Source organism: Neobacillus sp. GCM10027624, from assembly GCF_042675345.1.
Lineage (GTDB): Bacteria > Bacillota > Bacilli > Bacillales > Cytobacillaceae > Neobacillus > Neobacillus cucumis_D.
Window position 1 is genome coordinate 57,672 of record NZ_JBHTHD010000019.1, and the last position, 57,671, is coordinate 115,342.

The 57,671-nt window shown below is 37.7% G+C and carries 57 protein-coding genes (1 of these 57 only partly in view); 34 read left to right on the forward strand and 23 right to left on the reverse strand.

Going from position 1 to position 57,671, the window contains the following annotated elements:
- The 8 genes from ACFQZ9_RS25715 to gntK all read left to right on the forward strand — a co-directional run.
- Window positions 1–657 carry the 3' portion of an SDR family oxidoreductase gene (locus tag ACFQZ9_RS25715; RefSeq protein WP_498946243.1) on the forward strand. The gene continues 114 nt to the left of window position 1, outside the view, so only the last 657 of its 771 coding nucleotides appear in the window; its start codon lies off the left edge, out of view; its stop codon occupies window positions 655–657.
- Window positions 658–733: 76 nt separating this feature from the next.
- Window positions 734–1,558 (forward strand): ATP-dependent sacrificial sulfur transferase LarE, encoded by an 825-nt coding sequence (gene larE, locus ACFQZ9_RS25720; protein WP_498946245.1) that lies wholly within the window; start codon window positions 734–736, stop codon window positions 1,556–1,558.
- A gap of 78 nt (window positions 1,559–1,636) precedes the next feature.
- Window positions 1,637–2,410, forward strand: a complete 774-nt coding sequence (gene larB, locus ACFQZ9_RS25725; protein ID WP_498946247.1) for a nickel pincer cofactor biosynthesis protein LarB — start codon at window positions 1,637–1,639, stop codon at window positions 2,408–2,410.
- Window positions 2,391–3,254, forward strand: coding sequence for a LarC family nickel insertion protein (larC, locus tag ACFQZ9_RS25730; protein WP_498946249.1), 864 nt, complete (start codon window positions 2,391–2,393; stop codon window positions 3,252–3,254). Before larB ends, larC begins: the two co-directional genes overlap by 20 nt.
- A 29-nt stretch (window positions 3,255–3,283) precedes the next feature.
- On the forward strand, window positions 3,284–3,757 hold the full coding sequence (gene larC2, locus ACFQZ9_RS25735; protein WP_498946250.1) for a LarC family nickel insertion protein: 474 nt from the start codon (window positions 3,284–3,286) through the stop codon (window positions 3,755–3,757).
- A gap of 42 nt (window positions 3,758–3,799) precedes the next feature.
- Window positions 3,800–4,453 (forward strand): HoxN/HupN/NixA family nickel/cobalt transporter, encoded by a 654-nt coding sequence (locus ACFQZ9_RS25740; protein ID WP_498946252.1) that lies wholly within the window; start codon window positions 3,800–3,802, stop codon window positions 4,451–4,453.
- Window positions 4,454–4,501: 48 nt separating this feature from the next.
- Window positions 4,502–5,314 carry a MurR/RpiR family transcriptional regulator gene (locus ACFQZ9_RS25745; protein WP_498946254.1) on the forward strand — a complete coding sequence of 271 codons (813 nt, stop codon included), beginning with the start codon at window positions 4,502–4,504 and terminating at the stop codon, window positions 5,312–5,314.
- A gap of 2 nt (window positions 5,315–5,316) precedes the next feature.
- Window positions 5,317–6,858, forward strand: a complete 1,542-nt coding sequence (gene gntK / locus ACFQZ9_RS25750; RefSeq protein WP_498946256.1) for a gluconokinase — start codon at window positions 5,317–5,319, stop codon at window positions 6,856–6,858.
- 34 nt (window positions 6,859–6,892) lie between these two features.
- On the opposite strand, the gene ACFQZ9_RS25755 is transcribed toward gntK, so the two are convergent.
- The 3 genes from ACFQZ9_RS25755 to ACFQZ9_RS25765 all read right to left on the reverse strand — a co-directional run bounded on the left by ACFQZ9_RS25755 (window position 6,893) and on the right by ACFQZ9_RS25765 (window position 9,746).
- Window positions 6,893–7,171, reverse strand: a complete 279-nt coding sequence (locus tag ACFQZ9_RS25755) for a hypothetical protein (protein WP_498946258.1) — start codon at window positions 7,169–7,171, stop codon at window positions 6,893–6,895.
- Window positions 7,172–7,184: 13 nt separating this feature from the next.
- Entirely contained in the window at window positions 7,185–8,465 is a 1,281-nt protein-coding gene (locus ACFQZ9_RS25760; RefSeq protein ID WP_198312871.1) for an ArsB/NhaD family transporter, read from the reverse strand.
- A 159-nt stretch (window positions 8,466–8,624) separates the two neighbouring features.
- Window positions 8,625–9,746, reverse strand: coding sequence for a metallophosphoesterase (locus ACFQZ9_RS25765; protein WP_498946260.1), 1,122 nt, complete (start codon window positions 9,744–9,746; stop codon window positions 8,625–8,627).
- Window positions 9,747–9,940: 194 nt separating this feature from the next.
- Between ACFQZ9_RS25765 and ACFQZ9_RS25770 the strand changes: the two genes are divergently transcribed.
- Together ACFQZ9_RS25770 and ACFQZ9_RS25775 are read left to right on the forward strand one after the other, a co-directional pair.
- Window positions 9,941–10,261 carry a hypothetical protein gene (locus ACFQZ9_RS25770; protein WP_498946262.1) on the forward strand — a complete coding sequence of 107 codons (321 nt, stop codon included), beginning with the start codon at window positions 9,941–9,943 and terminating at the stop codon, window positions 10,259–10,261.
- A 130-nt stretch (window positions 10,262–10,391) separates the two neighbouring features.
- Window positions 10,392–10,733: a cupin domain-containing protein gene (locus ACFQZ9_RS25775; RefSeq protein ID WP_198312868.1), complete on the forward strand. Its 342-nt coding sequence runs from the start codon at window positions 10,392–10,394 to the stop codon at window positions 10,731–10,733.
- A 22-nt stretch (window positions 10,734–10,755) separates the two neighbouring features.
- On the opposite strand, the gene ACFQZ9_RS25780 is transcribed toward ACFQZ9_RS25775, so the two are convergent.
- Window positions 10,756–12,930 (reverse strand): MMPL family transporter, encoded by a 2,175-nt coding sequence (locus ACFQZ9_RS25780; RefSeq protein ID WP_498946263.1) that lies wholly within the window; start codon window positions 12,928–12,930, stop codon window positions 10,756–10,758.
- A 174-nt stretch (window positions 12,931–13,104) separates the two neighbouring features.
- Here ACFQZ9_RS25780 and deoC point away from each other — a divergent pair, with 174 nt between their 5' ends.
- From deoC to ACFQZ9_RS25810, 6 genes are all read left to right on the forward strand, one after another.
- Complete coding sequence (gene deoC / locus ACFQZ9_RS25785) at window positions 13,105–13,779, forward strand: 2-deoxyribose-5-phosphate aldolase (RefSeq protein WP_498946264.1); 675 nt, start codon at window positions 13,105–13,107, stop codon at window positions 13,777–13,779.
- Window positions 13,780–13,978: 199 nt separating this feature from the next.
- On the forward strand, window positions 13,979–14,494 hold the full coding sequence (locus tag ACFQZ9_RS25790) for a DUF3189 family protein (RefSeq protein WP_198312865.1): 516 nt from the start codon (window positions 13,979–13,981) through the stop codon (window positions 14,492–14,494).
- Between the two features lies 1 nt (window position 14,495).
- On the forward strand, window positions 14,496–14,897 hold the full coding sequence (locus ACFQZ9_RS25795) for a response regulator transcription factor (RefSeq protein WP_498946266.1): 402 nt from the start codon (window positions 14,496–14,498) through the stop codon (window positions 14,895–14,897).
- Window position 14,898: 1 nt separating this feature from the next.
- Window positions 14,899–15,936, forward strand: coding sequence for a HEAT repeat domain-containing protein (locus ACFQZ9_RS25800; protein ID WP_498946268.1), 1,038 nt, complete (start codon window positions 14,899–14,901; stop codon window positions 15,934–15,936).
- A gap of 27 nt (window positions 15,937–15,963) precedes the next feature.
- Window positions 15,964–17,352: a glycosyltransferase family 2 protein gene (locus ACFQZ9_RS25805; protein ID WP_498946325.1), complete on the forward strand. Its 1,389-nt coding sequence runs from the start codon at window positions 15,964–15,966 to the stop codon at window positions 17,350–17,352.
- Window positions 17,349–20,588 (forward strand): hypothetical protein, encoded by a 3,240-nt coding sequence (locus ACFQZ9_RS25810; RefSeq protein WP_498946269.1) that lies wholly within the window; start codon window positions 17,349–17,351, stop codon window positions 20,586–20,588. The genes ACFQZ9_RS25805 and ACFQZ9_RS25810 overlap by 4 nt, the downstream gene beginning before the upstream one ends.
- Before the next feature lie 38 nt (window positions 20,589–20,626).
- Here the strand turns inward: ACFQZ9_RS25810 and ACFQZ9_RS25815 are convergent, their stop codons facing one another.
- The 5 genes from ACFQZ9_RS25815 to ACFQZ9_RS25835 all read right to left on the reverse strand — a co-directional run bounded on the left by ACFQZ9_RS25815 (window position 20,627) and on the right by ACFQZ9_RS25835 (window position 27,779).
- Window positions 20,627–23,656, reverse strand: coding sequence for an efflux RND transporter permease subunit (locus tag ACFQZ9_RS25815; protein ID WP_498946271.1), 3,030 nt, complete (start codon window positions 23,654–23,656; stop codon window positions 20,627–20,629).
- A 122-nt stretch (window positions 23,657–23,778) separates the two neighbouring features.
- The gene (locus tag ACFQZ9_RS25820; protein WP_498946273.1) at window positions 23,779–24,354 is read right to left on the reverse strand and encodes a YitT family protein; all 576 of its coding nucleotides are present in this window, start codon (window positions 24,352–24,354) and stop codon (window positions 23,779–23,781) included.
- Between the two features lie 111 nt (window positions 24,355–24,465).
- A complete protein-coding gene (locus tag ACFQZ9_RS25825; RefSeq protein ID WP_498946274.1) occupies window positions 24,466–25,869 on the reverse strand; it encodes a peptide MFS transporter in 1,404 nt (467 codons plus the stop codon).
- Between the two features lie 279 nt (window positions 25,870–26,148).
- Complete coding sequence (locus tag ACFQZ9_RS25830; RefSeq protein ID WP_198312858.1) at window positions 26,149–27,150, reverse strand: inorganic phosphate transporter; 1,002 nt, start codon at window positions 27,148–27,150, stop codon at window positions 26,149–26,151.
- A gap of 11 nt (window positions 27,151–27,161) precedes the next feature.
- Complete coding sequence (locus ACFQZ9_RS25835; protein ID WP_026574390.1) at window positions 27,162–27,779, reverse strand: DUF47 domain-containing protein; 618 nt, start codon at window positions 27,777–27,779, stop codon at window positions 27,162–27,164.
- Between the two features lie 335 nt (window positions 27,780–28,114).
- Here ACFQZ9_RS25835 and ACFQZ9_RS25840 point away from each other — a divergent pair, with 335 nt between their 5' ends.
- Both ACFQZ9_RS25840 and ACFQZ9_RS25845 read left to right on the forward strand, forming a co-directional pair.
- A complete protein-coding gene (locus tag ACFQZ9_RS25840; RefSeq protein ID WP_498946275.1) occupies window positions 28,115–28,816 on the forward strand; it encodes a pirin family protein in 702 nt (233 codons plus the stop codon).
- Between the two features lie 170 nt (window positions 28,817–28,986).
- Window positions 28,987–29,244 (forward strand): GlsB/YeaQ/YmgE family stress response membrane protein, encoded by a 258-nt coding sequence (locus ACFQZ9_RS25845; protein ID WP_198312856.1) that lies wholly within the window; start codon window positions 28,987–28,989, stop codon window positions 29,242–29,244.
- A gap of 36 nt (window positions 29,245–29,280) precedes the next feature.
- Here the strand turns inward: ACFQZ9_RS25845 and ACFQZ9_RS25850 are convergent, their stop codons facing one another.
- Entirely contained in the window at window positions 29,281–30,204 is a 924-nt protein-coding gene (locus ACFQZ9_RS25850; RefSeq protein WP_498946277.1) for an RluA family pseudouridine synthase, read from the reverse strand.
- Between the two features lie 128 nt (window positions 30,205–30,332).
- Here ACFQZ9_RS25850 and ACFQZ9_RS25855 point away from each other — a divergent pair, with 128 nt between their 5' ends.
- From ACFQZ9_RS25855 to ACFQZ9_RS25865, 3 genes are all read left to right on the forward strand, one after another.
- Complete coding sequence (locus ACFQZ9_RS25855; RefSeq protein ID WP_133338500.1) at window positions 30,333–30,731, forward strand: YhcU family protein; 399 nt, start codon at window positions 30,333–30,335, stop codon at window positions 30,729–30,731.
- A 475-nt stretch (window positions 30,732–31,206) separates the two neighbouring features.
- Window positions 31,207–32,952 (forward strand): phospho-sugar mutase, encoded by a 1,746-nt coding sequence (locus ACFQZ9_RS25860; RefSeq protein ID WP_498946279.1) that lies wholly within the window; start codon window positions 31,207–31,209, stop codon window positions 32,950–32,952.
- Window positions 32,953–32,988: 36 nt separating this feature from the next.
- Window positions 32,989–33,711, forward strand: coding sequence for an SDR family oxidoreductase (locus tag ACFQZ9_RS25865; RefSeq protein WP_498946281.1), 723 nt, complete (start codon window positions 32,989–32,991; stop codon window positions 33,709–33,711).
- Window positions 33,712–33,821: 110 nt separating this feature from the next.
- On the opposite strand, the gene ACFQZ9_RS25870 is transcribed toward ACFQZ9_RS25865, so the two are convergent.
- Complete coding sequence (locus ACFQZ9_RS25870) at window positions 33,822–34,076, reverse strand: YhdB family protein (protein ID WP_026574397.1); 255 nt, start codon at window positions 34,074–34,076, stop codon at window positions 33,822–33,824.
- Between the two features lie 154 nt (window positions 34,077–34,230).
- Between ACFQZ9_RS25870 and ACFQZ9_RS25875 the strand changes: the two genes are divergently transcribed.
- A complete protein-coding gene (locus ACFQZ9_RS25875; protein ID WP_498946282.1) occupies window positions 34,231–35,202 on the forward strand; it encodes a M14 family metallopeptidase in 972 nt (323 codons plus the stop codon).
- Window positions 35,203–35,295: 93 nt separating this feature from the next.
- On the forward strand, window positions 35,296–36,711 hold the full coding sequence (locus ACFQZ9_RS25880; protein ID WP_198312851.1) for a SpoVR family protein: 1,416 nt from the start codon (window positions 35,296–35,298) through the stop codon (window positions 36,709–36,711).
- A gap of 81 nt (window positions 36,712–36,792) precedes the next feature.
- On the opposite strand, the gene ACFQZ9_RS25885 is transcribed toward ACFQZ9_RS25880, so the two are convergent.
- The 3 genes from ACFQZ9_RS25885 to ACFQZ9_RS25895 form a co-directional block, all read right to left on the reverse strand.
- The gene (locus tag ACFQZ9_RS25885) at window positions 36,793–37,899 is read right to left on the reverse strand and encodes a putative glycoside hydrolase (protein ID WP_498946284.1); all 1,107 of its coding nucleotides are present in this window, start codon (window positions 37,897–37,899) and stop codon (window positions 36,793–36,795) included.
- Window positions 37,900–38,021: 122 nt separating this feature from the next.
- Window positions 38,022–39,155, reverse strand: coding sequence for an alanine dehydrogenase (gene ald / locus ACFQZ9_RS25890; protein ID WP_498946286.1), 1,134 nt, complete (start codon window positions 39,153–39,155; stop codon window positions 38,022–38,024).
- A 116-nt stretch (window positions 39,156–39,271) separates the two neighbouring features.
- Window positions 39,272–40,510 (reverse strand): PucR family transcriptional regulator, encoded by a 1,239-nt coding sequence (locus tag ACFQZ9_RS25895; protein ID WP_498946288.1) that lies wholly within the window; start codon window positions 40,508–40,510, stop codon window positions 39,272–39,274.
- Between the two features lie 345 nt (window positions 40,511–40,855).
- On the opposite strand from ACFQZ9_RS25895, the gene ACFQZ9_RS25900 reads away from it, so the two are divergent.
- The 4 genes from ACFQZ9_RS25900 (at window position 40,856) to ACFQZ9_RS25915 (ending at window position 45,108) form a co-directional block, all read left to right on the forward strand.
- Window positions 40,856–42,256, forward strand: a complete 1,401-nt coding sequence (locus ACFQZ9_RS25900) for an amino acid permease (RefSeq protein WP_498946289.1) — start codon at window positions 40,856–40,858, stop codon at window positions 42,254–42,256.
- A 112-nt stretch (window positions 42,257–42,368) separates the two neighbouring features.
- Entirely contained in the window at window positions 42,369–43,187 is an 819-nt protein-coding gene (locus ACFQZ9_RS25905) for an HAD family acid phosphatase (RefSeq protein ID WP_498946291.1), read from the forward strand.
- 143 nt (window positions 43,188–43,330) lie between these two features.
- The gene (locus ACFQZ9_RS25910) at window positions 43,331–44,200 is read left to right on the forward strand and encodes a permease (protein ID WP_498946293.1); all 870 of its coding nucleotides are present in this window, start codon (window positions 43,331–43,333) and stop codon (window positions 44,198–44,200) included.
- 14 nt (window positions 44,201–44,214) lie between these two features.
- A complete protein-coding gene (locus ACFQZ9_RS25915) occupies window positions 44,215–45,108 on the forward strand; it encodes a TIGR03943 family putative permease subunit (RefSeq protein WP_498946295.1) in 894 nt (297 codons plus the stop codon).
- A gap of 308 nt (window positions 45,109–45,416) precedes the next feature.
- On the opposite strand, the gene ACFQZ9_RS25920 is transcribed toward ACFQZ9_RS25915, so the two are convergent.
- Window positions 45,417–46,334 carry an AraC family transcriptional regulator gene (locus ACFQZ9_RS25920; protein ID WP_498946296.1) on the reverse strand — a complete coding sequence of 306 codons (918 nt, stop codon included), beginning with the start codon at window positions 46,332–46,334 and terminating at the stop codon, window positions 45,417–45,419.
- 200 nt (window positions 46,335–46,534) lie between these two features.
- Between ACFQZ9_RS25920 and ACFQZ9_RS25925 the strand changes: the two genes are divergently transcribed.
- Both ACFQZ9_RS25925 and ACFQZ9_RS25930 read left to right on the forward strand, forming a co-directional pair.
- Window positions 46,535–47,518 (forward strand): aldo/keto reductase, encoded by a 984-nt coding sequence (locus tag ACFQZ9_RS25925; protein WP_498946297.1) that lies wholly within the window; start codon window positions 46,535–46,537, stop codon window positions 47,516–47,518.
- 32 nt (window positions 47,519–47,550) lie between these two features.
- A complete protein-coding gene (locus tag ACFQZ9_RS25930; protein WP_498946299.1) occupies window positions 47,551–48,402 on the forward strand; it encodes an aldo/keto reductase in 852 nt (283 codons plus the stop codon).
- Between the two features lie 191 nt (window positions 48,403–48,593).
- Here ACFQZ9_RS25930 and ACFQZ9_RS25935 read toward each other — a convergent pair whose 3' ends face one another.
- Window positions 48,594–49,106: a GNAT family N-acetyltransferase gene (locus ACFQZ9_RS25935; protein ID WP_198312928.1), complete on the reverse strand. Its 513-nt coding sequence runs from the start codon at window positions 49,104–49,106 to the stop codon at window positions 48,594–48,596.
- 150 nt (window positions 49,107–49,256) lie between these two features.
- Here ACFQZ9_RS25935 and ACFQZ9_RS25940 point away from each other — a divergent pair, with 150 nt between their 5' ends.
- Both ACFQZ9_RS25940 and ACFQZ9_RS25945 read left to right on the forward strand, forming a co-directional pair.
- Window positions 49,257–50,177, forward strand: a complete 921-nt coding sequence (locus ACFQZ9_RS25940; protein WP_498946301.1) for a LysR family transcriptional regulator — start codon at window positions 49,257–49,259, stop codon at window positions 50,175–50,177.
- A gap of 147 nt (window positions 50,178–50,324) precedes the next feature.
- Entirely contained in the window at window positions 50,325–50,723 is a 399-nt protein-coding gene (locus tag ACFQZ9_RS25945) for a FixH family protein (RefSeq protein ID WP_498946303.1), read from the forward strand.
- Between the two features lie 74 nt (window positions 50,724–50,797).
- On the opposite strand, the gene ACFQZ9_RS25950 is transcribed toward ACFQZ9_RS25945, so the two are convergent.
- From ACFQZ9_RS25950 to ACFQZ9_RS25960, 3 genes are all read right to left on the reverse strand, one after another.
- Window positions 50,798–51,163 (reverse strand): cytochrome-c oxidase, encoded by a 366-nt coding sequence (locus ACFQZ9_RS25950; protein ID WP_429741047.1) that lies wholly within the window; start codon window positions 51,161–51,163, stop codon window positions 50,798–50,800.
- Between the two features lie 163 nt (window positions 51,164–51,326).
- Window positions 51,327–52,583, reverse strand: a complete 1,257-nt coding sequence (locus ACFQZ9_RS25955) for a DUF445 domain-containing protein (RefSeq protein WP_498946305.1) — start codon at window positions 52,581–52,583, stop codon at window positions 51,327–51,329.
- A 110-nt stretch (window positions 52,584–52,693) separates the two neighbouring features.
- Window positions 52,694–53,242, reverse strand: coding sequence for a DUF3939 domain-containing protein (locus ACFQZ9_RS25960; RefSeq protein ID WP_498946307.1), 549 nt, complete (start codon window positions 53,240–53,242; stop codon window positions 52,694–52,696).
- A 107-nt stretch (window positions 53,243–53,349) separates the two neighbouring features.
- Here ACFQZ9_RS25960 and ACFQZ9_RS25965 point away from each other — a divergent pair, with 107 nt between their 5' ends.
- Window positions 53,350–54,036 (forward strand): response regulator transcription factor, encoded by a 687-nt coding sequence (locus tag ACFQZ9_RS25965; RefSeq protein ID WP_198312835.1) that lies wholly within the window; start codon window positions 53,350–53,352, stop codon window positions 54,034–54,036.
- Between the two features lie 52 nt (window positions 54,037–54,088).
- Here ACFQZ9_RS25965 and ACFQZ9_RS25970 read toward each other — a convergent pair whose 3' ends face one another.
- Window positions 54,089–54,400: a HesB/YadR/YfhF family protein gene (locus ACFQZ9_RS25970; RefSeq protein WP_498946308.1), complete on the reverse strand. Its 312-nt coding sequence runs from the start codon at window positions 54,398–54,400 to the stop codon at window positions 54,089–54,091.
- 245 nt (window positions 54,401–54,645) lie between these two features.
- Between ACFQZ9_RS25970 and ACFQZ9_RS25975 the strand changes: the two genes are divergently transcribed.
- Entirely contained in the window at window positions 54,646–54,903 is a 258-nt protein-coding gene (locus tag ACFQZ9_RS25975; protein ID WP_198312833.1) for a CGCGG family putative rSAM-modified RiPP protein, read from the forward strand.
- An 87-nt stretch (window positions 54,904–54,990) separates the two neighbouring features.
- Window positions 54,991–55,326, forward strand: coding sequence for a hypothetical protein (locus ACFQZ9_RS25980; protein WP_498946310.1), 336 nt, complete (start codon window positions 54,991–54,993; stop codon window positions 55,324–55,326).
- A gap of 59 nt (window positions 55,327–55,385) precedes the next feature.
- Here ACFQZ9_RS25980 and ACFQZ9_RS25985 read toward each other — a convergent pair whose 3' ends face one another.
- From ACFQZ9_RS25985 to ACFQZ9_RS25995, 3 genes are all read right to left on the reverse strand, one after another.
- Window positions 55,386–55,571 carry a hypothetical protein gene (locus ACFQZ9_RS25985; protein WP_198312831.1) on the reverse strand — a complete coding sequence of 62 codons (186 nt, stop codon included), beginning with the start codon at window positions 55,569–55,571 and terminating at the stop codon, window positions 55,386–55,388.
- 112 nt (window positions 55,572–55,683) lie between these two features.
- A complete protein-coding gene (locus ACFQZ9_RS25990; protein ID WP_198312830.1) occupies window positions 55,684–57,036 on the reverse strand; it encodes a hemolysin family protein in 1,353 nt (450 codons plus the stop codon).
- Between the two features lie 61 nt (window positions 57,037–57,097).
- On the reverse strand, window positions 57,098–57,526 hold the full coding sequence (locus ACFQZ9_RS25995) for a MerR family transcriptional regulator (protein ID WP_198312829.1): 429 nt from the start codon (window positions 57,524–57,526) through the stop codon (window positions 57,098–57,100).
- Window positions 57,527–57,671: the final 145 nt, after the last annotated feature.

The window sequence follows — 57,671 nt, forward strand, 5'->3', positions numbered from 1 at the left end:
GTCGGCCGTAACCTCGAAAAGGCAGAAGAAGTTGTAAAGGAAATTCAAGAAAGTGGCGGCGAAGCAAAGGCGTTTTCAGCTGATGTCAGTTCAAAGGAATCTTTAATTTCTGCAGCCAATGAAATTGAGCAATGGTCCGGCGGCTGGGATATTGTTTTGAATGCGCCTGGAACGAATAGTGCGACACCATTCTTTGATATTAGCACGGATGAATGGGACAAAATCATGGACATAAACTTAAAAGGGATTGTCCTAACCTGTCAAATTTTTGCGAAAAAAATGATTGAGCAGGAAAGAAAAGGCAGCATTATTAATATCTCATCTGTTTCATCTACAACGCCACTTTCAAGAGTATTTACTTACTCCGTATCAAAAGCAGGGATTAATAGTGTGACACAGTTCTTGGCACGTGAGTTCGCGCCAAACGGGATTCGTGTAAATGCAATCATCCCAGGATTTTTCCCTGCTGAACAAAATCGCAAAATTTTAGATAAAGAAAGAATCGAAGATATCATGAGACATACTCCGATGAAACGCTTTGGAGAGGCAGAGGAACTTCAAGGTACAGCTGTTTGGCTGGCTGCAGACAAAGCTTCCAGCTTTGTAACAGGGGCATTGATTCGTGTTGATGGCGGTTTCGGAAGCATGACAATTTAAAAAGAAACATAATGTAAAAATAAATAAAATAAGTTAACAGTGGTTGGCTAAAGAAAAAGTGTTGGGAGATGGGACAATGTTAACGGAAAAATATAACAAATTGACGTCTATTCTCCGTGAAATGGGGTCTGTCGTTGTAGCGTTCTCTGGGGGAGTCGACAGTACCTTCCTATTAAAGGCAGCGGTTGATACATTGGGCACCGATTGTGTGCTTGCCGTGACAGCTGACTCGGAAACCTATCCATCAAATGAACTTGAAGAAGCAAAAGCACTTGCCGAAATGATTGGGGTCAAACATCAGGTCATTGAAACATCTGAATTGTCGATTCCAGGTTATGCGGAGAACAATAAAAACCGATGCTACTTTTGTAAAAGCAGTTTATTTGATCATTTAATACCGGTTATGGAAGAAAAGGGTTTTCAAAATGTCATTTATGGTGTGATTGCTGACGATATGAATGAATATCGCCCAGGAATGCAGGCTGCAAAAGAGAAAGGTATTCGCGGCCCTCTTCAAGAAGCTAATTTGTTTAAAGAAGAAATTAGAGAACTATCACGAAAGTTTGATTTACCTACATGGGATAAACCATCCTTCGCTTGTCTTTCTTCAAGAATTGCCTATGGCGAATACATTACAAAAGAAAAGCTTACAAAGGTTGAAAAAGCAGAAAACTATATTAAAACCCTTGGTATTCGACAGGCTCGAGTCCGGACTCATCAGGATATTGCCAGAATTGAAGTGGAGCCCGCTGATATGAAGATGATTTTAGAACATCATGACTCGATTGTAAGGAATCTTCGAGAATATGGATATAAATATATTACCTTAGATTTATTTGGCTATCAAAGCGGCAGCATGAACAAGGTGTTAGCCAATAACGGTTTGTCTCAACAAACTTAGAATTGAAAAGCTTTGGCAAAAGCACCAAAGCTTTTTCTTTTAACTGAATAATATAAATGAACGTAGGGGGGATTAAAAATGCTTGAGGAAATATTAAATCAAGTTCAAAAAGGGACCCTAAGCGTACAAGAAGCAAAAAAACAATTAGCGACATTCGAGAATTTAGGGTTTGCAAAAGTTGACCATCATCGAAAAAAACGCCAGGGATTCCCGGAAGTCGTTTATGGTGAAGGTAAAACATCAGAACAAATCATTTCAATAATACAAGCATTAAGGTCAAGAAATCATCAAGTACTGGTAACTAGAATTTCTAAAGAAAAAGCCGATAGAGTGCAAAAGGCTTGTCCTGAATTTATTTACAATGATATGGCCCAAATATTATTTTGGAAAGATGAAACGGGTACCGAAGAAAAATCCAATGGATACATTGCGATTATTTGTGCAGGGACCTCTGATTTAAAGGTTGCAGAAGAAGCAGCCGTCACTGCCGAAGTATTGGGGAGCAAAGTGCATCGAATTTATGATGTGGGCGTAGCAGGGATTCATCGCCTGTTCAATCATCTTGAAGAAATACAAAATGCAACGGTCTCCGTTGTTGTAGCGGGTATGGAAGGTGCCCTTCCAAGTGTGGTGGGCGGACTTGTTTCCCATCCTGTTATAGCAGTTCCGACAAGCGTTGGATACGGAGCAAATTTCAATGGTTTATCAGCTTTATTAACGATGCTAAATTCATGTGCTTCCGGAATAAGCGTGGTAAATATTGATAACGGATTCGGCGGGGGATATAACGCGGTCTTAATTCATCAACTTGCACAAAAAGGGGCAGGAAAAAATGAAGAAACTGTATTTTGATTGCTTTTCTGGAATTAGCGGGGATATGGTGATTGGTTCACTCATCGATGCGGGAGCAGACCCCAATCAACTTTTAGAAGAACTAAAAAAGCTTCATATGGAAGATGAGTATGAATTACAGTGGAAAAAGATTGTGAAGAATGGAATTACCAGCACAAAATTTGATGTGGTGCTCTTGAAAAATTCGATTAATGGGGATAGTCATGATCACCAACATGTGCACGTACATGAACATAGCCATGACCACAATCATAGCCATGAACATCATCAGGAGCATGACCACGACCATAGCCATGAACATCATCATGAGCATGACCATGGCCACCATCATCATGAACACCGTTCCTATCAGGAAATTGTTGGATTAATCAAAAAGGCTGGATTCTCTGAAAAAGTAGAGGACACTGCATTTAAAATTTTTAAAAGAATTGGCGAAGCGGAAGGTCTTATTCATGGAATTCCGTTAGAGAAGGTTCATTTTCATGAAGTAGGTGCAGTTGATTCTATCATCGATATTATTGGGGCAGCGATCTTAATCCATCAATTAGATGTTAGTGAAATCAAGTCATCGCCTATTCCAGTTGGAGCCGGGAGGATACATATTGACCACGGTATTTATCCAGTCCCAGCACCGGCCACACTCGAAATATTAAAGGGAGTCCCGATTGAACAATCAAATATCAGAGCAGAGCTTACTACACCGACTGGCGCGGCAATCGTTGCGGTCCTTGCAGAAGAATTTTGTTGCCTTCCCTCTATGAAGGTACAAGCAATAGGTTATGGTGCTGGAACGAAAACCTTTACTGATCATCCCAATGTTCTGCGAGTCATCATTGGTGAGTAAACTGAACACCCAAGAGAGGAGAGTACAAAATGGCTGCTCATCCACCCGACAAAGAACATCTTGATGACCATATGGTCAAAATGGAAGTTAACCTTGATGACATCCCCGGCGAATGGCTTGGATATGTAATGGACTTATTATTCGAAGCAGGGGCAAATGATGTTTTCTATACTCCTATTTACATGAAAAAAAACAGACCGGGCATTTTACTTCAACTGCTATGTTCATTAAAAAAAGTAAATACAATGAAGAAAATCCTCTTTAGCGAAACAACAACACTCGGTGTTCGTTATTATCCTTTAACCGTTCATCGCTTAGAAAGAACTTATAAAAAGGTTGCGACTGAGTGGGGAACGGTGACGGTAAAAGAAGGAATCCATGATGGCATCGTTGTGCAAAGAGCACCTGAATTTGAAGAATGTAAAACGATTGCAGAGCAGCATCATATTCCATTGAAAAAAGTCTATGAACAAGTTTGGCTCGTGATGGGGGAAGAGGCGTAGGCAAACCGGGTTACTGTTTGAACAGAGGGGAGGAGAAAAGAAATGTTCATGAGTTTTATCTCGGTTTTATTTCTGGGATTTATTTTAGGAATCAAGCATTCTATTGAACCTGATCATATTATTGCCGTGTCGACCATGGTGAGTAAAAGTAAAAAACTTTCACGTTCTACTTTGACCGGTGTATTTTGGGGCATTGGCCATACCAGCACATTGTTTATTGTCGGAATGATTTTGGTTGTAATGAAGGGTGAATTATCAGATAAATGGGCAATGTCGCTCGAATTTCTAGTAGGAATCATGCTTGTTTATTTAGGAATGAAAAGTATGCTTTTCATTAAAAAGATAGATTCTAAGCAAAACAAGAAGTTTAGCGAACGGTCTTCCTTAATAAAGATTACCATTATCGGGTTTATTCATGGTCTTGCCGGGAGTGCTGCAATGGTGTTATTGACGATGTCTACCGTTTCTTCAGTCTGGCAATGTGCAGTCTATATAATGATTTTTGGTACAGGAACGATTATCGGTATGCTGATGTTTACGACGATTATTGGAATACCTTTTGTATATAGTAAAAAAAGCAGGGGACTAAACCGATTATTAACTCAATTTGCAGGTTCAGTCAGTTTAATATTCGGAATCTATTATATGTATAATCTAGGGATAACAGAAGGGTTATTTCATTTATGGGCGCAGTAATATTTGGAGAATGATAGCAGCTTTATACGAATTGGGAGGTGTTTCACAATGAAAAACAGTTGCATTGGAAAAATTCAAACTCACTATCCTAAATTGAGCGAAAAAGAAAAGAAAATTGCCAATTATATTTTAGAAACTCCTGATAAAATCATCCATCGTACGATTAATGAAGTGGCCGAAGAATTGAATCTTGCTGATGCAACTGTTTTTCGTTTTTGTAAACGAATTGGATATAAAGGCTATCAAGCTATGAAAATTGCACTTGCTTCAGAAATGACAACACCAGTCATTTCATCTCATGAAGAAATAATTCACGAGGACAATGAAAAAACTATATTAGAAAAAGTGTTTAAATCAAATATACGGACGATCGAACATACCTTTCAAGTGAACGAGAATGAATCGATCCATCGGGCAATAGAACTGCTTTCTAATGCAAATCGGGTTGAGTTTTATGGAACGGGAGGTTCTGCCGTCATTGCTTTAGATGCTTATTATAAATTTATCCAAACAGGGATAAAAGCTTCCGCTACTTTGGATTCCCATTTTCAGTTAATGTCTGCCTCTCAATTAACAAAGGAAGATGTGGCAGTTGTTATCTCACATACAGGAACAAACAAAGATTCACTTAATATTTTAAATACTGCTCGTGGAACCGGGGCAAAAACAATCGGTATCACAAGTGTTGCTAAATCCCCCATCGGGCAAAAGGTGGATGTAGCATTATATACAAGTTCCGATAGAACAGAATATCGCTCAGAATCTTTAGCATCACGCATTGCTCAACTCAGCCTGATTGATGCACTTTCTGTAAATCTTATGGTATTGAATAAAAAGGTTCTCATGAAGGAGGATATATAAATATGAATTCAAAATATGTCATTGGCGTTGATATCGGTACAACAAGTACAAAATCCGTTTTATTTTCTGCAAGCGGTTCAGTTATCGCTAGACATGGGATTGAATATCCATTATTCAGTCCAACACCTGCAACGGCTGAACAAGATCCTGAAGAAATTTTTTCAGCTGTCCTTCAAACAATTAAGACAGTAATAAAGAATAGTAAAGTTTCTCCGAATGAAATCCTTTGTGTTTCTTTTAGCTCAGCCATGCATAGTGTGATTGCGGTGGATGAATCCGGAAAGCCGCTTACTCGTTGCATTACCTGGGCGGACAATCGAAGTGCTAAATGGGCGGAAAAGATTTTAAAGGAAATGAATGGGCATGAGATTTACAGGCGAACAGGTACTCCTATTCACCCAATGGCGCCACTTTCAAAATTAGTATGGCTTAAGGAAGAGCAGTCTGAACTGTTTAAGAAAACCTATAAATTTATTTCGATTAAGGAATATGTTTTTTATAAATTATTTAAAAAATTTGTAATCGATTATTCCATAGCATCTGCAACAGGGATGTTCAATTTAAATTCACTTCAATGGGATGAAGAGGCACTTAAAGTAGCAGGGGTTACAGTGGATCAGCTTTCTAAGCCAGTTTCTACAACCTATTATCTAGCCGGATTAGACAAAGAACGAGCAGAGGAACTTCTGCTTTCAGCAGATATTCCTTTTGTTGTTGGGGCTAGTGATGGAGTGCTATCAAATCTAGGGGTTAATGCTATTGAACCGGGAGTTGTAGCGGTAACGATTGGGACAAGCGGTGCGATTCGAGCCGTGACGGATAAGCCAATTACTGATCCGAAAGGAAGAATTTTTTGTTATGCCTTAACGGAAAACCATTGGGTAATCGGCGGGCCCGTTAATAACGGAGGGATGATTTTTCGTTGGGTCCGCGATCAGCTTGGAGCCTCTGAGGTAGAAACGGCGAAGCGCCTTGGAAAAGATGCTTATGATGTATTGACAGAAATTGCGGAGAATGTAAATCCCGGCGCTGACGGTTTGATTTTTCATCCTTATATGGCGGGAGAGCGGGCTCCGATTTGGGATGCAAATGCTAGAGGGTCTTTTTTCGGACTAGGATTACATCATAAGAAGGAGCATTTAATTCGTGCCGTTTTAGAAGGGGTAATCTTAAATTTATATACTGTTCTCCTTGCATTAGAGGAATTGATTGGCGAGCCTAAAAGTATTCAGGCAACCGGAGGGTTTGCAAGGTCTGAACTTTGGCGGCAAATGATGGCGGATATTTTCAACCAAGAGGTAAATATTCCGGAAAGCTTTGAAAGCTCTTGTCTTGGTGCAGCCCTCCTCGGATTGTACAGTTTAGGAGAGATTGATTCCTTAGATGTAGTATCTGAAATGGTTGGAGCTACCAACCACCATAAGCCGATTGAAGATAACGTGAAAGTTTATCAAGAGATTATTCCCATCTATATTCGATTATCCAGACTCTTTAAAGAAGAATATGAGAATATCTCCAACTTTCAAAAAAAGTGGGTTGAATAAGGAAAAAGGCTGCCAGTAATGGCAGCCTCAAATTTTATGCCCATTTTACTTCCTTAACTAATTGTTGTCTAAAAAGTTCAATGATAAAGTCATTATAAAAGTCTTTTCTAACAATAATTTGATATCTTTGGTTTGTGTGGGCATATACAAGAATATCTGTTAAGACCTTATTTTCATTAAAAATTTCTCGAATTTTATATACCTGTTTTTTTATATCTGAACCTAAGCTGGTGATATTGAATTCAATGTCATCGTCATTTGCTGTCTCATTTAAGTCCAGAAGCTTTTCATCATACGAATAAATTATTTTCATCTTTTTTAGCTCCTTATACTAAATATCGTAAATAAATGTAAACGGTACAAATGATAATCGACAGAATCATTAGTGGAAAAGCAATCAATAGGAATTTTCCAAAGGAAATATGATACCCTTCTTTTGCAGCCAATCCTGCAACAATCACGTTAGCGCTAGCCCCGATTAGAGTTCCGTTACCTCCAAGACAAGCTCCAAGTGATAAACTCCACCAAAGTGGTTCTAGGTTATCGATTCCAAGCGACCCCATGTCTTTAATCATCGGAATCATGGTTGCCACAAATGGAATATTGTCGATAAACGCGGAAGCAATAGCGCTGACCCATAGAATTAAAATAGAGGATGAGGCCACATTACCGCCGGTAAGATGTACGGAGTAATCGGCTAAAAGGGAAATAACGCCTGTTTCAATTAATCCTGAAACGAGGACGAACAGCCCGATAAAGAAAAAAATAGTCAACCACTCAACCTTTAAGAATGCTTTTTCTAAATGCCTTTCTCCAGTTAATAACAACAAAAGGAACGCTCCCGCTAAGGCAACAGATGCTGATTCCAAATGGAATAGCTGGTGTAAAAAGAAGCCCAAAATGGTAAAGGCAAGGGCAATAAGAGATTTCACCAATAGCTTTTTATCGGTAATTTCTTGTTTTTCATCCAAATCCATTAAATTCGCTTTTAATTCCGGAGTAGTCTTCAGCTGCTTTCGATATATAAAAGCAAGAATCACCACGTTCACAATCAAAATAAAAAAGGAAATAGCCGTTAGATTATAGATGAATTCCATAAATGTAAGTTCCTTTACGGCACTGCCAATCATAATATTCGGAGGGTCCCCAATCAGTGTAGATGTTCCGCCAACATTGGATGCAATAATTTCAGTAATTAAATAGGGAATGGGATTTACCTTTAATTGTCTTGTAATACTGAAAGTGACTGGCACCATTAACAGGACCGTAGTGACATTATCCAAAAAAGCTGAACCAAGTGCCGTAATGATTCCTAAAGCTAGGAGAAGTTTTATGGGATCTCCCTTGACCTTTTTTGCGGCGAAGATGGCAATATAATTAAATAGGCCCGTCTCGGATGTGATGGCGACAATAATCATCATGCCTGTCAGTAAACCAAGTGTATTAAAATCAATATGATGTAGGGCTTTTTCTTGATTTACAATTCCAAGTAGTACCATCATGATTCCACCGGCCATAGCAATAATGGTTCGATGGATTTTTTCTGTAACGATAAATGCGTATGTAATTAAAAATACACCTATCGCAATGATTGCTTGTGTTGACATTTTTTCCCCTCTTTCCGTATGTATTTCCTAAAAAAAGCAAAAAGGAGCCTGTGTTGACAGACTCCCCCAAAAAACAAGCTTATTTATTTACTTTTTATTATAGTAGAGTGGAGAATAGGCTGTAAAGAGAATTATTTTCAATTATCAAAACTCGGCCGGCTAAAGCCCTAGTTTTTTAATGAATTCAACGGTTTCCCGATGGTCTCTTTTAATTTGTTTGAATAGCGCTTTATCTGTTTTTACAATCGAGTTCCCATTTTCATCCGCAATTGCTCTTGTAGTTGAACTGCTTTGTAAAACCATCCATTTTCCCGCAATCTTTTTTAACTTAAGGTCAATAATCCCGAGCCTGCTGCCAAATGCCCCTGCCATCACTACCGGCTTAGCATTTATTTTCCCCGTTTCTAAATTTGTATTAGGCAGGAAAGAATAGGCGGGTCCAGGGAAAATACCATGGGAGTGTCCTGCAAGGATGGCATCAATTCCGGGAATTTTCGTAAGGTAATAAACGGCATTTTCAGTATCAGGGTGATAGGTCTCATTACTTATACCTGTATGGGCAAGAGCAATAATGATATCTGCGCCTTCCGCTTTCATTTGCGGTATGAATTCTTTTGCTGTATCAACAATCGGCTTGGCCATTACCTTTCCTTCTAAATTTGCTTTATCCCATTTCATGATTTGAGTCGGCATAAAGCCAATTACGCCAATTTTAATTGGGTGAGGTATTCCCTTTTCATCGAGAACCTCCCTATTTAAAATGACATAGGGTTTAAAATAAGGTTTTTGTTTTTTTAAGGAGTACACATTTGCATTCACGTAAGGCATTTTCAGCCCTTTTAATGCGTTTTTGATAAATTGCAGTCCATAATTAAATTCGTGATTTCCGAGGGCTATCGCATCGTAATGCAAATAATTAAAGGCCCGGTAAACAGGATGGACTTTTCCTTTATGAAGCCCTCTTACACGTACTAAATATTCACCAAGAGGGTTGCCCTTTAAATGGTCGCCATTGTCAAACAGCAGGGAGTTTTCCACTTCTCTCCTAGCCTGTTTGATCAGCGTTGCCGTTTTAACAAGCCCGATTCGGTTGTCCACTTTCGTCTGGTAATAATCATAATTCACTAGAGAGGCATGCAGATCTGTCGTCTCAAGAATCCGTAACTGAACCATTTCACTCGTATTGGCCCCGCTCTCTACCGCAAAGGATGGTATAGGGGAGGATTGCCAAATTAGCATGAGAGTCAGCAATAGCAGGATAAGTCTTTTAGAACTTCTCAAAACAATCTCCTCCAAAAGTTTAGTATTTTTAGTATTTGTTTAAAAGAAGGTTGTATGAGTTTTTAATGGTTAAATTTAGTTGGACAGAAAATTGTCATAAACATATGAATAAAAATTGAAAATTTGTTATCTCCCCATTTTAAGAAGTTACTTTTGAATATAATGAAGGTATCCAAAGTGGGAGGTAATGAAAAATGAATATAACAACCATCATTGAATTACAAAACAACGAGGTAGAAGCAATCACGGGAGCCCAGCTAGTTTTTGCTCAAGAAAAAATTGATGAAAATATCATCGAGACCTGTGTTGAATGTTTTCAAGTAAAAGATTCTGAAGAAAAAATCTCAACAGAAGAAGCAATGCAGAAGGTATTTGAACAATTAAAAACGGAAGGGGTTATCCCTTCAAAGGTGGAGGATTTTTCCTTCGAAATGCCGTCATGTGAACGATTAAAAAGTAAATCGCAAGATGCGAAAGATCTTCCGCAAAAAGTAGTTCTTTCGTATATGTCATAAAAGGGGTTCTTTGAACTCCTTTTAATTTTTGTCAAAAATTTGAACATATTAATGTTGAGTGATATTGGTCACTTAAATGAAAATAGTTTTCAATTAAAATGAAATTAGTTACATTAAGGAGGTAATTATAGTGGAAAAGAATTCAGTAAAAGCCTTTATGGAATATAGCGAAGAAAGATTTACAAAAAGGGTGATCTATAAAAAGGGAGAAACGACGGCTTTTGTTTTAAACTTTTTACCTGGGCAGGAACTTCCAGTTCATAAGCATCCGGGAACAGAGGTTTATCTATATGTGGTAACAGGAGCTGGAACGCTCGTCATTAATGGTGAGGAAACGGGTGTTACAGAGGCAGATCTTATCCATGTAAGCAGTGATGAAGAAATGTCCTTTAAAAATAATGGGAATGAACCTGTCAGCCTATATGTAGTCTTAAGCAAATTTCCAAGTGAACAATACGCGAAAAATATTTAATAAAACAGAGCCAGCCGTTTTTTCAGGCTGGCTTTTTTCGATTGCTACGAAGCTGTTTATTTTTATACCCAAAAAACCACCAGTTCCAATCACCAAGCAGCTTCATTAAAGCCGGTACAAGGACCATTCTCACTATGGTAGCATCAATAAAAATCGCAATTGCAATCCCGACACCCAATTGTTTGATCGGCATAACACCTGTAAAGGCAAATGCCCCGGTTACAACAATCATAATAGCAGCAGCAGAAGTAATAATTTTACTCGTATACGTTAACCCGGCTATGGTTGCTACGCTGTTATCGCCTGTTTTTAAATAAAACTCCTGAATTCTAGAAATCAAAAATACTTCATAATCCATAGATAAGCCAAAAACAAGCGTAAAAACGAATACAGGTAAAATTAAAGCAATATCCACCGGTTTTAATCCGAAATGTCCCTGCTGGAATATCCAAACCACAATGCCGAACGTACATCCCAGGCTTAAAACATTCATCAAAATGGCCTTTAATGGAATAAGAATCGAGCGAAAGGCTGCCATGAGAATTAAAAAGGTGGATGCAAAAATTAACAATAAGCCGTAGGGAGCCTTTGAGAAAATTTCATCAAATATTTCCTGCTCAAATTTAATTGTGCCCCCAAAGGAAGCCTTGATTCCTAAATCCCGTTTAGACCAAGAATCAACCCATTCCCTGGCTTTGGCGGAGTGCTCACCGGTGTTTAAAAAAACTTCCAGACGCATTTTATTTCCGCTTAAATAATAATCCTTTACTGGTATAACCTTTTGTTTTGGTCCGTATTTCAAAAATTGATCTAACTGTTCTGCATGTTTCATTCCCGTAGTGGAAAAAGGAGAATTGATGGTATGGACTAATGAGTCCTTTTGAATTTTATCGACGACTTTTTCTGCCTTTATTAAGTTTTCTTTATTCAAAAAATCCTTCTTTGATTCAAGAATTACCGTTACTTTTTTCTCCTCCCGCTTGTTCTTCGGAATAAAATGGTCGCGAAACACTTCATACGCCATTCTTGAAGGATAAGTTGGCGGCAGAGAATCTGTGCCTGGAATGGTTAGAATCATTTGTCTTACTGGAATTAGACCAACCAGCAAAATCGCAAGGGCTACTATGGTTAAAAAAATAGGATGATTCATGACAAACTTCGCAAACCGATGCCATATACTTGTTTGATTTTCCGCAATCTTCAAAAGGCTAAATTTATTAATCCCATTCCCAATAACAGATAGGAGGGCAGGAAGAAAAGTTAACGCACAAAATACTGAAATAAACACAACTGTCATTCCACCGAGAGCCACATTTTGAAAGATATCGATTTGAATAAACCAGAGTCCAGACAAACCAATAAACACACAAAGTCCTGAAAAAATGATCGAACGGCCGGCGGTTGCAACAGTGATTTTAACAGCTTCCGGTACGGAATTCCGCTGCAGCTCTTCTTTATAGCGATTGATAAAAAGTAAAGCAAAATCAATACTTAAGGCGAGGCCAATCATTGGAATAATATTTAAAATGAAAATCGTCAAATCGGCTCCGTAGCTAAAGAAATAAACCGTTCCCATCGTTATTAAAATGGATACAACACCTATTATTAGCGGTGTAGCAGCAGCAACCAATCCACCGAAAGCAAGGATCAAGACAAGTAAAGTGATGGGGAGTCCAATCATTTCTGCCTTAGCAAGGTCCTCTTGGCTGGCAGTATTCAAATCTTTCACAATAACGGGTTCACCCGTCATGGTTACCTTTAGACCTTTTCGATTTTTCAGTTTTTGCTTTAATTGGACAATTTCCTTTCCAAGAGCTTCGGCTTTTTTTTGAAAGATGATCAGTCCGTAAGCATAATTTTCTTTTACCATTCCTTCTTGTGCATAAGGGGAGATGATTTTTTTTGCCCCATCAAAGTTTTTCAGATTTAGGAATGTTTCCTCTATAAATGATTTCCAGTCTTGGTCACTAATCGATTTCTCTCGTTGAAACACAAGGATAATCGAGGATTTAGGCTGTCCAAAATCTCTTTCAAGAATCTCTCTTGTTTTGTTGAATTCCCCGTTATATTCAAAACCATTGCCACTTAATACGGATGGCAATTTCGATGCGAAAAAGCCTAATACAATAATGGCAAAAAACCAGGTGAAAAGGACAAGTTTTCGGTGTTTATAAATGAAACTGCCGAGCTTATTCATAATCAATTGCCCCCTTTGATTTACTTTTCCCTAAAAATGAACCCTTAAAAGAGACAAGAATTGTAATTTAATAAAATAATGTTCATTTTGGTTTTTACAAATGTTCAATTATTTGTTATAGTTACAGAGTGAATAAGAAAATGAATGGTTATTTAAATAAGGGGGAAGTTTACGATGACTCAAAATATTGTAAAAATGATTGATCATACATTATTAAAAGCAGATGCAACGAAAGCTGATATTATAAAACTTGTGGAAGAGGCAAAAGAGTACTGCTTTGCATCGGTGTGTGTAAATCCTACATGGGTTCGTACGGCAGCACAAATGCTTGCAGATACTCCTGAGGTTAAGGTATGTACGGTAATTGGCTTTCCGCTCGGTGCCTCAACACCGGAAACAAAGGCATTTGAAACAAATAACGCAATTGAAAATGGTGCGGATGAAGTCGATATGGTTATGAACATCGCAGCACTTAAGGACCGTGATGACGAATTAGTGGAACGAGATATTCGTGCGGTTGTGGAAGCGGCTAAAGGAAACGCATTAACGAAAGTGATTATTGAAACCTGCCTGCTTACAAATGAAGAAAAAGTAAGAGCTTGTGAGCTTGCGGTTAAAGCCGGTGCAGATTATGTAAAAACCTCAACGGGTTTTTCAACTGGCGGAGCGACTGTTGAAGATATCCAGCTTATGCGTCAAACCGTTGGACCAGAAATAGGTGTTAAGGCATCGGGGGGTGTCAGGAGCCGTGAAGATGCCCTTGCAATGGTAAAAGCAGGAGCTACCCGAATTGGCGCGAGCTCAGGAGTTGCAATCAGCAAAGGTGAACTATCTTTAAGTAATTATTAAAAAATCAATTTTAAGTCCCAAGAGGTATCTCCACACAAATATGGAGTACCTCTTTTTTATGTTAAAGGACAATGTTAACTTTTGAGCAATGTTGATTGGAGCGGAAACCAACAATCAATTTAAGAGCCCTTTTTTATAAAATAATCAAATGAAAAAATGTCCATAATATACATACACAACAGGAAAAAGGATGATGGCCATGATTTATATCTATAATGATTACGGCGGAACACATACAACCTCATTGGCTGCGGCCTATCATTTAAAACAATTACCTCAATCTGAGAGGAAATTAACGACGGAAGAAATTTTAAATGTACAATATTTTAATAAATTAACCCATGCCGATTTTGGAAAAATCATTTTTCATGGAATGGATGAAGACGGGAATCCAGTTTATACAATAGGAAGGAAGAGAAATAAATTAGTTGTCCCAGCTTTAAAGGAATTAAGCCTATTACTACAATCAAAGTTTGCGTTTGAGGAAAAAATCATATTCTCCAATACATCTCCAACCGTTCCATTCGTAATGTCCATGGGCGGATTTTTTTCAAGAGGTCTAAAGATTGATTCTATAGGTGTACCTCTTTTGATTAAAGGGGCGAAAAAATGTTGCGACAATATTTTTAGGCTTGTTGAGAATACGAAAGAAATTGGAAAATCCTCATTTGCTGAAAAAGTGATTATTTTAGAAAATGAGATGTACAAATCATAAAATGAAAAATATAGTGTTCGTTTCTATTATTGATGACGAAGAAATCATTCGATCCCTGTTACTAAAGATATTAAAAACAATAGAGATTGAACAAGTTGAATTAGATGTAGCGGCGTTTGAGGGAGGAATTCCTTTTTTTGAATCGAAACGTGCCGAAGATTCAAGGAACCATCTCATCATTCTAGATGGGATTATGCCTGCAATGGATGGGATGGAGATTTTACAAAAGGTAAAAAAGACGAATAATGGGTCAAATATTTATGTTCTCATGCTTTCGGGGCGAAAAAGTGAGTCTTATGTTCAGCGTGCTTTATTGCTCGGTGCAGATGACTATGTTACAAAACCGTTCGGTATTCAAGAATTAAAAGAAAGAATTCGCAGGCTGTTAATAAGGATGAATTGAAATGCTGAATAATGAGCTTTTTTACCTGGCCATTCTCACGCTGACTTTTAGTGGTTTATTGGTGATTTTATTAACGTACCTTATTATACGAAAAGCATTTGTTATAAAAAAAAGGAGAACCATTGAAACTTACAAACAAAGATATAATTCCGTTATCTTTAAGCTGCTGACCGATGGTGGTTATTCAAGGGAATTAAATCCACAGAACAACCAACAACTAAAAGCAATTGAGGAGATGCTTAGCAGGTATGCAAATGTTTTAGAAGGAGAACAGGAGAAAAAAGCCTTATCAGAACTAGCCTCTCTTTATCTAAAAGATTATTATCGAAAACGGCTCCAAAGTAAAAGATGGAGCCGTCGGATGAATGTATTGTATCATATTGAGGATTTCCATATTAGGCCCCTTTTAGAGGATGTTTATAAGATGGTAAAGAAGAAGGGACCCTCCTATGAGGAAACAGTACATATTTTAAGAATTCTAGCTTCTTTTCAATTCGAAGATATCCTTGGATTATTAACAAAAGACTTTTCGAATTTATCAGAGTTTGAATACCGCAGTATTGTCATCCGCCTAGAACAAAAACAAATGGATCAATTTGTTCTAAGCTTCCATAAGCTGCAAACCTCTCTACAAATGGCGCTTCTTGACGTTCTATCTATAAAAAAAGAATTAAGCTATCAATATTTTATTGAAAAGGTTTTTTTAAACTATACCGGGGAAATCAAGCTCCGGGCATTAAAGGCATTAGCAAGCATCGGAGTTGTTAAGGATATTGATTTATATCTAGACCTAATGGATTCCGATAAATGGCAGGAGAGAATGTTAGCGGCGAAACTAATCGGTTCATTAAAAGAAGAAAAAGGTATTCCAAGATTAATGGAATTATTACATGATCGATCATGGTGGGTTCGTCACCAAGCTGGACAGTCCATTTCCCAGTTTTCGAACGGAAAAGAGATTTTAACTAGGATTTTAGAAACAACAAAGGATCCCTTTGCAAAGGATATGGCTTGGGAGTGGATCCATAAAGGGGTTTAGAATTTGCCAACTATTCAGTGGGGAGATATTGTCTCAGTATTTGGATGGTTTATTGCTGTATACATGGTTATTGTCATCAGTTTTTACTCGATTATTTTAATGATCTCCATATTACAGCTGCGAAAAGAATATCAACTTGATCGGGATCAAGCCTATGAGGACTATATGGATGAAATTTATTCAAAACCGGTATCGATTATTGTTCCCGCCTATAATGAGGAGGTTGGGATTGTCCAAAGCGTTCGGTCTTTGTTAAGTATTAATTATCCTTCGTTTGAAATCATTGTCGTAAATGATGGTTCAACAGATATGACGCTGCAAAAAATGATTGAGCATTATGATATGAAGGAAATAAAGAAAGTAATCCGAAAACAGGTAGAAACGAAGCCGATAAAAACCATCTATCAATCCTCCATTCTTTCGAACCTTTTCCTTATTCATAAAGAGAATGGGGGAAAAGCAGATGCCTTGAATGTGGGTCTTAATTTTTCTCATTATCCCTATTTTTGCTCGCTGGATGGCGACTCTGTCCTAGAGCCGGATGCATTTTTAAAAGTGATGAAGCCGATTATTGATTCAAATGAAGAGGTGATTGCTTCAGGCGGCAGCGTCCGAATTGCTAACGGATGTAAAATCCAAAATGGCCATATTATAAAAATTGGCTTATCAGAAAGACCTTTAGTTGTCATGCAAATTATTGAATATTTACGGGCCTTTTTGATGGGGCGAATTGGCCTGAGCAGACATAATCTTCTCCTTATTATATCGGGGGCGTTTGGTGTTTTTTCTAAACACTGGGTAATCGAAGCAGGGGGATATAAAACCGATACCGTTGGTGAAGATATGGAATTAGTGGTCCGTGTTCATCGAATGGTAAAGGAAAGACGATTAAAGAAAAAGATTGTGTATGTGCCTGACCCCGTATGCTGGACGGAGGTCCCCGAAAGCATTTCGATTCTTCGGAAGCAAAGAAGGCGCTGGCACCGGGGATTATTCGAGAGCCTTTGGACACATCGCAAACTCACCTTTAATCCACGATACGGTATGATTGGGCTGATATCTTTTCCTTATTTTTGGATTGTGGAGTTTTTTGGTCCGATTATTGAATTTTTAGGCTATATATTTATGATTCTCTGTCTATTTTTCGGAGGAATTTATATTGAATTTGCCATCCTGTTATTTCTCCTGTCGTGCTTATATGGTTCCATCTTTTCGATGGCAGCCGTACTGCTGGAGGAATGGAGTTTAACCAAATATCCTAGAGTATTCGATATTATAAAGCTTTTTTTCTATTCCTTAACAGAAACCATCTGGTACCGCCCGATGACGGTTTTTTTTCGATGTGAAGGAGTTTTGCAGATGCTTAAAGGCGATCAAAGCTGGGGAGAGATGAAAAGAAAAGGTGTTTCCGAATGAAGAAGCAAGTCTATTTAATGATTTACGTCTTCTTATTTTTGTTGATTCTTACGAGTCCCTTTTGGCTTTGGTTTATCCAACCTGAAAAAAAGCTAAACGTTTTAATCATGGATAAGACCGTTCCGAATCAGTCGTATCGAGAACATAAGGGATTGGTTTGGATTCTTAATAATGAAAAGTATGTTAAAAATAAAAACAATCCCTATTCAGCTCGTTCGGATTATAAAGGCTATGAACCAGAGAAAGGAAGCGGCTACAAGATTATTCCTTTCCCTAAGGATTTAGCGCAGTATGATGTTTTTTATTTAACCGACCAGTACGGAGTATATAAGGAAGATGTTAAGCTTCATAATCCATATGGAAAAAGATCCGAAAAGATTTATGGAGGATTAGATTCTCATGATGTCAACCAAATCGAAAAGTCTCTATTAACAGCAAAAGGAAAAACGTTAATTGCTGAATTTAACACATTTGCAAGTCCTACCTCCGAAACGGCCCGATCCAAAATATCAAACTTATTAAACCTGGATTGGTCCGGCTGGATTGGCCGGTATTTTTCCGATTTAAACAGTACAGAAGTTCCCCAATGGGTTAAAAAACAGTACGAGGAAAAAAATAAGAAGTGGACTTTTTCCGGACAAGGTATTGTATTTGTAAGTAAAAATAATTATATTGTCGTGATTGACCAAAAGGAATTAACCGATAATGGATTACTTTTCCAAGTAACAAGGAAAGGAAGGAATCAATTTAAAGAAGACCTTCACGGCAAGTATCAATATTGGTTTGATATCATCCAACCAAGAAATGATGAAGAAATCCTAGCCAACTATCAACTCCCGATTACGAATGCTGCAAAGAAGAAATTGAAAAGTTTTGGAATTCCAACCAGCTTTCCTGCTGTGATTTCACATCAAAATGTAAAATATACTTCTTATTATTTCGCCGGTGATTATGCTGACGAAGTGGATGTGCCTGGAATCTATCAGACAAAGGGCTTCGATTTATGGAAACAGCATTTTGGGGCAGGAAATTCATTTTACTGGGAAACCTATGTCCCTATGTTGAAAAGAATATTAAAAGATGGGCTGTATCATCAAATTAAGCAAGAACCGGTTGAATCGAGTGTGACGAAGGGGATTAAGATAAACAGCCGGACGGGGAATTCCTATCTTCAAATTAAGAGGAATGGAAAATGGTCAAACTTTCTCATAAAAGGTGTGAATATGGGGATTGGAAAGCCGGGGTATTTTCCAGGGGAGACGGCAATTTCTAAAGAAGAGTACATGCGCTGGTTTAAGGAAATTGGAGCCATGAATGCCAATGCGATCCGCATTTATACTCTTCATCCGCCGGCCTTTTATGAGGCCTTTTATGAATACAATCGAATGGCGAAAAAGCCGTTATTCTTGTTTCACGGTACATGGGTCAATGAGGAAAATCTTCTTCGAACTCAAGATAGTTTTGCAAAAGAAAATACAAGCGATGCCAAAACAGAGATTAAGAATATGGTGGATATCATCCATGGCAGGGCCAAGCTGGCTGCACGCCCGGGGCATGCGTCCGGTACGTATTCTTATGACATTTCAAAATATGTTCTTGGGATTATTGTTGGAACAGAATGGGATCCCGGTATGGTGGCGAACACCAATTCAAAGCACCCAAATATGCACCAATTTACGGGAAACTATTTCAAAACAATTGGGGCATCACCATTTGAAATTTGGCTTGCCGGGCTAATGGAATTTGCTTCTGAATATGAAGCGACAAAGTATCATTGGCAGCACTCCATCAGCTTTACCAATTGGGTTACAACCGATTTATTAAAACATCCGGATGAACCTTTAGAAACTGAGGACTTGGTTTCGGTTGATCCCAATCATATTCGGGCAGGTAACCAATTTCATGCAGGGCTATTTGCCTCCTATCATATCTATCCTTATTATCCCGATTTTCTAAACTATGAGCAAAAGTACCTTAACTATGTGGATAAAAGCGGGAGAAAGAATAATTATGCCGGGTATTTACATGACCTGCTCGCTGCCCACAAGATGCCTGTACTGGTAGCTGAATTCGGTGTTCCATCCTCAAGAGGGTTAACCCATAAAAATGCATATGGGATGAATCAAGGATTTCATTCAGAAGAGGATCAGGGAAAAATCAATCAGTGGTTACTTCAGTCGATTGTCAATGAGGGGTATGCAGGCGGTATGGTTTTTTCCTGGCAGGATGAGTGGTTTAAGCGAACATGGAATACGATGGATTTGGATGACCCGAACCGAAGACCTTTTTGGAATAATCAGCAAACAAACGAACAGCACTTTGGCTTGTTATCGTTTGAACCGGGATATCGAGAAACCGCCATTACGGTAGACGGCGAGGAAAAGGATTGGGTCATGGCAGGAGTTGAGAGTGCTTATAAAACAAACAATACCAGACTTCCAATAAAGGAGGTACGATTCACGTCGGACAGCGGGTATTTATATTATCTGCTTTCTTTTCATAAGCCAATTGATTTGAACAGACAAAACACTTATTTGCTTTTTGATACGATTGATCATCAAGGCCAAACCAAGGTAAAGGCAGGGTCAAAAAAGGTACAATTAGATTATGGAGTTGACTTTTACGTTCAGTTAGTTGGTCAGAAGAATTCGAGAATGATGGTGGACAGTTATTATGATCCCTTCTACTATCAATACAGTAAACAGCTCAAGATGCTTAAACAAGCAACATATGCCAGTCAAAAGGATAATGGAGTATTCCATCCGATTCGTCTTGCCCTTAATAAAGAGCAAATGATTCCATCCACAAAGAAAAAGATTCCCTTTGAGGATTATGAAACGGGAGTGTTAAAGTTTGGTAATGCCAATTCCTTAAGTCAGGATTTTAATTCTTTAACAGATGTTAGTATTAGTAAAGATAAATTGGTATTAGAAGGAAGAATTCCATGGCAGCTATTGAATATTAAGGACCCAAGTCTTAAAGAGGCGATGGGGGATATTTGGAAAGGTGGATTACAGGGCAGTGTGAAGTTGAATGGAATCAGGACGGCAGTAGTAATGCTGGAAAATGATACTTTTACCCAAACATTTCCTGAAATAGTGAATGGACGGCTTCAGCAGGAGAATGCAAATATATATTCCTGGAAAGAATGGGAGCATCCTGCCTATTATGAACGGCTTAAAAAATCGTATGATATATTGAAAAACACCTATCGTTCAACCGAAATTCGTAAATAAAAGAAAGGCTGGGGTGCCAGCCTTTCTTTTTACATTCATTAAACAGAAATTTCTCCAGATTGTTCTTGACGAATTCGTTGTTTTTTTGCCTTTTTAAAGTGGAATAATTCGTAAATCACCGGAATGACCACAAGAGTTAAAAGCGTCGCAACAGCAAGCCCGCCAATCACGACGATCGCAAGACTTTGGGAAACAAGATTCCCTGTTTCCGCCTTTTTAAACAATAGCGGAAGCATGGCTGAGATCGTCGCAACGGCAGTCATCAAAATCGGTCTCATTCGAATAGAAGCGGCTTCAACAATCGCATCGCGAATAATCATCTTTTGTTCATTTTGTTTGATTCGATCTAGAAGTACAATCGCATTTGTGACCACAATTCCAATTAACATCAAGGCACCGAGCAGAGATGTAATATCCACCGTGATTCTGCTGATGAGTAAGGCAAGCACAGCCCCCACAGCCGCAAGTGGTAATGAGAATAATATTGAAATCGGTGCTCGAATCGTTTTAAAGGTGATGACCATGATTAAAAAGACAATTCCAATTGAAGCTCCCATTGTCATAAATAAATCAGTGAAATCATCCGCCTGTTGGGCACTTGCTCCCCCGATAAAGACTTCAACACCTGAAGGCAGCTTGACCCCCTTATGATCCTTTTTATCTCCGTTGATAATTTTAGCGATTTCAGTAGAAACCTTCGAAAGTTTCTTCGGATCAACGGTGGCGGTGACTTGAATATAAGGGTCGCCGTCTTTATGGAATTGGTTTGTTGGTTTTTCCTCTTTTATTAATTTTGCCACCGACGAAACCGGTGCGGGACCGGATGAAGTCATAACAGGAATATCTTTCAAATCCTTAGATGATTTCGGATCTAAAACAGGGTTAAGAAATACTGCAGTTTCTTGGCCATTTAAATCCATGGAACCTAGCGGTGTTCGATTTAGCATTACAGACAGCTGCTGGGCCACTTGAGCCGGATTTCCTTTTTCAGGGTCCACTTCAAGCGAGTAAACTGTCTTCTTAGCATCTTCATTGGTCGCTAATTTCTCAATTCCGTCAATTTCTTTGATTTTTTCTTTAATTAATGTCGAAACGGTCTCAAGTTTGGTTAGCTGGTCGCCTACGACATCAATTGTAATTTGCGGGTTTCCGCCACCCATTAAGGACGATGCAGCAACGGTAAGCGTTGCATTAGGAAATTGATTTTTTTGAGCTTCTATTTTTTTGATTAATCGATCCGTATCGTCCTTATCCTTTAAAACAATATTTATGTTTGCCTTAGTAGGAGAGTCGATTGCTCCAAATTTTGCCGCATCCTCATTGTTTCCGAGCATTGTAAATTCATCTTTTACTTCTTTTTGGGCAAGAATGAATTTTTCGAGCTTTAGAGTACCATTTTTCACTTCTCCAATTGGCGTATCATTTGGATAATTAAGTGCTGTTTGAACAAAATCTGCCGAAGAGTTGTCTACCGCACCCTTTGGCATAACAGAATAGACTCCAATGGAACCTACGAATAATAAAAAGGAAAGAGAGAGGATGATCCATTTATGGTCAAGCGACCAAGTGACCAATCCGATAAATTTTTTTGACGGTTTATGTTCAGGAAGCTTTGCATTTTTTAAAAGCCCTGCACTCATTAAAGGAACAACGGTTAGGGCGACGATTAATGAAGCAAGCAATGAGTAGGTAATCGTTAAAGCGAATGGCATTAAAAAGTCCTGTAATCCGCCATTAACTAATCCGATAGGCAAAAACACAGCAACTGTTGTTAAGGTAGAAGCCGTAATTGCTGAGGATACCTCTTTCGCTGCATCCATAACTAATTGAAAGGTAAATTTTTCGTTTTGCATTTTCCTGAAGATGTTTTCAATTACTACAATACTATCATCTACTAAACGACCTACTGCTACCGCAACACCGCCCAAGGTTAAAATATTTAAAGTAACACCGGAGCGGGATAACAAGAATAATGTAAAGGCTAAGGACAATGGAATCGAGACGATTGTTATAAAGGTAGATCGGATATTTCTTAAGAAGAGCATAATCACAATCGTTGCAAAGAGGGCACCAAGCAGAACTTCCTTCATCATCGATGTTACGGATGTCTTCACCATATCCGCTGTTGCCACAATTACAGAGGTTTCAAGTTGGTTATATTTTTTATTTATTTTTTTCGTGACATCTCTCAAGTCTTTACTTATTGCTACAGCATTTGATTGACTATCCTTTGTTACAATTAGCAATAATCCGTCCACACCGTTAACTCGGGTGATCGTATCTTGTGGTTTGGTAACGTTAATGGAAGCTATATCCTTTAATTGAACACCTGGCGCAACGGTAAGGTTTTCTAAAGAAGATAAACGGTCGATGTTTCCAATCACTTTAATATTACTGGCTTTACCTTCAATTGTTTTTTCGCCAATTGCAATTGCGCTATTTTGTCCTTGGAGAACACCCATAACGGATTGAATGGTTACTTTTTTCTCTGATAATAATGTGTTGTTTACTTTTACAGAAACATAGGAGCTGGCCATCCCATAGGTTTGAATGGATGCCACACCTTTAATATCTTTAAAAAGTGGAACGATTTTTTTGTCGGCAAATTTTAAATTTTCCGGTGTTAATCCTTCTTTAAAGGTTACAGCTACGTCTGCGATGGGAATCATGGAGGTATTTAATTGGACGACAGTGGGCTTTGAAACATTTTCAGGTAGATGAACATTGGACAATACCTCCTGCACTTCTTGTTTTGCTTCTTTCATGTCAGTTTTAGGATCATAATTAATATCAACTTTAGCGTAACCATCACCTGTTGTTGAGAAGATATTCTTTTTCCCTTTTACACCTGAAATCGACTCTTCAATTGGAGTTGTCACCTGATCCTCCATTGTTTTTGAATCAGTACCCTGCCCCATAACAATAATCGATATTTGTGGATTGTCAGCAGAGGGTAAGAATTCCATCGGTAAGGTAAAATAACTTGCCACACCCATGATTAGAATTAGAATCGACATAATCCACATCGCGGCTTTGTTCCGGAAGGACCATTTTGTAAACCAAGACATATTTCATTTTCTCTCCTCTTATGGTTATTTTTTCCTATACAACCATAAGAATATTATCATATTAAAATGGAAAATAAAACTATTTTTTTAATAATTTTCTAGATGATTTTGTTAAGTTTATGTTAATAAGTATGGGGTCTGCTTGTAACAGTTACGGTAGTCATGAGACCGACAAATATAATCGTTAATAGCGAATAAAAGAATTTTTCGAGCCCAACCACTTGGATTCCACTTGTAATCACGAGACCATCGATTAAGAAAATAATGATTCCTATATTTATAGAAGTAAATTTTGTTAGAAGCTTGGCGAGAAGATCTGTTCCGCCTGTACTTGTTTCATAGCGAAGCATGAGTCCAATACCAATTCCAACGAGAATTCCGCCAATAATGGTACTTGGTAAAATTCCTATATTAATTTTCCCGTCCATGAACGAAAACAAATCAATACAAAAGGAAGATATGATGAGTCCATGTAAGCTGTAAAAGAAATAACGCCGTTCAAAAAACCAAGCCAAGATATAAAGTGGCAAGCTTAAAATAATCATACTTAAACCTGTCGGCCACCCGTAAAAATAATGGATGATTAATCCGATTCCAATTACTCCGCCATCTAGCAGATGATAGGGAACTAGAAATCCATTTACGCCTAAACTTAACAGCAAACTGCCAATAAGCATCGCTAATATTTTTTGTTTCATCCTATTTCACCCCATACTTGTCCCTTTAATTTAAAAATATGAAAAGGAATGTAAATTAGAAGTGAATGCATAAAAAAGAGGAAGAATCAATCGATTCTTCCTCTTAAAGGCTTATTTTGAACTTTCTTCGGTCATCCGTTGAAGTTTTCCGGAAAGGGCTAATAAAACTAATCCAAGTACGATAGCCAATAAACCGATTACACTGAAAATTTCAAAGTAACCTAGTGACTGTGTTAGTGCTGCTAATTGTCCTGCAAGAATGTTTGCAATTCCGGAACCTGCAAGCCATACACCCATTAATAGGGAAGCAAGTTTAAGTGGAGCAATTTTACTTACAAGTGATAAACCAACTGGAGATAGAAGTAATTCTCCGAGTGTGTGCATTAAGTAGGTTAAGACAATCATCATCATGTTTGCTTTCATTGCGATATGATGATCATCGCTGCCTGTTTTTAATACTGCTAATAAAAGAATCATATATCCTAAACCTAAAAGCACCATACCTAATCCCATTTTTTTCGGTCCGCTCATATCTCCACGCTTTGTGTAAGAAAGCTTTAACCAGAGAGCGGAAAGGATTGGTGCAAGAATAACGATAAATAGTGGATTTAAAGATTGGAACCAAGCAGTTGGTACGTTAAATCCGAAAAGGTCACGATCAACAAAGCGATCAGTATAAAGTGTTAAGGAACTTCCTGCTTGTTCAAATCCTGCCCAGAAGAATACGACAAATGCAGTAAGGATAAAAATAACAGCTGTACGTTTCTTTTCAATCTTTGTTAAAGGTTGTTTAGTGTGCGTTGCATTTGTTGTTTTTGAAGCCACCTTACCTGTTGGCTTTTTACCAATGTCCCCTAAATAACGATTGCCCAAAAGGTTAAAGATTAACTGTCCAACAATCATACCAATCGAAGCAGCAAGGAAACCATATCTAAATCCGTGATGAACGACTCCATTGATTGTTGTCTTGAAAAGGTTATCGGATAAAAAACCTACCACTAATGGAGAGAAAAAGGCACCGATGTTAATACCCATGTAAAAAATAGTGAAAGCGCCATCACGACGACGATCATCGGGAGCATATAATTCTCCAACAATGGTTGAGATATTTGGTTTAAAGAAACCGTTTCCAATGATTAGTAATACCAGACCAAGATAGAAAGCCGCTCTACTTTGATCGGCAAATAATGCAAAGTTACCAACTGCCATAATGATTCCGCCAATTGTAATCGCAAGGCGTTGTCCTAGAAATCTATCAGATAACCAACCACCAACCATTGGTGTAAAATAAACTGCACCTGTGAAGAATCCATAAATACTCATTGCAGTAGCATCACTAAATCCTAAACCACCACTGATGAATTCTGTTGTAAGGTATAAAACAAGGATTGCACGCATTCCATAATAGCTGAATCGTTCCCACATTTCTGTAAAGAAAAGTAAATATAGGCCAGGTGGATGCTTTTTCAAGGCTTTTGCCTGCTCGGACTGTTTTAATGAAGCTGTAGTGTCCATTGTATACCTCCTAATGTCCATAATAAAAAGAATATGTTATTATTCTAAATTAATAAATATATACCGGTCAATAGAAAGTTACAACAGTGAAAAGAGTTGATATATTAGGAATTTACGGAATTATAAACAATGTTTTTAATATACAGAAAATGGAGATTTAATTATTTTGATATAATTTTCAGATTAGTTAGTTGGCAGGGGTAGCAACTTCAAGAAACGGTTCAATAATAAATTGGAACAAAAAAGACCAGAGATCTTGTGAACTCTGGTCTTAAATAATTAAAAAATAAGATTAAGAAGAAAATATAAAACGGACGCTAATAATGCAGAGATTGGCAAGGTGATGACCCATGTAATGATCATACGCTGAGCTGTATCCCATTTAACTCCTTTAATCCGGTGCGCAGAACCAACACCTAAAATTCCGGACGAAATAACATGTGTTGTACTAACAGGTAAATGGATGTAGGTAGCTCCAAAGATAATGGCAGCACCTGTTAAGTCAGCAGCAACCCCGTTAATCGGACGGATTTTCATGATTTTTCCGCCAACCGTCTTAATAATTTTCCAGCCGCCAATTGATGTACCAAGTCCCATTGCGATCGCACAGGAAATTTGAACCCAAAGTGGAACTTCTGCGTTATGAGGAAGAATATTATTTGCAATCAGTGCCATCGTGATGATCCCCATCGACTTTTGTGCATCGTTTGTTCCATGGGAATAAGATTGCAATGCTGCTGTCCCAATTTGAATATATCGGAAGCTCCGATTGGTCTTTGTTAAATTGAAATTTTTAAATACTACTTTAAAAATGCTGTAAACAATGTAACCGACAACGAAAGCTAAAATCGGTGAAAGAATAAGTGCCTCAAGAATCTTTAAAAATCCGCTATAGTTTAACGCTGCAAATCCTTCTGCAGCAATGGCTGCCCCTGCGATCGAACCAATAATGGCATGTGAGGAACTGCTTGGAATTCCGAAATACCATGTGACTAAGTTCCAAATAATCGCTGAGAGGATTGCTGCAAGAATAACGACCGATCCATTGTGAAGGGTAAAGGGATCAACAATGTCCTTTGAAATGGACTTTGCAACACCAGTAAATGTCATCGCTCCAATAAAATTCATTACTGCAGCTAAAAGAATTGCATGCCTTGGCTTTAATGCTTTTGTAGATACAGATGTTGCAATGGCGTTGGCTGTATCATGAAAACCATTTATGAAATCAAATGCTAAGGCACCAATAACAATTAATATCGTTAGGATAAAAATTAAGCTCATATTATTGCTCCTTACGCATTTTTCATTATGATGGTTTCAAGTGTATTGGCAACTTCCTGACAGCTATCGGCAATATCTTCAAATGTTTCATAAATTTCTTTGTATTGAATGATACGAATAGGATCCTTTTCGGTAGCGAATAGATTTTTAATCGATTGTCGTAAAATATTATCGCATTTTGATTCGAAATCTTTAATTTTGATGGCATGTTCTCTTATTTGAGGTAATTTTTTATTAGAAAGAAGTCCAACTGCTTTATCGATTTCGTGTACACTGCCTTGAATGGCTTCGACAAATTTAAGCATAAAGTCATCAGCTTGTGTGATGGAGTACATTTCGAATAATGCCGCGCAGCCTTCAAGCCCGTCCAGTACATCATCCATACTCATCGCAAGGTGGAGAATATCTTCCCGTTCAATTGGAGTAATAAAGGCGTCATTTAATTCTTTAATGATTTCATGAACAAATGAATCTCCTTTTGATTCATATTCCTTCATTTTTTCAGAAAAAATCTTTAAATCACTGATAGTTTTTAATTTATATTCGGTAAAGAAATTTACACTTTCTTTTGAATTAGAAGAAATATTGTTTAACAAAACTGAAAACTTGTCATGTTTTTTGAATGCCATAGTCTATTTACCCCCATATAATTGTTGAAAAGTTGTCATTACCGAAAAACATTCTATCTGATAAATGTCGAAAAAAGAATTATTTTTTAACAAACTTTACAAAAACTTAACATTAGAATTTTCTGAAAAAAACTATATATGGCTTGATAGATACCTGTTACTTTTACCAGATAAATGATTTTTTATGTACGATTCAAAGGGAAGTGACTCGGTTGACGAATCTTTTGGAAAGGAATATAATTATCTCGAATTAGAGATAATTGCCTTTGAGATTTCTTAGGAGATCGAAGGGATATAATAATCATAAATCATCCATTCGTAAGGAGTGTTTATGCATGTTTGATATATATAAAGCGGAGGAAAGATATTCTGCAGATCATGGCTGGCTTAAAAGTAATTTTAGTTTTTCTTTTGCTGAGTATTATGATCCTGCCAACATGCAGTTTGGGCCGATGCGTGTTTTAAATGATGATATCGTTCAACCCTTAAGAGGGTTTGGAGCTCATCCCCACCGTGAAATGGAGATTGTTTCAATTGTTTTAAAAGGACAATTAAAGCATGAGGATAGTACAGGAAAAAGTGCTGTCACCACATTTGGAGGTATTCAACGGATGTCGGCAGGAACAGGAGTTATCCATTCAGAGGTAAATCCTTCCGCAGACGAGGAAGTAAATTTTTTACAATTATGGTTTATGCCTGAGGAATATGGACTCACGCCGTCATATGAAAGAACCGATTTTGATCCTGCTAAAATGAAAAATGCCCTTTTACCGGTTGTTTCAAAACATTATGGAGAGAATGTAGCCAATATACATCAAGATCTTACGATATATTTATCAGAATTAGAGGCAGAAAAGGACCTTCGTTTTCATCAGGAAACGGGACGCAGAATTTTTTTCTTTGTGATTGAAGGGGAAGTAATCATTAATCAGAACCAACAATTGAATAAACGGGATTCTGCCCGTATAACAGAAACAGAGAGTTTACAAATTAAAGCAGTAAATCATGCAAAATTCATGCTAATTGATTTACCTTAAATCATAATAACCACCTTAAAAATAAGAACCGGATGTTTAATCCGGTTCTTATTTTTATATAGGATTAGAAGTATAAAATTTGGGTACTTTATACATACAAGCAATTCAGTACATGGAGCTGAATGCTTGTATCAAATGAAATAATGAATACTAAAAAGGAGTGTTCGCAGGTGAGCTTCATTTGGTCATTAATCGTAGGTGGTATTATTGGATGGTTAGCAGGCCTTATCGTGGGAAGAAATATTCCAGGTGGCGTTATTGGTAATATAATTGCGGGATTCGTCGGGGCCTGGCTTGGACAATTAATTCTGGGGGATTGGGGTCCAGATGTGGCGAATTTTGCAATAATTCCAGCAATAATCGGCGCAGTGGTCCTAGTCTTCCTGCTAAGTCTTGTCATGAGAGCCTTCCGAAAAACAGATCGCTAAAACAAAAAGCCTCCGATTTTCGGAGGCTTTTTATTATTAGAGAGAATAGACATCGATTTCTTTAAAAATTTCCGGCTTGTCTAAAAAAGGGGCATAGCAGATCACTTTTTCTTCTGTAAAAGGGTGAATAAACTCAAGCTTTGCTGCATGAAGGGCTTGCCGGTTAACAAGCGGTTTACCTCCATATAACGTATCACCGACAAGTGGATGTCCGATATGACTTAAATGAACACGAATTTGGTGAGTCCTTCCTGTATCAAGCCAGCATTTTACATAGGATAGCTGCTTTTTAGAGTCCACTTTCATTACCTGAAAATGAGTAACGGCTTTTTGACCGGTGGAAGATACCCGCCTTCTTGATGCATGGTGGCGGTCGCGTCCAATTGGTTCATTAATTTCTCCCTTTTTTTGCTTAAGCAGGCCGTGAACAAGGGCAATATAGGTTCGTTTAATCTTACGATTTTCCAGCATTCGATCCAAAATGGATCCTGCCAATGGGTGCTTTGCAAAAAGGATGGCTCCAGAGGTATCTTTATCTAGACGATGGATTTGCCGAATATTTCTCATTTCCCCCTTTGCTTGCAGATAAAAAGAAGCAGCATTAACAAGTGTATTGGTATCCTTTGTTAGGTCATTTGGATGAGTATTTATAAAAGGAGGCTTATTTAATACAAGAACATGATCATCCTCATATAAAACAGTAACCTCCATATAATGGAGAGGTAGGTTCATTTCCTCTTCTTCAAATAATTTTATTTGTAATTTACTGCCGACTGCAATGGATTTGTTCCAAGGATACGTTTGGCTGTTAACTAATACTTTTTGTTCCATACGAAATTGATGGGTTAGCTTCTTCGGAGAATTCCATTTTTTTTGAAATAGATCTTCTATCGTTATTCCATCCCAAATTTCTGGAATCGTTAACTCGAGCCAATTGCCTTTTTTACTTGTTTTTAACATTTTATTCTCCTTAAAAATACAGGTTTTGCATGGTTTTAATTACCACAGTTTTAACACAAGAAATTATGTTATCCTTATGATAAATTAAATATACATTAGAAAAAAGCGATAGCAAAGGTGGGTTACAAGTGAAAATTGTTTTTGCCTCAACACCAAGTCAAGAGGAAGAAATTTGCGGACTTGTGGGGTATATTTATTCAACTGTTTTTCCACTCTATTTTTCGGATGATGAAATTCGTTCTTTTGAACAGCTTAAGGTTTTGCACACCTCTAGCAAACAATTCGAAGATTTTAGCACATTAAAAGATGCTTTTCAAGTGATGACCAGCATGCAAACGATTATTTCCATCCTCGAGTCTCCCACTCTTGATGATCAATATTCGTCACTTTTTAATAAGAATGTTTCAAATTTACAAGAATTTGGGCTATTCTTCCCGTTTGAATATGATCAATTTGTGGAAGCGAAAAATATGAAAAACAGTATCTTCAGTATCTATACAAAAGCAGCAAATGAATTAATAATTTAAGCACCTGACTAGCAGGTGCTCAGGCTATCGAAAAATCTTTCGATAGCCTTTATTTTATTTGCTCTCTTTAACGATTTACTGTGTTAATTTATTTTGTTATTAGTTTGGTCTGTGCAAACAAGTCTGTTGATTTCCGCTCCAGGACCTCCCCGCGGAAAGCGAGTGACCGGAGCGGAAATCAACAGGCCCTTTTGCAGTGACAATCAATAAAATTGGTATTTGATTTGACAAAGTAAAAAATTGCCGAGAAAATATCCTTTCTCGACAATCTAAGCACCTGCCTAGCGGGTGCTTTATTTTTTATTCCATTATTTCCTTGTGCTTAATATGAAGAAAATTTAAAATAGTAAGGGGAAAAATTCGTTGAAATTTATTCTTCTGCGAAAAATGTCGGAATAATTCCAGGAATTTTAAAAGGAGTAACAATCTTGAACTTCGAAACAATATAGAGTAGAAAGAATCAGGAGGAGATAAAATGGACTGGAAAGAAAATGCAACAAGATGGATCAACTTTGAGGGGTTAGATTCAGAGCTAAAAAATCAATTATCGGAACTAAAGAACGATGATAAACAGCTGGAGGAAGCTTTTTATAAAAATTTAGAATTTGGTACCGGCGGCATGAGAGGGGAAATCGGTGTTGGTACAAACCGGATGAACCTCTACACGGTGAGAAAAGCTTCAGCCGGATTAGCTGCATACATAGAAGAAAATGGTCTTGAAGCAAAAAAACAAGGAGTGGTTATTGCCTATGATTCGCGGCATAAGTCTCCGGAATTTGCAATGGAAGCCGCGAAAACATTAGCAACAAAAGGCATTCAAACCTATGTTTTTGATGAATTAAGACCAACACCGGAACTTTCCTTTGCATTAAGATATTTAAATGCATTCTCCGGAATTGTCGTTACAGCAAGTCATAATCCTCCGGAATATAACGGGTACAAGGTATACGGGCATGATGGCGGCCAGCTTCCTCCTGAAAGTGCTGATCAGGTGATTGCTAGGGTCAATGAGATCGAAAACGAGCTGTTGATTGAGGTGGACTCAGAAGAGAGTCTTCGAAATGCAGGTCTAATTAAGATCATCGGTGCCGAAATAGATAATGCCTATTTAGAAAAATTAAAAACTATCTCGGAAAATCCAACACTTGCTGAAGAGTCGAATATTAAAATCGTTTTTACACCTTTACACGGAACAGCTAATAAACCTGTACGGAACGCACTTGCTGCTTTTGGGTATAAAAATGTCACCGTTGTAAAGGAACAGGAGCTGCCAGATTCCGAGTTTTCAACTGTAAAAAGTCCGAATCCAGAGGAACATGCAGCATTTGAGTTAGCGATTCGAGATGGTAAACAAATTGATGCCGATATTTTAATCGCAACAGACCCAGATGCAGATCGTCTAGGAATAGCCGTGAAGAATCATGAGGGAGAATATGTTGTCCTGACTGGAAACCAAACAGGTGCATTGCTGCTTGACTATTTGCTTTCACAGAAAAAGGAAAAGGGCACCCTTCCTCAAAACGGCGTGGTTTTAAAAACGATTGTTACCTCTGAAATTGGCAGGAAGATTGCAGACTCCTATCAATTGAAAACAATTGATGTATTAACAGGCTTTAAATTTATTGCGGAGAAAATCAATGAATATGAAAAAACAGGTGAACATACTTTCTTATTTGGCTACGAAGAGAGTTATGGTTATTTAATCGGCGACTTTGCCCGCGATAAAGATGCTGTTCAAGCAGCACTTTTGGCAACAGAGGTTTGTGCTTATTATAAAAACCAAGGGATGACCCTTTACGAAGGCCTGCTGCAGGTATTTGCAAAGTATGGTTTTTATCAGGAAGGACTGCGCTCCTTAACGTTGAAAGGAAAAGATGGAGCGGAAAAGATCCAGCGAATTTTGGCTTCCTTCCGTTCTGAGCCATTAACAAGCTTTGGATCCTTGAATACTTCCACTTCAGAGGATTATTTAACAGGAGTTCGATTAACCAAAAACGGTGAGGAAAGAATTGATTTGCCAAAATCCAATGTTTTGAAATATACGTTTGAGGATGGTTCATGGGTTTGCTTAAGACCATCTGGAACGGAACCAAAAGTGAAATTCTATTTTGGCGTAAATAGTGGAAGCTTTGAAGAAAGTAAAAGCAAGCTTGAAAAGATTGAAAATGATTTTATGGGGCTTGTCGATGAAAAAATAAATTTAGTATCTGAAAGGCGATAACATCTTAGAACCACAATATGAAAGGGAGTTTCAAAAATGTTAAAAGATCAAATTGCCATTGTGACAGGTGCATCCAGGGGAATTGGGAAGGAAATTGCTCTCAAATTGGCTGAACAAGGTGTGAAATTAGCATTAATCGGCAGCTCTGAGCAGGTTACCCAAACGGCAGAAGAGCTGAAGAATAAAGGTTTTTCTCATGTCCTTTCGATTCAGGCAGACGTTTCAAATGAGAGTGACATGCAAGAGGCTGTAAGAAAAACCATTGAAGAATATGGTCACATTGACATTCTTGTTAATAATGCAGGAGTTGGCTTTTTTAAATTAACCGAAGAAGTGACTGTCGAAGAATGGAAAAAGGTATTTGAAGTAAATGTGCAAGGGGTATTCCTTGGAATTAAAGCGGTTCTGCCGCATATGAAAGCACGAAGATCAGGTACAATTATAACCATCTCTTCCGATGTTGGCAGATACACGATTCCGAATGGAGCAGCCTACACTGCCACGAAATATGCCGTCCAAGGCTTTTCCGGTTCAGTTGCTCAGGAAGTACGTGAATATGGAATCCGGGTCGGAACGATCAATCCAGGGATGGTGGATACCTTTTTTGCGGAGTCAACCCAAGGCTTGCCAGAGAAAAAAGATTGGCTTAAGGTCGAGGATATTGCGAATGCTGTTGTCTATATGGCGTCCGCACCAAAATATATGCTAATTGATGAAATTGTCCTTCATCCGTTAATTCAACAATACCCAATCGCATAAATGAAATAAACTTGAAAAACGGCACCATAAAATGGTGCCGTTTTTTGTGGTGGAATTCTTTAGCCCGGTTGTAAATATTTTCTCGCACAAAACTGTATTCACTTGCTGTTTCAGGAAAGACTATACATCGGAATCTCATTTGGGTCGGTTTCTGCCGCTTCGTTTGCATGGTCGATGTATCGAAGCAGGGCATACAATTTTTTTTCTAATACTGAGTAATCATGTTCGAAATGGTAGGCATGCAGGAATTGTTCTATTTTCTTTGATAAAAATTGGTCTTTTGTTCGAACCATTAAAATTAACAAGTTATCCCATTCGGACCGGTGCGTATAATACAACGCACGGTCATAATCCACTTTATTCATTTAGTTGTCTCCTCCTTGTTAGGAGTTGAGTTTATTTTATGATTTTTTGCCGAAAACTTTCGCAGAAAATGTTGGACACCCTTAATTGACGCGTTTTTCAACTTTTACCTGTATAAAATTTTAAGTGGTAAACCACTACTTTCGGGGGGAAGATATGTTCAAATACTTCTTGTGCTTCATGATTTTATTTACACTTCAGCCTGACAATGCCTTTGGAGAAAAATTAATTGAAGTTAATAAACCCTATACGTACGAAATTTTAAAACAGGACCTTTCAAAGATTCAGAAAAAATATAAATCAGTGGTTGAGATTAAATCCATTGGAACCACTTATTTTGAAAAGAATATTTGGGCCGTCAGACTTGGGGCGGGTAAAAAAAATATTGTTCTGATTGGCAGTCATCATGGACGGGAATGGCTGACCAGCATGGTGCTGATGAAAATGCTCGAAATGTATGCTGATGCATATGAAAAGGGAAAAAGATCAACTGATATTTTAAACGAAGTTTCGATTTGGTTTATTCCGATGTTGAATCCAGATGGTGTCATGATTCAACAAAATCATTTTTCCCAGCTTTCCCGGAGCCAAAAAATTAGTTTAGTGAAGATGAATGAAGGTTTAGAGCAATTTGAAAGGTGGAAAGCAAATGGTATTGGAATCGATTTGAATCGCCAATATCCTGCAGGATGGGAAGCACTAAAGAATGAACCGGAGGGACCATCGTATAAGTCCTATAAGGGTAAAGCTCCTCTAGAGGCAGAAGAGGTAATCTCCTTAACAAAGTTTATTCATCGTATGCAGCCAATGGCGGCTGTTGCCTATCATACCGCGGGAAGAGAAATCTTTTGGAAGTATAAAAACGGCAAACATCTAAAACGTGACCGAAAAATTGCGAAAAAACTCTCCAAACTTACTGGCTACAAATTAGGTAGACCCGATCAAGAGGCAGTGGGTGGAGGTTTTACGGATTGGTTTATTACTACCTACCACCGACCGGCTCTCACAATTGAGATCAGCTATCTGGTTGGAGAAACCAACCCGCCATTATCCGTATTTAAAAAGGAATGGAAACGAAACAAGAAGGTGGGCTTGATGCTTGCAAAAGAAGCAAAAAAATTAGAGTAATATCTAGTCTTTTGTCTATGTTTTTTCTATCTTGTTTCATCATTCCTGCCTTTTCTTCATACATTGTGGTAATAGGAAAAGGGGGAATGGCTCATGAATGGGGAAGAGCGCAAAGCGCTTGAATATGCCATTAGCGAGATTACAGAAATCGCAAGCGGCTTTGGCCTGGATTTTTATCCGATGCGTTACGAAATTTGCCCGGCGGAAATCATTTATACATTTGGTGCATATGGAATGCCAACCCGGTTTTCACATTGGAGCTTTGGCAAACAATTTCATAAGATGAAGCTTCACTATGACTTAGGATTAAGTAAAATATATGAGCTTGTTATCAATTCAAACCCATGTTATGCCTTCTTGTTGGACTCTAATGCACTGATTCAAAATAAACTGATTGTCGCTCACGTACTTGCCCATTGTGATTTCTTTAAGAATAATGTTCGTTTCCAAAATACGAAGCGGGACATGGTGGAAAGTATGGCTGCAACGGCAGAAAGAATTCGCAAATATGAAATACAATACGGGAAAAAAGAAGTAGAGACATTTTTAGATGCTGTATTAGCCATTGATGAACATATTGACCCATCCTTGATGAGACCAAAATTAGCATGGTCAATGGATGATTTGGAGGAGGAAGAGAGCGGCGAACACCGCAGCCCCTCTCCATATGATGATCTTTGGTCATTGGATGATAAAGATAAAAAAGTTGAAAAAAAGCCGACAAAAAAGAAATTTCCACCAAAGCCTGAAAAGGATTTATTGTTATTTATTGAAACATACAGCAGAGAGCTAGAGGACTGGCAGAGGGATATTTTAACAATGATGCGCGAAGAGATGCTGTATTTCTGGCCGCAGCTTGAAACGAAAATCATGAACGAAGGCTGGGCTTCCTATTGGCATCAGCGAATCTTAAGAGAAATGGACCTAACCAGTGATGAGGCGATTGAATTTGCAAAATTAAATGCCGGTGTCGTTCAGCCGTCAAAAACAGGAATTAACCCATATTATCTTGGCATCAAGATTTTTGAGGATATTGAAGAACGTTATAATAACCCAACAGAAGAAATGATACGCAGGGGTGTTCTGCCAGGCTCCGGCCGGGAAAAAATGTTCGAAGTCCGTGAAGTGGAATCCGATATCTCCTTCCTGCGTAATTACTTAAATAAGGATCTTGTGATGCGTGAGGATATGTATCTTTTCCAAAAACAAGGCAGGGACTATAAAGTGGTTGACAAACAGTGGGAGCATATCCGTGACCAGCTTGTAAACATGCGTGTCAACGGGGGATTCCCATACATTACAGTAAATGATGGAGATTATTTGAAAAATGGGGAACTTTATTTGAAGCATTGGTATGAGGGTGTAGAACTGGATGTAAAATACCTTGAAAAAGTGTTACCTTATATTCAACAGCTTTGGGGAAGACCAGTCCATATGGAAACAAATGTCGAAGAAAGAAAAATGTTATTCACCTACGATGGTAAGGGAGTTCACAGGAAATATATCTAGTGGATGATTAAAGCAAACAAAAACCAAGGCACCTGTTCGAAGGTGCCTTGGTTTTTCACGTTCTGCGGATTCGGATTCCTTTTAGTATGGTGTATAATCAACGTTTGGCGTGTATTTGTTGCTGGCATTCCAGAGAAGGAATTCATGAATTCCTTGGGAGTGCAACCCGCGAATTTGGTCTTCAATTTCTTTCTTGCCATATACTTTATAATTGCCAGTTCCAAGCCAAGCTGCGGTAAAATCTTGAAGCCATGGCCTGGAAATAGGAGGGTTACTTAACTTTTCTAATCGGCCCTTTTCTACCTTCGCGTATTCTTTGATAAGCTGATAGGGCTGCAAATCAGGTTTCTTTATTCCAAAAATCCCTGTCCAATGACTTGGATAGATCATAGCGGAAATAACATCCACATATTTGGCAATTTTAGAGAAATTTTGCCCAATACCGGGTGCTTCCGGAATGACAGTAGCGTTACCGAAAACATCTACTGATACTTTAACATGATAAGGTCTTAACTTTTCCGAAGCGTACTTTACAAAACTTGATACAGCTGCAATTCGATTTTGTCCATTCTTGGAAGGAAAGGTACCCTGTTCGAAGCTAAGCTGTTTTTCAAAGGTTTCAAACTTCTCCGGAAAACGGACATAGTCAAATTGAATTTCTTTAAACCCCATGTTGGCGGCAATGATGGCAACCCCAATATTATAGTCCCAAACCTCTTTCAAAAATGGATTGGTGAAGGAATCTCCCCGTGCGTTTTTCCAAATTCCATTTGACGTTCTATAGGTGAGGCTAGGAGATTTTTTTGCCAGTACACTGTCTTTAAAGACAACAATCCTCGCAATTGGAAAAATTCCGTTGGTTTTTAATGTATCCATTAATCCTTTCGGGTCTTTAATATAAGGCTTGCTGATCGAAAAATAGGGTGAGTTTTTTGGTGGGAGAAAGGTCATATTACCGTAATCATCTTTAACATCTATGACCATAGCATTTAACTCTGTTTGGTTAACGAATGAAAGCAGTTTTTGAAACCTTTGGCCGCCTGTATTTTCAGCCTTTACATAAATCCCGCGAATCGGCTGTTGTGTACCTAGTAGATTTACAGCGGATTTCTTGGCGAAAATTTCGTTTGGGACGGGATATAGCGAAAGGGTAAATATAACGATAATAGAAAGCAAAATTCTTTGCATCGGTCCACTCCTCCTCAATCATCTTGCTTTTATCGTTCTCCGTTGTAACCATATTCATTCTAAGTGGAAGTATTAAAAAATCCCCACAAGCATTAAACTTGTAGGGACTTAAGATCATTTTATTAAATAGATGCTAGTTCTTTTTCTAATGCATCTTCTACTGTTACAAAGTCATACCCAAGATCTTTTGCAACTGCTTCGTACGTAATTTCACCGTTTGCAACGTTTACGCCAAGCTTTAAGGCATGATTTTCAACAATAGCTTTGAATACACCTTTGTTAGCAATTTGAAGGGCATATGGAACTGTAACATTTGTTAAAGCAATAGTTGAAGTTCTAGGAACCGCACCAGGCATGTTTGCAACAGAATAATGAACCACACCGTGCTTAACAAAAGTAGGGTTGTCATGTGTTGTTACATGGTCGCTGGTTTCAACAATACCACCTTGGTCAATCGCAACGTCAACGATGACAGAACCAGGCTTCATGGCTTTTACCATTTCCTCAGTAACAAGCTTAGGAGCCTTCGCACCTGGAATTAATACTGCACCGATTAAAAGGTCAGCCTCACTAACGGCCTCAGCAATGTTAAATGGATTGGACATTAAAGTTTTCACTTGGTTTCCAAAAATATCATCTAATTGACGTAAGCGGTCTGCACTTAAATCAATGATGGTTACATCTGCACCTAAACCAACAGCCATTTTAGCTGCGTTGATTCCAACAACTCCGCCGCCAATGATGGTAACCTTACCGCGGTTAACCCCAGGAACACCTGCAAGAAGGATACCTTGGCCGCCGTAGAATTTTTGCAAGAATTGTGCCCCGATTTGTGCAGCCATACGTCCTGCAACTTCACTCATTGGTGTAAGCAATGGAAGAGTTCTGTTAACTTCTACTGTTTCATATGCGATCGCAATTACACCGCTATCTTTAAGCGCTTTTGCTAATGGCGGCTCAGCAGCTAAGTGTAAATAGGTGAAAAGAATTAAACCTTGGCGGAAGTATTTATATTCACTTGCTAAAGGCTCTTTAACCTTCATGATCATTTGTGCTTTTCCCCAAACTTGGTCAGCGCTATCAATAATTTCAGCGCCAGCTTTTGCATAATCTTCATTGGAGAAACCGCTTCCAATTCCAGCGTCTTTTTCAACTAATACAGTATGACCTGCATTTAAAAATGAAACAACCCCAGCTGGTGTAAGCGCAACCCTGTTTTCATTGTTTTTAATTTCCTTAGGTACTCCAATAAACATTCTATAAATCCCCCTTAAAAACTTAGGTTATTTTTGCTCTGGTTTTAGTATAGAATGTTTGATAAATTTTTTCTTTGTGGAGAAAGGAGAAATATTTTTCTCCTTTTTGTTGATTTTCACAAACGGTGATATTTTTCTAATTTTAAATCTATAAATAAGAGTATTTTCTGATTGGGATCTTTAAAATTAACCTCTCCAATTTCGGCAATCCTCTTCAATCGATAATTTAATGTATTCGCGTGAACATTTAATTCCTTTGCAGCATCTGCAATATTCGTGTCGTTATTTAGAAAAACCTCCAGGGTTTCCACTAGATTGCTGTTGTGCTTTTGGTCATAGTTATGAAGGGATTTTAACGAGTGGTTTTCATATTCCTCTTTTTTTCTCTTCTCTAAAAGGACATCGAAAAATTGGTAAATCCCCAGTTGTTGATAATGGAAGATATCTTTGGTTTCAAATGGAAATTTTTCTTTGATCGATAAAACCTTTAATGTTTCTTGATAGGTTTTCCCAATCTTGCCATAATCATCATAGATACTGCTGAAAACAGGGGTAATATTCTGAATGTTATAACGTTCATTCATTTTCCGCACAAATGATTGAGCAAAATGGTCTATTTCCTCCAGCGGTCGTTCGTTTTTTGATGCGGATACTAGCAGTATGAGCTGGTTACAATCAATTGTATATAGCATAATGGTTAAGCGCTGGCTTGTTTTCAGCAGATAAGAAATGGATTGCTCCTCTTTTCGGGTAATGTTGTGCTGAAATTGAAAAACAAGGACAGCGTAGGAAGGGGAAGGAGTAATTTTTAAGGTCTGGAAATTCTGAATGATTTCTTCTTTAACCGTTAAATGACCCGTTAATAATCTCCAAAAGAATTCTTGAAAATGCTCGCCTTTTTTATTTTTTCTTGTCTGTAATTGCAGTAATTTATTTTTTACAGCAGCGGCAGCTTTTTTGAGCAAGCCAAAATCCTTGTCGGTCAAGGTCTTATCAATTTCAATCGCCCAAATAAAGCCTAGGACTTCTTCTTGTTTCCAGATTGAAATGGCTACCCTGTCACTGAGTCCAATATCGTCCATACTTTTTACACGGATGGGCTGGTCAGTATTTAACAGAGCAGGGATGGTCCCTTCTTTCCATAATTGATTAATTACTTTTTCGGGAACTCTTCTGCCAATAATTGTAGAAATTCGTGCCGGATCCGTTCTTTCGTCATGGGTACTATAGGCTAGCAGCCGATGGTTGGAATCTTCAATTGTAATTGGGCATTGAAGCACTTGACTGATTAGATCGGCAAACTCATCTAAACTATCAAATTCAGCCCTAAAAGGATCATTTAATAAAGAATTCAAGAGATTTCCCCCCATATGGTAGAAACAATTTAATAGATGTATTTTGTTTAAATATACAAAATGACAACCAAAAATTCTAGTTTTTACACAAAAGAAATAAATAGTAATAATGTTAAAATAATTTTAGGTATTTGCAAAAGTAAAAAATATTTGTATAATTGTAAAATGTAAGCGTTAACAGTATTAGGGTAGGGGGGTGAATACATTTACTGAGAACGAATTTTTTCTTTTGGAGCATAGAAATTATATAATATTATTACTATATTAATAAAGATAATTAACTAGTGAAATCCACCAATAGAATTACGTTGCTTTTGGAAGTTATTAAAAAGAGGAGATGAAATTATGAGTAAAAACCCTCAAGGAAAAGACCTTCATCGTGGTTTGGAAGAAAGACATATTAATTTAATGTCTCTAGGAGCTGCAATCGGGGTAGGATTATTCCTCGGTTCGGCAACAGCCATAAAAATGGCGGGTCCTGGAATTATTCTTGGATATGGATTTAGTGGATTAATCATGTTTTTTATCATGCGTGCTTTAGGGGAAATGGCCATTCAAAAACCTGTGGCAGGATCATTTAGTAAATATGCACGAGATTATTTGGGACCTCTTGCGGGGTACATAACTGGCTGGAATTATTGGTTCTTATGGGTTGTAACCTGTATGGCAGAGATTACAGCGGTCGGAGTTTATATGAAATATTGGTTTCCCGGGACTCCGGGGTGGATTTGGGCATTGGCCGCACTGGTCATCATGGCAACTGTCAATTTCCTTGCGGTAAAAGCCTATGGCGAACTGGAATTTTGGTTTGCACTTATTAAAATTGTCACCATTTGTTTAATGATTGTTGTCGGATTAGGAATGATTTTCTTTGGAATAGGTAATGGCGGGATCGCCACAGGAATACAGAATTTATGGAATCATGGCGGATTTTTCCCACATGGTTTAAAAGGAATCCTAATGTCATTGCAAATGGTCATGTTTGCTTACTTAGGAATTGAAATGATCGGGGTTACAGCAGGAGAGGTTAAGAACCCGGAAAAGACGATTGCAAGAGCGATTGATTCTGTTTTCTGGCGTATCTTGATTTTCTATGTGGGTGCACTATTTGTTATCATGTCCATTTATCCTTGGCAGGAAATCGGAACAAAGGGCAGCCCGTTCGTATTAACTTTCGAACAAATTGGAATTAAGGGGGCAGCTGGAATTATTAACTTTGTTGTCCTTACTGCTGCTCTTTCTTCATGTAATAGTGGAATCTTTAGTACGGCAAGAATGTTGTTTGACCTAGCGAAGCATGGTGAGGCACCGGAGAAGTTCGGAAAAGTTACGAAGACAGGCGTTCCTGGTTTGGCTATTATTGCGTCAGCCGTTGTTTTATTATTAGGTGTAGTCTTAAACTATGTTGTACCTGCAAAGGTATTTACATGGGTAACAAGTATTGCCACCTTCTCTGCTATTTGGACTTGGGCAGTAATTCTAATCTCCCAGCTCAGTCACCGCAAACATATGAAGCCGGAGGAACAGAAGCACCTGAAATATAAGCTGCCGCTATACCCGCTATCGTCTTATCTTTCACTGGCTTTCTTAGTATTTGTTGTAGGAATTATGGCAATCAATCCAGATCAAAGGATCGCCGTAATCGTGGGACCAATCTTTATTGGAATCCTGATTGCTACCTACTATTTAAAAGGGTTTCACAAAAGAAATACAAATCAAATGAATAGTAAAAATCAAGCTAGCTAAGCTTAAAATGGGGTCCAGTTTTGGACCCCATTTTTTAATGTTTCTAAATAAATTAGACTGATTTATTTATTTTAACAAATACTAACCTCGACTAAATGAAGGAGGTCATGTGATGAAGAAACTTACAGTTTTATTGGCAACAGCTGCCCTATCCATTTCGCTTTTTGGAGTAAATGCTAAAGCCCAGAATGTTGCCAATCCTACCGCTGCACTGCAAGACCAAAATACAATGTCCGTCCTTTGGTTTCAAAAAGCCGGTGAAGCAAAAGCATTGTATTATCAAGGCTATAATGTTGGGAAAATGAGATTAGCTGAAATCCTAAAGAAGAAACCAAAGAATAAGGCTTTAAAGCGAGCTGTTGTATTAGATATTGATGAAACGATTTTGGATAACAGTCCTTACCAGGCATGGAATGTGGTTTCAGGAAAAGCCTATCCATTAAATTGGAATGAGTGGATTAATAGCGCACAAGCAAAACCGCTGCCAGGAGCAATCAATTTCCTGAAATATGCAAATTCAAAGGGTGTAGAAATATACTACATATCAAACCGGACCGAAGCCCAAAAGGAAGCAACGATTAAAAATTTACAAAAAGTTGGTGCACCGCAAGCAGATGCAGCACATGTTTTGTTAAAGCAGCCTGGGGAAAAAGGGAAAGAGACACGCCGCAAACAAGTAGCGAAAACACATGAAATTGTTTTATTATTTGGTGATAACTTGGGGGATTTTAGCGGTTTCGATGATTTATCGGTTCCTGAAAGACTCCAGGCAGTAGACAAACATCGTAATGAATTTGGTAAGAAGTTGATTGTTTTCCCTAATCCAATGTACGGAGACTGGGAAGGAGCGATTTATAACTATGATTTCAGTAAATCAGATGTGGAGAAAGCGAAGCTGAGAAAAGAAGGACTTGTCCCATACCAGCCATAAATAAACCGCAGCCAACGAAAAGTTGGCTGTATTATTTTGTGATTCCAGTTTTTTTCGTTGGACGATAGTTATTAATGAGAGTATAGTAGTTTCCATGAGTTTATATCACCTACTTGTTAAGTGTTCTATCAAGGAGGCCTTTCATGGATCGATTATTGCAATTAAATACGATTTTTATCAGTATTGTTATTGAAGCTATCCCTTTTATTATTGTTGGGGCTTTTGTTTCAGCACTGATTGAAGTTTTTATTTCTGAAAATATGATTGTTCGAATCATGCCTAAAAATCGAATACTATCTGTCATTACTGCTAGTTTAATAGGGGCTTTATTCCCCGGTTGTGAATGCGGAATTGTTCCAATCACGGCACGCTTAATAAAAAAGGGGGTTGCTCCTTATTCGGCTATTTCATTTATGCTTTCCGCACCGATTATTAACCCGATTGTTCTTTTTGCAACATTTATCGCATTCGGTGATAGTTGGACGATGGTTTGGTACCGAGCAGGTTTGGCGATTGGTGTTTCCATTTTAGTTGGTATCATCCTATCTTTTTTCTATAAAGAAAGCCCGTTAAAAATGAATCATGTTGAACATGTACATGACCATTCTCATCAAAATACAAAACAAAAACTGATTAGTGTGATCACCCATACAATTGATGAATTTTTAAGCGTAGGAAAATTTCTTGTTATGGGTGCATTAATTGCTTCTGCAATGCAAGTCTATATCCCAACGAAGATCCTTGTTACATTAGGGCATACGAAAATTACTGCCTCATTAATTATGATGGCATTAGCTTTCATTTTATCGATTTGTTCAGAAGCAGATGCATTTGTAGCTTCCTCTTTTCGAAATAGCTTCGGACAAAGTTCAATTGTTGCCTTTTTAGTCTTTGGGGCAATGGTAGATATCAAGAACCTGCTGATGATGTTTGATTCCTTTAAACCGAAATTTGTGATGCTTTTAGTTTCGTTAATTTCAGCGTTGGTATTCGTTGGTTCACTGCTTTTGTAAAGGATGTGGGATAATTGTATCGAATTGTGATTTTATTGCTTTTCACTAACCTATTTTTTATGTTGCACTCAACGGGAAACATCTCAAAATATATAAACCAAAAATATTCTTTCCTTTCATATAGTATGATCTACGTTTTATTTTTCTTGACCATTGTTGAAGGGATTCGTTGGTATTTTGCAAGTAAGAAAAATGAGATGGAACATCAACATAATTGTGATTGTCATCATGACCATGACCACCATCATCATGGGTACAGAGAGGGCACCGAGAAAAAGTTCACTAAGAAAAAAATTAAAAAAATCTTGGGGTATACTTTTGTATTAATCCCTGCAATATCAGGTGTTGTTTTGCCTGTTGCTACTCTTGACTCCCAGCTAGTGGATGCAAAGGGATTTTCATTCCCTGCATTAGAGGATGGAAATGACCAATACGGGACCCACCAAGTTCTAAACCCTGATATGAGCAAATTCATGAATCAGGGCGACTTTCAAGATTTAGTCCACAAGGAGTCTAAATCCTATGTTGGAAAAAATAATATTGCTTTAACAGATAAAGACTTTTTAGTCGGATTAGAAGTTATTTATAATTTTCCAGGGACTTTTGCGGGAAAAACGATCACAATGAAAGGATTTTCTTATAACGGCCCTGGATTACAACCAAATCAACTATTCTTACTTCGATTTGGGATTATTCACTGTGTAGCAGACTCTGGAGCTTTTGGAATGTTGATTCAATTCCCTAAAAACATACACATTCCAAATGACCAGTGGTACCAGGTAACTGGAACTATGGATACAGTTTTTTATCAACCGATGAAAATGAAAATTCCTGTTTTAAAAGTGACGAGCTATAAAACCATCCCAAAACCAAATGACCCTTACGTTTACAGAAACAGTTTGAATTAGGAAGAATAGTTCTAGGCCCTCTGGGGTCTTTTTTTGTATAATCTAGTAACCAACAAAAGTAAAATAAGCGGAGATTTTTCGGTTACATGTAGAATGGAGCTCATTTCGGGGTAAATAAGGGAAGATTTTCCGATTATGCAAGCAAAATCTCCCCTTTTCGAATTTTTCGAGTCAATAGGCGAAATCTCTCCGTCTATTTAAGTCGTTTTTAATAATAATTACTAAATAGGTTAATTTTTTCCATCTATTTATCAGCTCGGGTGCTTCTTTTCCTTTACACAAAAGACCCCCACCATCAGGAAGGGGATTCACAAGTTTATTGTATTGTCTTGGATCTCTCTCAACCGCTTAACGTCTTCTTTAGGTGGTAAGCCAAACATACGCGAGTATTCACGGCTAAATTGTGATGGACTTTCATAGCCAACCTGGAATGCAACATCTGCTGCATCGTCTGATTCGGATAACAACAGGCTTCGAGCTTCCTGTAGTCTCAGTTGTTTTTGGAATTGAATGGGGCTCATTGCGGTTACCTCTTTAAAGTGCCGATGTAGTGAAGAAACACTCATATTTGCTATTTCCGCAAGTTCCTCAATCTTAAAAGATTTTTCATAGTTATTCATGATATGTTGAATCACGTCACTGATTTGATTTGTGGAACTTCCTTCTATTGCTATTTGTTTTAACATTCCTCCATGTTCTCCTTGCAGAACCCTATAAATGATTTCTTTCCTAATTAGAGGAGCAAGTACCTTGATATCTTTCGGAGTATCTAGCAAACGAGCTAATCTTGTTACTGCATCTAGCAAAAAAAGCTCTATTTTGCTGACATACATACCTCGTTTAGCATTTTCTTTCTTTTCAATTCTCATTAGGAATTCACGTAACACCTCCAATATTTCACTCGGAGTGAATTCAAGTTTGAGAGCCAGATAAGGAACTTCAGAAGTGGCTTCCGTAACTTGTCCGGTAATTGGCAGATTAACGGATGCAACAAGGTAATCGGCAGGACCGTACCTGAAGCGCTCCTGTGAAAGCAATACCTCCTTCATCCCTTGAACGACAATGCATAGGGAAGGCTTGTGAACTCCGTAATTTGGTCCAGTTTCATTAGAGTAACGGGAGAAAAATAAAGACGGAATAGCAGTCATTTGAGTACCGTCCTGTCCTGTGTGAATCTCTATGATTTTGGCGAGTTCAACTCTTTGTCTATATAATTGTTCAAACATAAAATCCTCCTTTGTTTTCTTCATCCGTTGGTCCCATTATAAGGCTAATTTACTTTCTGCGTAAATGGTTGTGAGAGGATTATGCAATCATTTGACAGGATTGTGATACCAGTCGTATTTTCATATGTTGCATAATGAGAATGCAAGTTATTGCACATCTTTATTTTCAACCTTTAATAAAAAAGAAAGGAAGATAAAATATGCAAAAACGTATGTTAGGAAATAGCGGCATAGAAGTTTCTGCTATAGGTCTTGGCTGTATGGGAATGAGTCATGGTTATGGTCCGGCATCGGACAAGAAAGAGATGATTTCGCTGATTCATGCAGCAATTGACCAAGGTGTTACTTTCTTCGACACCGCAGAAGTTTATGGTCCATATGTGAATGAGGAGTTGGTTGGTGAAGCGCTTCAACCTTTCAAAGGGAAAGTGGTCATTGCCACTAAATTCGGTATCCAAATGGAAAATGGCAAGCAGGTGCTTGATAGTAAGCCGGAAACTATTCGGCAATCAGTTGAAGGCTCGCTAAATCGCCTAAAAGTTGACACCATTGATCTCTACTATCAGCATCGGGTTGATCCAAATGTGCCGATTGAGGAAGTAGCTGGCGTTGTACAAGACCTAATCAAGGAAGGTAAGCTTAAACATTGGGGGCTTTCTGAAGCAGGTGTGGAAACGATTCGCCGCGCACATGCGGTTCAGCCTTTGACTGCAATTCAAAGTGAATACTCCATGATGTGGAGAAAACCTGAAGAACAACTGTTGCCTACTCTTGAAGAACTTGGAATCGGATTTGTGCCGTTTAGCCCTCTGGGCAAGGGCTTCCTTACCGGAAAAATTGATAAAAATGCAACATTCGTTAGCTCCGATTTTCGCAGTATTGTTCCTCGCTTCAAACCGGAAAATATCGAAGCTAATCAGATATTGGTTGAACTGATAAAGAAGATTGCAGTGGGTAAAAATGCAACTCCGGCTCAAATCGCATTAGCATGGGTACTTGCTCAGAAGGCATGGATTGTTCCGATTCCCGGTACAAGGAAACTGGATCGTCTGGAAGAAAATCTTGGCGCAGCAAAAGTTGAGCTGACAGCTGAAGAACTACATGATTTGAACGGCGCACTATCAAAGATTGAAATTTCAGGAGAGCGGTACCCGGCAGAATACGCAAATAGAGTGGATAAATAAAAGATACTCAAAATAAACAGGAGGAATTTTTTATGCAAAAAGTTATTTTAAACAATGGTGTTGAAATGCCGATACTCGGTTTTGGTGTTTTTCAAATTCAAGATGAAAAAGAATGTGAACAAGCGGTTTATGACGCGATTATGGCAGGCTATCGTTTGATTGACACAGCTGCCTCTTATCTTAATGAAAAAGCAGTCGGCAGAGCCATCAAGCGCAGTGGTGTACCAAGAGAGGAATTGTTTATAACAACCAAACTTTGGGTTCAGGATACTGGTTATGAGAAGACAAAGAAAGCATTCGAAAGATCACTGGATAGACTGCAATTGGATTATTTAGATTTGTATTTAATTCATCAGCCATTTGGAGATGTTTACGGTTCATGGTATGCGATGGAGGAATTGTACCGCGAAGGTAAGATTAAAGCAATTGGCGTTAGCAATTTCTATCCGGATCGTCTGACCGATTTCATTATTCATAATGAAATTGTTCCTGCTGTAAACCAGGTTGAAACGCATCCTTTCAACCAACAAATAGAAAGTGCTAAATTGATGAAAGAGAATAATGTTCAAATCGAGTCTTGGGGACCGTTTGCTGAAGGAAAAAATAACATGTTCCAAAACGAAATTCTAGTATCAATAGCCGAAAAGCATAATAAATCCGTTGCCCAGGTGGTTTTGCGTTGGTTAACACAAAGAGGCGTGGTTGTGATTCCAAAGTCTGTTCGTAAGGAAAGAATCATCGAAAACTTCAATATCTTTGACTTTGAATTAAGCCAAGATGATATGGAGAAAATTGCTACCTTAGATACGAAACAAAGCTTGTTCTTTTCACATCAAGACCCTGAAATGGTGAAATGGATCGGGACGCGTAAACTTGATATTTAATGCTAAATACAATGCTAGCAACGGGCAGTATTCGTATTTTATATACTCAGCACAAGATAAAAGCTATCTTTCCCTTAATGAAAAGATAGCTTTTATCCTTATTTTACTTGCTGGAAAACATAATCATGTCTTTACTCATTTTTTTGTTTTCAGTATTGACCTAACTTTTACTTTTCGCAAAGCATATTTTCTTATTCTTCCACAGGATCTTTAGGTCCGTTAAGTTCTAATTGATAAAAAGCTAAGTCAAGCCATCTATTGAATTTAAAACCTGCCTTTCTTATTGTACCAGAATGAACAAAGCCAAAGTTTTTATGCATGGCAATGCTTTTTTCATTCGCCGCATCAATTCCAGCAATTAAGGTCATATACTCTCTTTCCTTGGCAATAGCGATTAATTCTTCCATTAAAGAGGTCCCAATTCCTTTTTTTCTGTATTCCTTATCAACATAAACAGAATGTTCAATTGAATATTTATAAGCGGGCCATGCTCTAAAAGGACCGAATGTCGCAAATCCAACCACTTTATTTTCTTGTTCACATACTAATATTGGAAAACCCTCATCCATCTTTTGTTCAAACCAAATTTGCCTGCTTTCAAGCGTTTGGGGTTTATATGAGTAAACAGCAGTAGTATTGAGAATGGCATCATTATAGATATGTAAAATGTCCACCAAATCTTTTTGAGTTGCTTCTCTGATCAATTTTTTTCTTCCTTTCAAAATAAATTTTTCTTCCTATATCTGATTTTAGATTGTTCCATGCAAAACGTAAAATTGAACTTTTTAACCGTTTGCTATAGGATAAAGTTATAGCAAAAGATCCAACAAAATCAGTTAAGGTAAGGTGAGTACATGTCACCCCAACAACTTCGATACATTGTGGAGATTGCCAAGCATAATTCTATTAGTCAAGCTGCTTCTGCACTTTTCGTAACACAGCCGAGTATCAGCAAAGCAGTGCGTGAACTCGAAACAGAGTTAGGGATTACCATTCTTGATAGAACGAATAAAGGCGTTGTCTTCACAAAAGAGGGCACAGAGTTATTATTTTACGCAAAAAAGCTTCTCGAACAAATGGAGTCTGTTGTCCATCATTTTAACAAAGAGAAAACAATAAACTTAACAAAGTTTTCTATTTCATCTCAACATTATGGTTTCGCTATAGAGGCTGTTGCAAATTTAATGGATTATTTTGCCGAGCGGAATTATGAGCTGGCGATTCGAGAGGGTAAGACAACTGATGTGATTGATGATGTGTATGCAAGCAGGAGTATTCTTGGAATCTTATCTCTGACCGAATTAAATAAACATTTTTTTGAGCGTTATTTTACCTCAAAGTTACTTACGTTTACTCCCCTTGCTTCATTGAAACAGCATGTGTTTCTACGAAAAGAGCACCCTCTGGCTCATCTCAAAAGCATTACCTTGGAACAGTTAAGGGACTATCCTTTTCTGACCTATCAGCAGGACGATATGTTGCTACATTTTGCTGAAGAAGCCCTGAATGTAGACAATATCGGGAAACTAGTCTATCTCAAGGATAGAGGGGCAATGAATAATCTCCTATCAAATACAGATAGCTACAATTTAGGAACAGGCTTTATCGTGAATAATTACATGAACTCCAATATTATCTCTATTCCTTTGGAAGGAGGCAATCTGATTCAAGTGGGCTTGGTGAAACGAAAAAATGTGTTTTTGTCAGAAGAGGTTCTAATATATATTGATTTTTTAAAATTAGCATTAGAAAAATCTATGCCGAAGGAAATGTAAAGTAAGCGTAGGTTTGGCACTCTGCGGTTGTTTATCCATGCTATATATAATAGGTTCAATTAAAGTGAGATAAATCGTTTTGTTTCATACCGAAATAGTGGTAAGCTTTTAGTGAGATAGGCAAAATGTTTTAAAAGGGAGATTATCATGAAAAAAATAATCATTGGATTAGCACTATTATTAGGGCTGCTTGCGGGCTGTTCGAATCAAAGTGGGTCTAATACCAATAACAGTAACGAGCCACCGCAGGTGGTAGAGGTTGCTATCAAGTTTGTTCCGGAAAATATAACTACAAATGAAAAAGCAAAAATAGAAGCGGTTGTCACACAAGGGAAAGATAAAGTATCAGATGCGGATGAAGTAAAATTTGAAATTTGGAAGTCAGGTCAGGACAAACATGAGATGATTAAGGCCAGTAATGAAGGGAAAGGGATCTACTCGATTACAAAAACCTTCAAGGACGAGGGACAATACTATGTTACCGCTCATGTAACGGCAAGAGATATGCATACCATGCCAAATCAAAAATTTACAGTGGAAAAATAAAATTTCAAAAGGGCTGCCGGTAAATTGGAACCGGAGCCCTTTTTTATAATCAGGAAAATTAAATTAGTTCATTATTACTTTCTAAGATTTTTTAAAATATTGATGGCGAAGAGGATAATCCCTAATACCATTAACGTACCCCCGGTTGCTACTGCAGGAGCCGCTGCTGTTGTGCCCGAAACCAAGAAGGCAAGACCAATCATCATAATCGGCAGGCTGATATTATGAAGCCAAAAGTGGACTTTTGCCAATGTCGTTTCTGCTGCAGCTGGAAAGGCAACATAAATAAGACCCGCTAATGCCATTGACATCCATCCGAGTAAATTAATGTGGACGTGAACAGGTGTGAAGTCAAACTTTTCCGTCATGGACATATACATTCCAATGCAAACCCCAATGACAAAATACACAACAGAGATTTTGATAAACTTAATCCCCATTCTTCATCCCCCTTTTTACTTAAAAATAATGACTACAGTAGTAAATATGACTTAAAAATTCGAAAAAGAACTGACAAATGTCATGGACAAAATTGATTTTTTTATAGGTAAAATTTATCCCCAAATAAAAAAGCTGCCTTTTGGTTCAAGGCAGCATTTCAAATTAAAAAAGCATTCTCAAGCTAACTAAAATAAGCCCAATTAAGAATCCGCAAACCGCTCCATTTACGCGAATCCATTGCAGATCTTTACCTACATTTGTTTCAATCATGTTAATCAGCGTTTTATCATCTAATTTTTCAAGGTTTTCTTCAACTAGTTTCCCGATTTTTGAATGATTTTTATCAACGAAGATGGAAATTTGTTTCCTAATCCAGTTTTCTGCTTGTTCGATTTTTTCTTGATTTGATTTAAAATCATTTAATAAATGGGTTATAAACGGTAAAAGGTACGTATTAAAAAAGCTGGGGTCATGAATAAAATCGATTGCCTTTTGCTTAAATTGTTGAAGAAAAGAAACAATCTTTTCTTCCGGCTCCCATCCCGATACTAGTTTTTCCTTTAAATTATTTAGTTCAGCTATCAAATTTTCATCGCTTTTGATATTTTGCAGTTTATCGTTTAATGACATTAGGAGTGTGACTCGATTTTGATTATAAGGATCCCGAAAACTATCTACGCCTTTTTGAATAAGGTTTTGAATGATATTACCCAACTTTTCTTCATTAACCAGATTACTAAACGACTTTAATGCAAATTGCATAAAACCATCAGCTTTAATATTTTCGATTGCCTCAACTGCCATTCTCCCCAAGCGGTCCTTTGTGGTATCTTTTCCGGCCCATTCATCAACTTCATTTAAAATATAATCAAGAGCTTTTTCATCATATTTTCGTTTTGTTAATTCATCGATGATAACCGGAAGGTAGACTCCCATATCCAAACGGTTTATCAGCAGTTTAACTTCTTTTTCCACCAGAGGCGCTATTTTTTCGACCTTCACTTTTTCAATTAAATAGTGAATCCCATTAATGATATTCTTTCGAGCTGGAGCTGTTTCCAGTTCTCTTTCGGCAATGCCTACTAGTTTTTCCATGAAGGGAATGACGGCAACTTTTTTACGAATACTTTCCTTTGTCAGCCAGTCATTTTCAAGCATGGAGATTATTGCGGCGATAATTCTTTTCCTGTTTTTCGGCAGTAATGCTGTATGTGGGATCGGAATCCCTAATGGGTGCCGAAAAAGGGCGGTAACAGCAAACCAGTCGGCAAGACCGCCCACTAATCCCGCTTCGAAGCCGCCTTGGAGCAGCATGCCCCAAATCGAAGATTGTAATGGAATGGTCGCCACAAAACCAACTGCCATTATAATAAGTGATATGGTTGCTAACCGCTGTGATTTTTTCTTGCGTGTGAACATTTTATAACTCCTTCATCTTTAACCTAAATATTGTCTTCTAAAGCTATTATCTCAATAAAGCTATAAAATGCAATTTTCAAGCATAAAAAGCCGAAAAACTCCTCTTATTATTAAGAGGAGCTGCCTGATTCCGGTTTTACATGTGTAATCAAGCCGTCCAGTTTCGTGATATAGAATTGTATGTCCGGAATCTCTTTCAGATAGTGGTGCTCAAGTAATTGATAATAATTAACCCGCCGCTCAGCGTCAAACTTTAGCATTGGATATTCTTTATGTTCTTTTACATATTGATCAACAGCTTTTTGAACAAGATCCATCACTGGTGGGATATGTTTTTCGCTTTCTTCAAATAAATCATAGGTTTCCTTGGACATATAAACATTTCTTGAAGGAGTTCCTCCCAAAATAGGGGCGATGTGTTTATGATCGATACTGTGGTCATCACGAACAAGTATGGTCCGGTAAACACCTTTCGGTAATTGATCAGAAAACTTTCTCACAGCCTGACGGATTTCCTCAAGCGTTACATCAATAGATGGGAATTGGGTAATATCATTATCTCTTAGAGTTTTCGCCTGTTTTTTGCCGGTCAAACTCTTAATAAATCCAATAATCCCGATAAATATAAGGATTCCAACAATAAAGATTAATAATTTCATCTTATCACCCCTCTATAGTATATTATAGTTTAAAAATTGTTATAGCCTTCAAATGATTTTTTCAGTAAATTGGATATAAGCGATTTTTTTAAGGCAGGTGATCTCAAATGAAGATACTAGTGGTAGAAGATAACGAGAGTGTATGCAGTATGATTGAGATGTTTTTTATGAAGGAAGGCTATAAAGGGGAATTTGTACATAATGGTCTGGAAGGGTACGACCGCTTCCGCGCAGGCGATTGGGATTTACTCATTCTTGATTGGATGCTCCCTGGAATGGATGGGGTAAGTCTTTGCAAGAAAATTAGAGAGGTAAGCAATGTCCCGATCATCCTTTTAACGGCAAAGGATACAGAATCCGATCAGGTATTGGGATTGGAAATGGGGGCTGATGATTATGTTACCAAACCTTTTAGTCCGCTTACCTTAATGGCAAGAATAAAAGCAGTCTCTAGAAGGTTCAAACAGGATATTAGCATCCATGAAAGTCCGTACCTAGAAACAGAACATTTCAAGATAAGTAAGGAAACAAGGGAAGCAATCTTAAATGGCGAAAAAGTTACAAGTCTAACACCGAAAGAATTTGATTTATTATTTTTCTTTATCCAAAATCCCCGCCAGGTTTTTTCGCGTGAACAATTATTAGATAAAGTCTGGGGTTATCAATATTATGGGGATGAACGTACGGTGGATGTTCATGTGAAACGATTAAGAAAGAAAATTGGCACAGAGGAACAGCCGTTTATTCACACCATTTGGGGTGTGGGCTATAAATTTGATGAAAACACTAATTAGTTTAAACAAAAGGTATCCGTGAAAATTCATGGATACCTTTTCTATAAGAAGATTAATTCACCATCAAATTGTTCTGTTCTCTGAAGCTTACTTGCAGTTCTTCTAGACGGTCATCTACTGATAAAAGGGTCTGAGTATCTTCAAAAAACCAAACGTCATTTCCTTCGATAAAAAAAGTAATCCCATTAACCTCTTTTGAATATCCTGCATTTGCCGGTATTTCAGCTGAAAAGGCAAGGCTATATCCTTTATGCTTCTGACCAAAGCCGGCATATTGAGGAAACATCCGAATACTGAATGGTTTGTTCATCTCGAATTCCTTAGTAAACCAAGAGGCAGCTTTTTCATCAATTGTTATGAACATATTTTTGCACCAACCTTTTCTTAGTTTGTAGATCCAATTTTTTAACCTCTATTGAAAGAATATAATTTTTTTTGAATATTGCCTGTGATATTAGGCACGTACATTGTTTAACTGGATATTTTTTAAAAAATGTTCAAATTTTTGTTTTAAAAAGTTCAAATATGTGAAATAGAGCAACAACTCTGTTTTAAATAACTGTTTTAATTAAAATAAGATATCAATTTTTTTCAATGGAGGTTTTGAATATGGATAAAGATTGGACGAAGGACCTTGAGCATGATGAATATGAGGAGGATATTGATTTGATTCTTAAAGATGCCTTACAGGCAGTGGAGGATACAAAGGAGGGCTGTTTTGTTAATCTTGTTACGTCAGAAGCGTTCGGGAACCCTGTTGATTATTTGCAGCCCCTACTAGAAAAGGTGTACTCCAATAAAGTGAAAATAAAATTTATTGACCAATGTGGATGCGGGGGATATGTACTAAGGGTTTGGAAAATTTAACAGTGTTGATTGTTGCTGTTATTGTAACATATTAATAGTAAAAATGATGATAAAATGGGGTTACTTTAATAAAAGGGGTTTTTGACAATGGAACAAAAGCTTGAGAAATTAACGGAAAACATGAATGATATTAAAACATTAATCCATACATTTAATACAACCTTAGAAAATATTGAACAGAGACTATCAAGATTAGAAAAGGTAGACAGCATTGAACATCGGGTAGCGGTAAACCAAATTGACCTTTCAGATATAAAGGACTCGCTTCAGCGCATCGAAGAGTTACAAGGTACAGTATTAGAAAAAGTGGAGAAAAAGCAGGAAAACACGGAAGAAATTCATTACATTAACCGCCGGCTGGATTCGCATTTGATTAAAATTGCGAAAGCTGAGGAAGAAATTATTATGTTAAAAGAAAAATAATTGAAAAAGATCAGATTGCAGATAATCTGATCTTTTTCCTGTCTGTTTGGTGTATTCGGTTACATTCTTTTAAATAATGCTTTTACACCTAAATATAGGATTGCGAGAGCAAATACCAGCATAGCAAGTGCACCAACGATATCGAAGAATGGTGTAAGGCCAGCTAAGAATGATACTGCCGGTAAATGAACCAACGCATAACCAGCTAAAATAGAAACTAAAAATAAAATTGCTAAATCCTTCATTTTCATCCCCTCCTTATGAGTAGAATATGCTTGAGTTCAAAAAGGGGGACTAGTCGAATACACATAAACAAAAAAACAGACCATTTGAACTATGGTCTGTTTTGCAGGTTTTCTAAGATAGTACCTCAGATTTGGATAATGCGATTTTTTGAACAGTTTGTTCGCCTTCACTCGCATTTTTCGTTACTTCAACATATTTAATATGGTGTTCTTCCATATCAAGAATTTTAAAGGTATAGGATTCATGAAGGACGATGTCGCCTTCTTTTGCATCGTAGTTTTCAGTGAGAATCCAGCCGCCGATGGTATCTACATCTTCATCTACAATTTCGACACCTAGCAAGTCATTTACCTCGCTGACTAACACCTTTGAATCTATAATATAATGATTCTCATTAATTTTACGGATCATCGGAATTTCGTCCATATCTGTTTCATCGCGTATTTCGCCAACAATTTCTTCAAGGATATCTTCAACGGTCACAAGTCCGGAGGTTCCACCGTATTCATCCATAAGAATGGCCATATGCATCCGATCTTTTTGCATTTTTACAAGTAAATCATGAATAGGAATGGTCTCGATTACTCGAATGATCGGACGAATAAAGTGTTCCAATGTTTGAGAGGAAGGTTTTTCGTTTCCAATCAAATCTGTTGTCATTTCTTTAATATTCACAAGTCCTATAATATGGTCTTTATCCCCATCAATAATTGGATACCTGGTGAATTTTTCTTCCCGTAAGACCTGTAGAAACGTTTCTAAAGTATCGTCCTTGGACAAAGAAACAATTTCAGTCCTCGGAACCATAATTTCCTTTGCAATCCGATTATCAAATTCAAAAATTTTATTTACATACTTAAACTCAGATTGGTTAATTTCACCACTTTTGTAGCTTTCAGATAAGATAATTCGGAGCTCTTCCTCCGTGTGAGCAATCTCAGTTTCAGAGACAGGTTTTAAACCGAAAAGGCGGGCTGTTACTCGAGCTGATCCATTTAAGGCCCAAATGACAGGAAACATCACCTTATAAAACAGGATAAGCGGACGTGATGTAACCAGCGTAATCATTTCAGCTTTTTGAATCGCTAATGTTTTCGGTGCAAGCTCTCCGATTACAACATGTAAAAAGGTAATGGCTGCAAATGCAATACCGATTGACAGTACATGGGTGACGCTTTCAGGAACATGCAATCCAAGGAATAATGGGCGCAGTATTCTTTCAATCGTTGATTCACCAAGCCATCCTAAACCGAGGGCGGTAATGGTAATACCCAATTGGCATGCTGATAAATATTCATCAAGATTTGATATTACCTTTTTGGCTGAAATTGCCCTTGAATTACCTTCTTCTATCAACTGATCGATTCTTGTGCTTCGAATTTTAACAATCGCAAACTCCGAAGCTACAAAAAAAGCTGTCAAAGCAATTAAAATGGCTATAATAACCAAGTTAAATATGTCCAAATAAATTCCCTTAGCTCGTTTTTAGACGAGTAAGGAGTCACCTCCCAATTTTATACAAAAATTAATTTGTTACATTCAAAAGAGATTTCAATAATGTTGTTCTTAATAAACTAAGATTATTGGTTAATTTTTCTCTTTGTCCGTCATCCAATTTTTCCAAGAGGGGAAGAAGGTCAAATAAATCATTGTGAAGTTGTTTCATTTGCTGTGTGACGGACTTAAGGTATTTCTCAACTTCTGAATCAATGATTTTCTCTTTCTTAATATCTAGCTTTCTTCTAATCTCGTCTAATGGAAAATGCAAACTCTTACATTCCTCGATAAACTGTAAATCCTGTAATGAATCTTCGGTATATATACGGTAATTGGATTTAGAACGTTGAGCACTTAAAAGGCCAATCGATGTATAATAGTCAATGGTTCTTTTAGATACATTCGCTCTTTCAGCTAGTTCCCCGATACGATAGACAGCCCCATCATACCACCTCAATTATTTTAAAATTAACAATAATTATAAATAAATTAAACCATACAGTCAAACGTTTCGGTTGCAAAACGGGTTGATATTATCATTTTATGGTAAAGTGTAGAATATATGAACAGTTAAATCGAAATATTCAAATAATTTACATGAC

What these genes read in the sequence shown, in the direction of transcription:
- ACFQZ9_RS25840 (WP_498946275.1), top strand. Translation starts at nt 28,115, where the DNA reads ATGTTTGATATATATAAAGCGGAGGAAAGATATTCTGCAGATCATGGC.
- ACFQZ9_RS25870 (WP_026574397.1), bottom strand. Translation starts at nt 34,076, where the DNA reads ATGAATAAAGTGGATTATGACCGTGCGTTGTATTATACGCACCGGTCC.
- ACFQZ9_RS25925 (WP_498946297.1), top strand. Translation starts at nt 46,535, where the DNA reads ATGCAAAAACGTATGTTAGGAAATAGCGGCATAGAAGTTTCTGCTATA.
- ACFQZ9_RS25745 (WP_498946254.1), top strand. Translation starts at nt 4,502, where the DNA reads ATGAAAAACAGTTGCATTGGAAAAATTCAAACTCACTATCCTAAATTG.
- ACFQZ9_RS25875 (WP_498946282.1), top strand. Translation starts at nt 34,231, where the DNA reads ATGTTCAAATACTTCTTGTGCTTCATGATTTTATTTACACTTCAGCCT.
- ACFQZ9_RS25930 (WP_498946299.1), top strand. Translation starts at nt 47,551, where the DNA reads ATGCAAAAAGTTATTTTAAACAATGGTGTTGAAATGCCGATACTCGGT.
- ACFQZ9_RS25865 (WP_498946281.1), top strand. Translation starts at nt 32,989, where the DNA reads ATGTTAAAAGATCAAATTGCCATTGTGACAGGTGCATCCAGGGGAATT.
- larE (WP_498946245.1), top strand. Translation starts at nt 734, where the DNA reads ATGTTAACGGAAAAATATAACAAATTGACGTCTATTCTCCGTGAAATG.
- ACFQZ9_RS25815 (WP_498946271.1), bottom strand. Translation starts at nt 23,656, where the DNA reads ATGTCTTGGTTTACAAAATGGTCCTTCCGGAACAAAGCCGCGATGTGG.
- ACFQZ9_RS25810 (WP_498946269.1), top strand. Translation starts at nt 17,349, where the DNA reads ATGAAGAAGCAAGTCTATTTAATGATTTACGTCTTCTTATTTTTGTTG.
- ACFQZ9_RS25945 (WP_498946303.1), top strand. Translation starts at nt 50,325, where the DNA reads ATGAAAAAAATAATCATTGGATTAGCACTATTATTAGGGCTGCTTGCG.
- ACFQZ9_RS25795 (WP_498946266.1), top strand. Translation starts at nt 14,496, where the DNA reads ATGAAAAATATAGTGTTCGTTTCTATTATTGATGACGAAGAAATCATT.
- larC (WP_498946249.1), top strand. Translation starts at nt 2,391, where the DNA reads ATGAAGAAACTGTATTTTGATTGCTTTTCTGGAATTAGCGGGGATATG.
- ACFQZ9_RS25965 (WP_198312835.1), top strand. Translation starts at nt 53,350, where the DNA reads ATGAAGATACTAGTGGTAGAAGATAACGAGAGTGTATGCAGTATGATT.
- ACFQZ9_RS25800 (WP_498946268.1), top strand. Translation starts at nt 14,899, where the DNA reads ATGCTGAATAATGAGCTTTTTTACCTGGCCATTCTCACGCTGACTTTT.
- ACFQZ9_RS25980 (WP_498946310.1), top strand. Translation starts at nt 54,991, where the DNA reads ATGGAACAAAAGCTTGAGAAATTAACGGAAAACATGAATGATATTAAA.
- larB (WP_498946247.1), top strand. Translation starts at nt 1,637, where the DNA reads ATGCTTGAGGAAATATTAAATCAAGTTCAAAAAGGGACCCTAAGCGTA.
- ACFQZ9_RS25780 (WP_498946263.1), bottom strand. Translation starts at nt 12,930, where the DNA reads ATGAATAAGCTCGGCAGTTTCATTTATAAACACCGAAAACTTGTCCTT.
- ACFQZ9_RS25860 (WP_498946279.1), top strand. Translation starts at nt 31,207, where the DNA reads ATGGACTGGAAAGAAAATGCAACAAGATGGATCAACTTTGAGGGGTTA.
- ACFQZ9_RS25920 (WP_498946296.1), bottom strand. Translation starts at nt 46,334, where the DNA reads ATGTTTGAACAATTATATAGACAAAGAGTTGAACTCGCCAAAATCATA.
- ACFQZ9_RS25885 (WP_498946284.1), bottom strand. Translation starts at nt 37,899, where the DNA reads ATGCAAAGAATTTTGCTTTCTATTATCGTTATATTTACCCTTTCGCTA.
- ACFQZ9_RS25910 (WP_498946293.1), top strand. Translation starts at nt 43,331, where the DNA reads ATGGATCGATTATTGCAATTAAATACGATTTTTATCAGTATTGTTATT.
- ACFQZ9_RS25850 (WP_498946277.1), bottom strand. Translation starts at nt 30,204, where the DNA reads ATGTTAAAAACAAGTAAAAAAGGCAATTGGCTCGAGTTAACGATTCCA.
- ACFQZ9_RS25975 (WP_198312833.1), top strand. Translation starts at nt 54,646, where the DNA reads ATGGATAAAGATTGGACGAAGGACCTTGAGCATGATGAATATGAGGAG.
- ACFQZ9_RS25900 (WP_498946289.1), top strand. Translation starts at nt 40,856, where the DNA reads ATGAGTAAAAACCCTCAAGGAAAAGACCTTCATCGTGGTTTGGAAGAA.
- larC2 (WP_498946250.1), top strand. Translation starts at nt 3,284, where the DNA reads ATGGCTGCTCATCCACCCGACAAAGAACATCTTGATGACCATATGGTC.
- ACFQZ9_RS25755 (WP_498946258.1), bottom strand. Translation starts at nt 7,171, where the DNA reads ATGAAAATAATTTATTCGTATGATGAAAAGCTTCTGGACTTAAATGAG.
- ACFQZ9_RS25740 (WP_498946252.1), top strand. Translation starts at nt 3,800, where the DNA reads ATGTTCATGAGTTTTATCTCGGTTTTATTTCTGGGATTTATTTTAGGA.
- gntK (WP_498946256.1), top strand. Translation starts at nt 5,317, where the DNA reads ATGAATTCAAAATATGTCATTGGCGTTGATATCGGTACAACAAGTACA.
- ACFQZ9_RS25790 (WP_198312865.1), top strand. Translation starts at nt 13,979, where the DNA reads ATGATTTATATCTATAATGATTACGGCGGAACACATACAACCTCATTG.
- ACFQZ9_RS25970 (WP_498946308.1), bottom strand. Translation starts at nt 54,400, where the DNA reads ATGTTCATAACAATTGATGAAAAAGCTGCCTCTTGGTTTACTAAGGAA.
- ACFQZ9_RS25830 (WP_198312858.1), bottom strand. Translation starts at nt 27,150, where the DNA reads ATGAGCTTAATTTTTATCCTAACGATATTAATTGTTATTGGTGCCTTA.
- ACFQZ9_RS25955 (WP_498946305.1), bottom strand. Translation starts at nt 52,583, where the DNA reads ATGTTCACACGCAAGAAAAAATCACAGCGGTTAGCAACCATATCACTT.
- ACFQZ9_RS25880 (WP_198312851.1), top strand. Translation starts at nt 35,296, where the DNA reads ATGAATGGGGAAGAGCGCAAAGCGCTTGAATATGCCATTAGCGAGATT.
- ACFQZ9_RS25985 (WP_198312831.1), bottom strand. Translation starts at nt 55,571, where the DNA reads ATGAAGGATTTAGCAATTTTATTTTTAGTTTCTATTTTAGCTGGTTAT.
- ACFQZ9_RS25760 (WP_198312871.1), bottom strand. Translation starts at nt 8,465, where the DNA reads ATGTCAACACAAGCAATCATTGCGATAGGTGTATTTTTAATTACATAC.
- ACFQZ9_RS25770 (WP_498946262.1), top strand. Translation starts at nt 9,941, where the DNA reads ATGAATATAACAACCATCATTGAATTACAAAACAACGAGGTAGAAGCA.
- ACFQZ9_RS25950 (WP_429741047.1), bottom strand. Translation starts at nt 51,163, where the DNA reads ATGGGGATTAAGTTTATCAAAATCTCTGTTGTGTATTTTGTCATTGGG.
- ACFQZ9_RS25960 (WP_498946307.1), bottom strand. Translation starts at nt 53,242, where the DNA reads ATGAAATTATTAATCTTTATTGTTGGAATCCTTATATTTATCGGGATT.
- ACFQZ9_RS25825 (WP_498946274.1), bottom strand. Translation starts at nt 25,869, where the DNA reads ATGGACACTACAGCTTCATTAAAACAGTCCGAGCAGGCAAAAGCCTTG.
- deoC (WP_498946264.1), top strand. Translation starts at nt 13,105, where the DNA reads ATGACTCAAAATATTGTAAAAATGATTGATCATACATTATTAAAAGCA.
- ald (WP_498946286.1), bottom strand. Translation starts at nt 39,155, where the DNA reads ATGTTTATTGGAGTACCTAAGGAAATTAAAAACAATGAAAACAGGGTT.
- ACFQZ9_RS25905 (WP_498946291.1), top strand. Translation starts at nt 42,369, where the DNA reads ATGAAGAAACTTACAGTTTTATTGGCAACAGCTGCCCTATCCATTTCG.
- ACFQZ9_RS25820 (WP_498946273.1), bottom strand. Translation starts at nt 24,354, where the DNA reads ATGAAACAAAAAATATTAGCGATGCTTATTGGCAGTTTGCTGTTAAGT.
- ACFQZ9_RS25835 (WP_026574390.1), bottom strand. Translation starts at nt 27,779, where the DNA reads ATGGCATTCAAAAAACATGACAAGTTTTCAGTTTTGTTAAACAATATT.
- ACFQZ9_RS25940 (WP_498946301.1), top strand. Translation starts at nt 49,257, where the DNA reads ATGTCACCCCAACAACTTCGATACATTGTGGAGATTGCCAAGCATAAT.